General features: G+C 34.3%; 51 protein-coding genes, 8 tRNA genes, 2 rRNA genes, 1 riboswitch and 1 other annotated feature (1 of these 63 running past the window's edge). Of the genes, 35 read left to right on the top strand and 26 right to left on the bottom strand.

Features of this window, described 5'->3' with window-relative positions:
* The 11 genes from SM124_RS20815 to rocF all read left to right on the top strand — a co-directional run.
* Nucleotides 1-107 (top strand): 23S ribosomal RNA (locus SM124_RS20815); the annotation flags it as partial.
* A gap of 109 nt (nucleotides 108-216) precedes the next feature.
* Nucleotides 217-333: ribosomal RNA gene (gene rrf / locus SM124_RS20820) — 5S ribosomal RNA — on the top strand.
* Nucleotides 334-347: 14 nt separating this feature from the next.
* Nucleotides 348-422, top strand: a tRNA-Asn gene (locus SM124_RS20825).
* 27 nt (nucleotides 423-449) lie between these two features.
* Nucleotides 450-522, top strand: a tRNA-Thr gene (locus SM124_RS20830).
* Between the two features lie 20 nt (nucleotides 523-542).
* Nucleotides 543-617: transfer RNA gene (locus tag SM124_RS20835), tRNA-Glu, on the top strand.
* A gap of 90 nt (nucleotides 618-707) precedes the next feature.
* Nucleotides 708-783 (top strand) — tRNA-Val (locus SM124_RS20840).
* A 49-nt stretch (nucleotides 784-832) separates the two neighbouring features.
* Nucleotides 833-908, top strand: a tRNA-Thr gene (locus SM124_RS20845).
* Nucleotides 909-931: 23 nt separating this feature from the next.
* Nucleotides 932-1,015: transfer RNA gene (locus tag SM124_RS20850), tRNA-Tyr, on the top strand.
* Nucleotides 1,016-1,099: 84 nt separating this feature from the next.
* Nucleotides 1,100-1,174 (top strand) — tRNA-Gln (locus tag SM124_RS20855).
* A 21-nt stretch (nucleotides 1,175-1,195) separates the two neighbouring features.
* Nucleotides 1,196-1,271 (top strand) — tRNA-Ala (locus SM124_RS20860).
* 274 nt (nucleotides 1,272-1,545) lie between these two features.
* A complete protein-coding gene (gene rocF / locus SM124_RS20865; protein ID WP_322448452.1) occupies nucleotides 1,546-2,442 on the top strand; it encodes an arginase in 897 nt (298 codons plus the stop codon).
* A gap of 36 nt (nucleotides 2,443-2,478) precedes the next feature.
* On the opposite strand, the gene SM124_RS20870 is transcribed toward rocF, so the two are convergent.
* Entirely contained in the window at nucleotides 2,479-2,643 is a 165-nt protein-coding gene (locus tag SM124_RS20870; RefSeq protein ID WP_322448453.1) for an aspartyl-phosphate phosphatase Spo0E family protein, read from the bottom strand.
* A gap of 307 nt (nucleotides 2,644-2,950) precedes the next feature.
* Between SM124_RS20870 and sigW the strand changes: the two genes are divergently transcribed.
* The 7 genes from sigW to SM124_RS20905 all read left to right on the top strand — a co-directional run bounded on the left by sigW (nucleotide 2,951) and on the right by SM124_RS20905 (nucleotide 12,550).
* Nucleotides 2,951-3,514, top strand: a complete 564-nt coding sequence (sigW, locus tag SM124_RS20875; RefSeq protein ID WP_322448454.1) for an RNA polymerase sigma factor SigW — start codon at nucleotides 2,951-2,953, stop codon at nucleotides 3,512-3,514.
* On the top strand, nucleotides 3,507-4,172 hold the full coding sequence (locus SM124_RS20880; RefSeq protein WP_407691434.1) for a zf-HC2 domain-containing protein: 666 nt from the start codon (nucleotides 3,507-3,509) through the stop codon (nucleotides 4,170-4,172). Before sigW ends, SM124_RS20880 begins: the two co-directional genes overlap by 8 nt.
* A 386-nt stretch (nucleotides 4,173-4,558) precedes the next feature.
* Complete coding sequence (gene cdaA / locus SM124_RS20885; RefSeq protein WP_322448456.1) at nucleotides 4,559-5,386, top strand: diadenylate cyclase CdaA; 828 nt, start codon at nucleotides 4,559-4,561, stop codon at nucleotides 5,384-5,386.
* Nucleotides 5,379-6,620 (top strand): CdaR family protein, encoded by a 1,242-nt coding sequence (locus SM124_RS20890; protein ID WP_322448457.1) that lies wholly within the window; start codon nucleotides 5,379-5,381, stop codon nucleotides 6,618-6,620. Before cdaA ends, SM124_RS20890 begins: the two co-directional genes overlap by 8 nt.
* A gap of 46 nt (nucleotides 6,621-6,666) precedes the next feature.
* Complete coding sequence (glmM, locus tag SM124_RS20895; protein WP_322448458.1) at nucleotides 6,667-8,019, top strand: phosphoglucosamine mutase; 1,353 nt, start codon at nucleotides 6,667-6,669, stop codon at nucleotides 8,017-8,019.
* A 418-nt stretch (nucleotides 8,020-8,437) separates the two neighbouring features.
* Nucleotides 8,438-10,240 carry a glutamine--fructose-6-phosphate transaminase (isomerizing) gene (glmS, locus tag SM124_RS20900; RefSeq protein ID WP_322448459.1) on the top strand — a complete coding sequence of 601 codons (1,803 nt, stop codon included), beginning with the start codon at nucleotides 8,438-8,440 and terminating at the stop codon, nucleotides 10,238-10,240.
* A 648-nt stretch (nucleotides 10,241-10,888) separates the two neighbouring features.
* Nucleotides 10,889-12,550, top strand: coding sequence for a TnsD family Tn7-like transposition protein (locus SM124_RS20905; RefSeq protein ID WP_322448460.1), 1,662 nt, complete (start codon nucleotides 10,889-10,891; stop codon nucleotides 12,548-12,550).
* A gap of 229 nt (nucleotides 12,551-12,779) precedes the next feature.
* Here SM124_RS20905 and SM124_RS20910 read toward each other — a convergent pair whose 3' ends face one another.
* The 5 genes from SM124_RS20910 to SM124_RS20930 form a co-directional block, all read right to left on the bottom strand.
* Nucleotides 12,780-13,778 (bottom strand): HEPN domain-containing protein, encoded by a 999-nt coding sequence (locus SM124_RS20910; RefSeq protein ID WP_322448461.1) that lies wholly within the window; start codon nucleotides 13,776-13,778, stop codon nucleotides 12,780-12,782.
* Between the two features lie 317 nt (nucleotides 13,779-14,095).
* The gene (locus tag SM124_RS20915) at nucleotides 14,096-14,422 is read right to left on the bottom strand and encodes a YnfA family protein (protein WP_322448462.1); all 327 of its coding nucleotides are present in this window, start codon (nucleotides 14,420-14,422) and stop codon (nucleotides 14,096-14,098) included.
* A gap of 473 nt (nucleotides 14,423-14,895) precedes the next feature.
* On the bottom strand, nucleotides 14,896-15,843 hold the full coding sequence (locus tag SM124_RS20920; RefSeq protein ID WP_322448463.1) for a cation diffusion facilitator family transporter: 948 nt from the start codon (nucleotides 15,841-15,843) through the stop codon (nucleotides 14,896-14,898).
* A gap of 1 nt (nucleotide 15,844) precedes the next feature.
* Nucleotides 15,845-16,165: an ArsR/SmtB family transcription factor gene (locus tag SM124_RS20925; protein ID WP_322448464.1), complete on the bottom strand. Its 321-nt coding sequence runs from the start codon at nucleotides 16,163-16,165 to the stop codon at nucleotides 15,845-15,847.
* 24 nt (nucleotides 16,166-16,189) lie between these two features.
* The gene (locus SM124_RS20930; protein ID WP_322448465.1) at nucleotides 16,190-17,233 is read right to left on the bottom strand and encodes a flavin-containing monooxygenase; all 1,044 of its coding nucleotides are present in this window, start codon (nucleotides 17,231-17,233) and stop codon (nucleotides 16,190-16,192) included.
* A 165-nt stretch (nucleotides 17,234-17,398) separates the two neighbouring features.
* Here SM124_RS20930 and SM124_RS20935 point away from each other — a divergent pair, with 165 nt between their 5' ends.
* Entirely contained in the window at nucleotides 17,399-17,773 is a 375-nt protein-coding gene (locus SM124_RS20935) for a FixH family protein (RefSeq protein WP_322448466.1), read from the top strand.
* 127 nt (nucleotides 17,774-17,900) lie between these two features.
* On the opposite strand, the gene SM124_RS20940 is transcribed toward SM124_RS20935, so the two are convergent.
* Genes SM124_RS20940 through SM124_RS20960 form a run of 5 tightly spaced genes read right to left on the bottom strand, consistent with a single transcriptional unit; the run spans nucleotide 17,901 to nucleotide 21,336 of the window.
* The gene (locus SM124_RS20940; protein WP_322448467.1) at nucleotides 17,901-18,482 is read right to left on the bottom strand and encodes an SCO family protein; all 582 of its coding nucleotides are present in this window, start codon (nucleotides 18,480-18,482) and stop codon (nucleotides 17,901-17,903) included.
* A gap of 49 nt (nucleotides 18,483-18,531) precedes the next feature.
* Nucleotides 18,532-18,954 carry a disulfide oxidoreductase gene (locus SM124_RS20945; RefSeq protein WP_322448468.1) on the bottom strand — a complete coding sequence of 141 codons (423 nt, stop codon included), beginning with the start codon at nucleotides 18,952-18,954 and terminating at the stop codon, nucleotides 18,532-18,534.
* The gene (locus tag SM124_RS20950) at nucleotides 18,954-19,637 is read right to left on the bottom strand and encodes a DsbA family protein (RefSeq protein WP_322448469.1); all 684 of its coding nucleotides are present in this window, start codon (nucleotides 19,635-19,637) and stop codon (nucleotides 18,954-18,956) included. Before SM124_RS20950 ends, SM124_RS20945 begins: the two co-directional genes overlap by 1 nt.
* Before the next feature lie 51 nt (nucleotides 19,638-19,688).
* Nucleotides 19,689-20,780 carry a CopD family protein gene (locus SM124_RS20955; RefSeq protein ID WP_322448470.1) on the bottom strand — a complete coding sequence of 364 codons (1,092 nt, stop codon included), beginning with the start codon at nucleotides 20,778-20,780 and terminating at the stop codon, nucleotides 19,689-19,691.
* A 1-nt stretch (nucleotide 20,781) separates the two neighbouring features.
* Nucleotides 20,782-21,336 carry a copper resistance CopC family protein gene (locus SM124_RS20960; RefSeq protein WP_322448471.1) on the bottom strand — a complete coding sequence of 185 codons (555 nt, stop codon included), beginning with the start codon at nucleotides 21,334-21,336 and terminating at the stop codon, nucleotides 20,782-20,784.
* A 158-nt stretch (nucleotides 21,337-21,494) separates the two neighbouring features.
* Between SM124_RS20960 and SM124_RS20965 the strand changes: the two genes are divergently transcribed.
* Entirely contained in the window at nucleotides 21,495-21,872 is a 378-nt protein-coding gene (locus SM124_RS20965) for an ArsR/SmtB family transcription factor (RefSeq protein WP_322448472.1), read from the top strand.
* Nucleotides 21,873-23,999, top strand: coding sequence for a heavy metal translocating P-type ATPase (locus tag SM124_RS20970; protein ID WP_322448473.1), 2,127 nt, complete (start codon nucleotides 21,873-21,875; stop codon nucleotides 23,997-23,999).
* A gap of 85 nt (nucleotides 24,000-24,084) precedes the next feature.
* Here the strand turns inward: SM124_RS20970 and SM124_RS20975 are convergent, their stop codons facing one another.
* From SM124_RS20975 to SM124_RS20985, 3 genes are read right to left on the bottom strand one after another with little or no spacing between them, the layout of a single operon-like run.
* Nucleotides 24,085-25,284, bottom strand: a complete 1,200-nt coding sequence (locus SM124_RS20975) for a hypothetical protein (RefSeq protein ID WP_322448474.1) — start codon at nucleotides 25,282-25,284, stop codon at nucleotides 24,085-24,087.
* A gap of 54 nt (nucleotides 25,285-25,338) precedes the next feature.
* Nucleotides 25,339-26,319 carry a type II TA system antitoxin MqsA family protein gene (locus SM124_RS20980; protein ID WP_322448475.1) on the bottom strand — a complete coding sequence of 327 codons (981 nt, stop codon included), beginning with the start codon at nucleotides 26,317-26,319 and terminating at the stop codon, nucleotides 25,339-25,341.
* A gap of 39 nt (nucleotides 26,320-26,358) precedes the next feature.
* Nucleotides 26,359-26,712: a hypothetical protein gene (locus tag SM124_RS20985; protein WP_322448476.1), complete on the bottom strand. Its 354-nt coding sequence runs from the start codon at nucleotides 26,710-26,712 to the stop codon at nucleotides 26,359-26,361.
* A 148-nt stretch (nucleotides 26,713-26,860) separates the two neighbouring features.
* Between SM124_RS20985 and SM124_RS20990 the strand changes: the two genes are divergently transcribed.
* The 4 genes from SM124_RS20990 to SM124_RS21005 are packed head-to-tail and all read left to right on the top strand — an operon-like array spanning nucleotide 26,861 to nucleotide 33,219.
* Nucleotides 26,861-27,706 carry a TnsA endonuclease N-terminal domain-containing protein gene (locus SM124_RS20990; protein ID WP_322448477.1) on the top strand — a complete coding sequence of 282 codons (846 nt, stop codon included), beginning with the start codon at nucleotides 26,861-26,863 and terminating at the stop codon, nucleotides 27,704-27,706.
* On the top strand, nucleotides 27,687-29,834 hold the full coding sequence (locus tag SM124_RS20995; RefSeq protein WP_322448478.1) for a TnsB C-terminal domain-containing protein: 2,148 nt from the start codon (nucleotides 27,687-27,689) through the stop codon (nucleotides 29,832-29,834). The genes SM124_RS20990 and SM124_RS20995 overlap by 20 nt, the downstream gene beginning before the upstream one ends.
* Nucleotides 29,824-31,458, top strand: a complete 1,635-nt coding sequence (locus SM124_RS21000) for an ATP-binding protein (RefSeq protein ID WP_322448479.1) — start codon at nucleotides 29,824-29,826, stop codon at nucleotides 31,456-31,458. The genes SM124_RS20995 and SM124_RS21000 overlap by 11 nt, the downstream gene beginning before the upstream one ends.
* 18 nt (nucleotides 31,459-31,476) lie before the next feature.
* A complete protein-coding gene (locus SM124_RS21005; protein ID WP_322448480.1) occupies nucleotides 31,477-33,219 on the top strand; it encodes a TnsD family Tn7-like transposition protein in 1,743 nt (580 codons plus the stop codon).
* A 618-nt stretch (nucleotides 33,220-33,837) separates the two neighbouring features.
* Here the strand turns inward: SM124_RS21005 and SM124_RS21010 are convergent.
* Together SM124_RS21010 and SM124_RS21015 are read right to left on the bottom strand one after the other, a co-directional pair.
* On the bottom strand, nucleotides 33,838-35,856 hold the full coding sequence (locus tag SM124_RS21010) for a methyl-accepting chemotaxis protein (protein WP_322448481.1): 2,019 nt from the start codon (nucleotides 35,854-35,856) through the stop codon (nucleotides 33,838-33,840).
* 348 nt (nucleotides 35,857-36,204) lie between these two features.
* The gene (locus SM124_RS21015; protein ID WP_322448482.1) at nucleotides 36,205-36,384 is read right to left on the bottom strand and encodes a hypothetical protein; all 180 of its coding nucleotides are present in this window, start codon (nucleotides 36,382-36,384) and stop codon (nucleotides 36,205-36,207) included.
* A 201-nt stretch (nucleotides 36,385-36,585) separates the two neighbouring features.
* Between SM124_RS21015 and fabZ the strand changes: the two genes are divergently transcribed.
* From fabZ to SM124_RS21030, 3 genes are all read left to right on the top strand, one after another.
* On the top strand, nucleotides 36,586-37,011 hold the full coding sequence (gene fabZ, locus SM124_RS21020) for a 3-hydroxyacyl-ACP dehydratase FabZ (RefSeq protein ID WP_322448483.1): 426 nt from the start codon (nucleotides 36,586-36,588) through the stop codon (nucleotides 37,009-37,011).
* Nucleotides 37,012-37,210: 199 nt separating this feature from the next.
* Complete coding sequence (locus tag SM124_RS21025) at nucleotides 37,211-37,738, top strand: sigma-70 family RNA polymerase sigma factor (RefSeq protein WP_322448484.1); 528 nt, start codon at nucleotides 37,211-37,213, stop codon at nucleotides 37,736-37,738.
* A gap of 1 nt (nucleotide 37,739) precedes the next feature.
* Entirely contained in the window at nucleotides 37,740-39,071 is a 1,332-nt protein-coding gene (locus SM124_RS21030; protein ID WP_322448485.1) for a DUF4179 domain-containing protein, read from the top strand.
* A gap of 101 nt (nucleotides 39,072-39,172) precedes the next feature.
* Here the strand turns inward: SM124_RS21030 and adhE are convergent, their stop codons facing one another.
* The 6 genes from adhE to SM124_RS21060 form a co-directional block, all read right to left on the bottom strand.
* Nucleotides 39,173-41,791 (bottom strand): bifunctional acetaldehyde-CoA/alcohol dehydrogenase, encoded by a 2,619-nt coding sequence (gene adhE / locus SM124_RS21035; protein ID WP_507185127.1) that lies wholly within the window; start codon nucleotides 41,789-41,791, stop codon nucleotides 39,173-39,175.
* Nucleotides 41,792-41,837: 46 nt separating this feature from the next.
* A complete protein-coding gene (locus SM124_RS21040; RefSeq protein WP_322448487.1) occupies nucleotides 41,838-42,065 on the bottom strand; it encodes a hypothetical protein in 228 nt (75 codons plus the stop codon).
* A gap of 168 nt (nucleotides 42,066-42,233) precedes the next feature.
* Nucleotides 42,234-42,464 carry a ribosome rescue factor BrfA gene (brfA, locus tag SM124_RS21045; protein WP_322448488.1) on the bottom strand — a complete coding sequence of 77 codons (231 nt, stop codon included), beginning with the start codon at nucleotides 42,462-42,464 and terminating at the stop codon, nucleotides 42,234-42,236.
* Nucleotides 42,465-42,499: 35 nt separating this feature from the next.
* On the bottom strand, nucleotides 42,500-42,964 hold the full coding sequence (locus SM124_RS21050) for a hypothetical protein (RefSeq protein ID WP_322448489.1): 465 nt from the start codon (nucleotides 42,962-42,964) through the stop codon (nucleotides 42,500-42,502).
* Between the two features lie 246 nt (nucleotides 42,965-43,210).
* A complete protein-coding gene (locus SM124_RS21055) occupies nucleotides 43,211-43,780 on the bottom strand; it encodes a GNAT family N-acetyltransferase (protein ID WP_322448490.1) in 570 nt (189 codons plus the stop codon).
* Nucleotides 43,781-43,798: 18 nt separating this feature from the next.
* Nucleotides 43,799-44,434 carry a pyridoxamine 5'-phosphate oxidase family protein gene (locus SM124_RS21060; protein WP_322448491.1) on the bottom strand — a complete coding sequence of 212 codons (636 nt, stop codon included), beginning with the start codon at nucleotides 44,432-44,434 and terminating at the stop codon, nucleotides 43,799-43,801.
* 241 nt (nucleotides 44,435-44,675) lie between these two features.
* Here SM124_RS21060 and SM124_RS21065 point away from each other — a divergent pair, with 241 nt between their 5' ends.
* Nucleotides 44,676-45,566, top strand: a complete 891-nt coding sequence (locus SM124_RS21065) for a diacylglycerol/lipid kinase family protein (protein ID WP_322448492.1) — start codon at nucleotides 44,676-44,678, stop codon at nucleotides 45,564-45,566.
* 64 nt (nucleotides 45,567-45,630) lie between these two features.
* Here the strand turns inward: SM124_RS21065 and SM124_RS21070 are convergent, their stop codons facing one another.
* A complete protein-coding gene (locus SM124_RS21070) occupies nucleotides 45,631-46,218 on the bottom strand; it encodes a YqaA family protein (protein ID WP_322448493.1) in 588 nt (195 codons plus the stop codon).
* Nucleotides 46,219-46,383: 165 nt separating this feature from the next.
* Here SM124_RS21070 and SM124_RS21075 point away from each other — a divergent pair, with 165 nt between their 5' ends.
* Entirely contained in the window at nucleotides 46,384-47,253 is an 870-nt protein-coding gene (locus tag SM124_RS21075) for a sulfite exporter TauE/SafE family protein (RefSeq protein WP_322448518.1), read from the top strand.
* 227 nt (nucleotides 47,254-47,480) lie between these two features.
* Here the strand turns inward: SM124_RS21075 and argS are convergent, their stop codons facing one another.
* The 3 genes from argS to mgtE form a co-directional block, all read right to left on the bottom strand.
* On the bottom strand, nucleotides 47,481-49,175 hold the full coding sequence (gene argS / locus SM124_RS21080; RefSeq protein WP_322448494.1) for an arginine--tRNA ligase: 1,695 nt from the start codon (nucleotides 49,173-49,175) through the stop codon (nucleotides 47,481-47,483).
* Nucleotides 49,176-49,399: 224 nt separating this feature from the next.
* Nucleotides 49,400-49,617: a binding site (T-box leader), on the bottom strand.
* A 60-nt stretch (nucleotides 49,618-49,677) separates the two neighbouring features.
* On the bottom strand, nucleotides 49,678-50,850 hold the full coding sequence (locus SM124_RS21085; RefSeq protein WP_322448495.1) for an FtsW/RodA/SpoVE family cell cycle protein: 1,173 nt from the start codon (nucleotides 50,848-50,850) through the stop codon (nucleotides 49,678-49,680).
* A 207-nt stretch (nucleotides 50,851-51,057) separates the two neighbouring features.
* Nucleotides 51,058-52,416, bottom strand: coding sequence for a magnesium transporter (mgtE, locus tag SM124_RS21090; RefSeq protein WP_322448496.1), 1,359 nt, complete (start codon nucleotides 52,414-52,416; stop codon nucleotides 51,058-51,060).
* A 403-nt stretch (nucleotides 52,417-52,819) separates the two neighbouring features.
* Here mgtE and SM124_RS21095 point away from each other — a divergent pair, with 403 nt between their 5' ends.
* The 5 genes from SM124_RS21095 to SM124_RS21115 form a co-directional block, all read left to right on the top strand.
* Nucleotides 52,820-53,596 carry a hypothetical protein gene (locus SM124_RS21095; protein WP_322448497.1) on the top strand — a complete coding sequence of 259 codons (777 nt, stop codon included), beginning with the start codon at nucleotides 52,820-52,822 and terminating at the stop codon, nucleotides 53,594-53,596.
* Nucleotides 53,597-53,657: 61 nt separating this feature from the next.
* Nucleotides 53,658-54,398: a DNA/RNA nuclease SfsA gene (gene sfsA, locus SM124_RS21100; RefSeq protein WP_322448498.1), complete on the top strand. Its 741-nt coding sequence runs from the start codon at nucleotides 53,658-53,660 to the stop codon at nucleotides 54,396-54,398.
* Nucleotides 54,399-54,502: 104 nt separating this feature from the next.
* A riboswitch (cobalamin riboswitch) is annotated at nucleotides 54,503-54,713 on the top strand.
* A gap of 185 nt (nucleotides 54,714-54,898) precedes the next feature.
* A complete protein-coding gene (locus tag SM124_RS21105) occupies nucleotides 54,899-55,858 on the top strand; it encodes an ABC transporter substrate-binding protein (protein WP_322448499.1) in 960 nt (319 codons plus the stop codon).
* On the top strand, nucleotides 55,824-56,888 hold the full coding sequence (locus SM124_RS21110; protein WP_322448500.1) for a FecCD family ABC transporter permease: 1,065 nt from the start codon (nucleotides 55,824-55,826) through the stop codon (nucleotides 56,886-56,888). Before SM124_RS21105 ends, SM124_RS21110 begins: the two co-directional genes overlap by 35 nt.
* Nucleotides 56,889-57,671, top strand: partial view of a heme ABC transporter ATP-binding protein gene (locus SM124_RS21115; protein ID WP_322448501.1) — the 5' portion only. It continues 690 nt past the right edge of the window; the window shows 783 of its 1,473 coding nt (coding positions 1-783); its start codon is at nucleotides 56,889-56,891; the stop codon falls past the right edge of the window.

A 57,671-nucleotide genomic window follows, 5' to 3' on the forward strand; every position in this document is an offset into this window, starting at 1 on the left:
GCGCAAGCTAGTAAGATCCCTGAAAGATGATCAGGTAGATAGGTCAGAGGTGGAAGCATGGTGACATGTGGAGCTGACTGATACTAATCGATCGAGGACTTAACCACATTATTGGTGATTACTCGAATTCTTCTTCTTCAATCATTATCTAGTTTTGAGGGAATAATTTTAAAAAATCTCTTGAAAAATACTTATAAATAAGTATAATAATAATAGTCTGGTGGCGATGGCGAGAAGGTCACACCCGTTCCCATACCGAACACGGAAGTTAAGCTTCTCAGCGCCGATGGTAGTTAGGGGCTGTCCCCTTGTGAGAGTAGGACGTCGCCAGGCTGTATTAATATTGTTCCGCAGTAGCTCAGTGGTAGAGCATTCGGCTGTTAACCGAACGGTCGTAGGTTCGAGTCCTACCTGCGGAGCCATTTATACAATTTTGAGCTAGTTCTTATGCTTCCATAGCTCAGCAGGTAGAGCACTTCCATGGTAAGGAAGAGGTCACCGGTTCGAGCCCGGTTGGAAGCTCTCTAATAGATTAATAGAATGGCCCATTGGTCAAGCGGTTAAGACACCGCCCTTTCACGGCGGTAACACGGGTTCGAATCCCGTATGGGTCACCAAGTTTTTTTTACGAAGCGATAGCGGAGTAAAAAGAAACGTCCTTATTTTTTCTTACGAAGCAATAGCAGAGTTTAAGAAATTTAATATTTGGAGGATTAGCTCAGCTGGGAGAGCACCTGCCTTACAAGCAGGGGGTCGGCGGTTCGATCCCGTCATCCTCCACCAAAACTTTTTTGCGGAACGTTAGTGGAGTAAATAGATTCTTCCATAATATGCCGGTGTAGCTCAGTTGGTAGAGCAACTGACTTGTAATCAGTAGGTCGTGGGTTCGACTCCTATCGCCGGCACCATTTTCATCTTATCTATATTAGATGGAGGGGTAGCGAAGTGGCTAAACGCGGCGGACTGTAAATCCGCTCCTTAGGGTTCGGCGGTTCGAATCCGTCCCCCTCCACCATTTTAATAAAACAAAAAATGGACAGTTAATTCGTCCTTTTTATTTTGCTTAATATTATCATATATACATACATAATAGTATCCCTGGGCTATAGCCAAGCGGTAAGGCATCGCACTTTGACTGCGACATGCGTTGGTTCGAATCCAGCTAGCCCAGCCATTTTTTTAAATTATTATAAACGGGGCCTTAGCTCAGCTGGGAGAGCGCCTGCCTTGCACGCAGGAGGTCAGCGGTTCGATCCCGCTAGGCTCCACCAATACATAACATTTATTACCTTAAGCCTTTGGTTTAAGGTTTTTTTATTGTAGGACAATAATATATACGAATTAAAGATAAGGATTTTCACTTTGAGTGTATATAACTGATTTAGCTTTTATCCGTACAGGAAGAAATTAAAGGCAAATTGCAGTTTGCTTAGATGAAAATATCAGTTAAAACCGTATATATATACATAAAATTGTCGAGTTGAGTCAGGTGTATGAAAGCGTTTAAAATAGGTTAAGAACAAGGATGAGGAGGAACTATATAAAATGAAGAAACTATCAATTATTGGAATGCCTATGGACCTTGGACAAATGAGACGTGGAGTAGATATGGGCCCTAGTGCAATAAGATATGCTGGAGTAAATGAGAGGCTAAAAAACTTATTTGATGAAGTTCACGATTTAGGTGATATTGCCATAGGTAGACCGGAAGTTGCTATTGATGCAGAATCAAATCTACGTAACTTAGATTTAGTTGCTGAAAAAAGCCAACTTCTAGCTAATCAAGTCGATCAGGTTGTTCAAGAAGGTGCATTTCCTTTGGTGCTTGGAGGAGACCATAGTATTGCGATTGGAACTTTAGCTGGAGTGGCAAAGCATTATAAAAACCTTGGGGTAATTTGGTATGATGCCCATGGTGATTTAAATACAGCTGAAACCTCACCATCTGGAAATATTCATGGTATGCCATTAGCGGTAAGCTTAGGTATTGGTCATCCTCTACTAACAGAAGTAGGTGGATATAATCCAAAAATCAAAGCAGAAAATATCGTTATTATTGGGGCAAGAGCATTAGATGACGGTGAGAAAGAACTAATAAAAGAAAAAGGTATTAAAGTATATACAATGCACGAAATTGACCGTTTAGGAATGACTAAAGTTATGGAAGATACGATTGCCTATCTAAAAGAGAAAACAGATGGAGTTCATCTCTCACTAGATTTAGATGGGTTAGATCCACATGATGCTCCTGGAGTTGGTACTCCTGTTAATGGTGGGATTAGCTACAGAGAAAGTCATTTAGCAATGGAGATGTTAGCTGAATCAGGTATTGTTACTTCAGCTGAATTTGTTGAGGTTAATCCAATACTAGATGACAAGAACCGAACAGCATCAGTGGCTGTAGCCCTAATGGGTTCTTTATTTGGAGAAAAATTACTTTAAGCTAATGAAACGATATGAGAAAAGCAGTAGCCAAGGCTACTGCTTTTCGTTTACGGTTAGGCTATAATATTTATTCAATAATTGGTCAAGTTTGGTACTAATTTCAACTACTTTTTGGTTTGATAATGAGGAATGTGAGGCAAGGTGGACCATTTCTCTACGGCAGCTTTCAATATCCTCTAAAAGATCTTGTACACACATATGCTTTCATTCCTTCCTTTTTAATAAATAATAACCTTTTCTATGCTAGTACAAAAGCCTTTTTTTGAAAAATCAGGAAATTTTTATCCAATTTAACTGAGGTGTAATCATATATTCCCCCATATGTAAGCTTGTACTATTGTAAAATCATTTAATCCATTTTTACCCGAGGGAAAACTTTTTAAACAATTAATAGTAAAATTTGTTAAGATAATTAGTAGGGTAAAATTTTTTTTAAAAAATTGAAACCTTTTCCGCAATCGATTCGTAGTATCGATTAGCCGCAGTAGAGCGGAGGTAAAGATTAATGGAAACTCTAATAAAAGCAAGAATTAAACAAGTACTCAAAGGTGACCAAAGTGCTTTTGCTGAAATTGTAGAGATATACAAGGACAAGGTATATCAACTTTGTTATAGAATGCTCGGAAATAGACATGAGGCAGAAGATATGGCACAAGAGGCATTTATCCGAGCATATGTTAATATAACCAGGTTTAATATCAACTTAAAATTCTCTACTTGGCTCTATCGGATTGCCACGAACTTGTGTATCGATCGAATTAGAAAAAAGAAGCCAGATTATTATCTAGATGCTGAGGTCTCAGGAACAGATGGATTAACGATGTACTCTCAAGTTGCTGCTGATACATCATTACCGGAAGATGATTTAGAAAATCTCGAACTTCAAGAAACGATACAAAAAGAAATTTCAAAGCTACCGGAAAAGTACCGTTCAGTTATTGTTCTGAAGTACATTGAAGAGCTTTCATTAAATGAGATTAGTGAAATACTTGATATACCTCTAGGAACGGTTAAAACTAGAATCCATAGAGGTAGAGAAGCTTTAAGACATCAGTTACGTAATGTTTAATGAGAGGGTGAGAACTTTGAATTGTCCTGATAAATTCGTACAATACATGCATGAGTATTTAGATGAAGAGATCTCAACCGAGCATGAAAAGGAACTAAAAAACCATTTGCAAAAGTGTGAGGATTGCTACAGTCACTTTCATGAATTAGAGAAAGCAATAGCACTAGTAAAGAGTACTTCCCATATACAAGCTCCATCTGATTTCACAGCAAACATAATGGCTAGGTTACCAAAGGAAAAGAAAAAGGTAGGAGTACAACGTTGGTTTAGGCATCATCCTATGTTAACGGCTGCTTCATTATTTATTGTACTAATGGTCGGTAGTGTACTTTCTACTTGGAATCAAGAACAAGAGTTTTCAGTGTCTAAACAACCAAATTTGATTGTGCAAAATGACACGGTAATCGTTCCTGAAGGTGAGGTTGTAAAGGGAGACATAGTAGTAAGAAACGGGAAAATTCAGATTGAAGGTCAGGTTGAAGGAAATGTAACTGTCATTAATGGAGACGTAACGGACATTAATGGCGAAAAGTATCTAGCTTCAGCCGGTCAGGTAACAGGAGAGATTAGGGAAGTCAATGAAGTATTTGACTGGATTTGGTTTCAAATTAAAAAGACCGCAAAAGAAGTAGTAAATGTGTTTGATAAAGATGAGTAATCAACAAATTAATTTTTCCATTCTATAGACTTAAAGGGTTGAACCTAAAATAGTTCAGCCCTTTATTTATTGGGACTGAATCCTGTTTTATTAGTGAAGGTCTATATTAAAAATTTTTGAATGTTAACTAAAATTTGTTCATAAAAATAGTAAACAAGCTATTTTTCCTAATCAAAGAAATAACCAAAAGACTACATCTAAGATTCATTTTACAATTAATAGGGAATAAATGTGTTAACGATTGGTCTTCACTGTAATTATGATATAATAATAAATGACTTAAATTTTAGTGTTACCAAAGAAATGATTTATGTATTTAATTCATATTTAACTAACAGCAACTTGGAAAATTGAGCTGATAAAATAAATTTGTTGGAGGAAAGAAAATGTCGATTGAAGATTTCGATGTACTGAAATATTTAGCCATTACTGTTGACATCCTCCTAGTATGGTACGTTATATACAAACTCATCATGGTCATAAAAGGAACGAAAGCTGTCCAATTATTAAAAGGGATATTTGTCATATTAATTGTAACCCTAGTCAGCGATAAGTTTAACTTAAAGACATTAAACTGGATGATGGAACAAGTACTACTTTGGGGATTCCTAGCTATTATTATTATATTTCAACCGGAACTTAGAAGAGCACTAGAACAATTGGGAAGAGGCCGTTTCTTCTCTAGAACCGGTGGAAATGAAGAAGAACAACAAGAAAAGATGATAGAGGCCATTACGAAAGCTACGGATTATATGGCCAAGCGACGGATTGGTGCCCTCATCTCTATTGAAAAAGAAACTGGAATGGGAGATTACATAGAAACTGGTATCCCGTTAGATGCAAAAGTATCCTCAGAATTACTAATTAATATTTTTATCCCTAATACACCTCTTCATGATGGGGCTGTTGTTCTTCAGAAGAACTGCGTTGCAGCTGCAGCCTGTTATTTACCTTTATCGGAAAGCCCATTTATATCAAAAGAGTTAGGTACAAGACATAGGGCTGCTTTAGGAATAAGTGAAGTGACAGACAGTGTAACAGTGGTAGTGTCTGAAGAAACAGGTGCCATTTCTTTAACGAAGAATGGAGAGCTGTACCGTGATTTAAAACTGGATGTATTTAAAGAACTACTGTCTAAAGAATTCCTCACACAAACTAAACCGAAACAAGCTTCTTCAGCTCGTTGGAACTGGAGGGGAAAGAAGAATGGATAAGTATATCGATAAAATGATAGATAATCGGTGGTTCATGAAAGTAGTTGCGATTGTATTGGCTTTGTTATTATTTGACTATGTTAATGATGGCAAAGACGATACGGCAGTGAATGTACCTCAGGAGCAAGAAAGTGAAACAATCACCGATGTTCAGGTAAAGAGCTACTATGACACGGAAAGTTTAGTAGTTACAGGTGTGCCTGAAACCGTTACCTTGACATTTACGGGCCCAAAAACTCATATACAACAAGTTAAAACACAAAGGAATTTTGAAGTGTATGTTAATTTATCTGATGCAAAAATAGGTACTCAAAGGGTGCCTATAGAAATTAAAGATGTCTCTGACCGACTGGAAGTAATTATTGATCCGCCCTTTGCTAACGTTTCCGTTCAAGAAAAAATGACCAAATCATTCAATATTGAGGCAGAATATAACTCGACATTATTGGCTACTGGTTATATCGCAGAAGTTCCACAAGTCGATCCTAAGAAAGTTGTGGTAACAGGGGCGAGAGATGTAATAGAGAAAATAAGTTATGTGAAAGCAACGGTAGATATTAAAGATCCAATAAATGATACGGTTACAAAAGAGGCTAAAATACTAGTTCTTGATCGAGAATTAAATAAGCTTAATGTCGTAGTGCAACCCCAAATTGTAAATGTTACTATACCTGTTAAAGCATCTAGTAAAACTGTACCAATTAAGGTGATTGAAAAAGGTACGGCCCCAAATGGAGTAACGATTGAGACTATTGATTTAGAAACAAATCAAGCTACCATTGTTGCAGATGAGGCTATTTTAAAAGAAACAGAATCTGTAAGGGTAGAACTCGATGTAAGTAAAATAGAGGAAGACACTGTCTTTACTTTACCGGTAATCATTTCCGAGGGAATTGTAGAAGTGAACCCTAAGACAATAAAAGTGTCGGTAACCGTTAATAAAGAAGAAGATGTCACTCTTTCTAATCTCCCAATTAGGACAGAAGGTTTATCTGATAAATACGAAATAACGTTTAAAGATCCTAAAAATGCAGCCGTTAACCTTTTAATTTCAGGATCAAGCAAAATTGTAAGACAAGTCAAGCCAACTGATTTTATTTTGAATATTGATTTATCAGATATAGGAGAAGGGGAACATGACGTTAAAATAAACGTAAATGGCCCAGATAATATAAATTGGAAACTTGCAAAAGAAACAGCCAAGATAACAATTACGGAAAAAGAAGAACTTTAAAAGAAGTTGAAAATTTGTAATAGGAAAAAGAAGGAGAGATTCATTAATGGGAAAATATTTCGGTACTGATGGAGTACGCGGAGTGGCTAATTCCGAGTTAACACCAGAGCTTGCCTTTAAGCTTGGACGCTTTGGAGGATATGTTCTGACTAAAGATAAAGAACGTCCAAAGGTTATTATAGGTAGGGATACTCGTGTTTCAGGTCATATGCTTGAAGGAGCTCTAGTGGCAGGTCTACTATCCATTGGTGCAGAAGTAATGCGCTTAGGAATTATCTCAACTCCTGGGGTAGCTTTCCTTACGAAAGTTCTAGGTGCACAAGCAGGTGTCATGATATCTGCTTCACATAATCCTGTCCAAGATAACGGTATCAAGTTTTTTGGTCCAGACGGCTTTAAATTGTCGGACGAACAAGAATTAGAAATTGAACAATTAATGGATATGGCTGAAGATGAACTTCCTAGACCTACAGGAGCTGATCTAGGTCAAGTAAATGATTACTTTGAAGGCGGTCAAAAATATATTCAATACTTGAAACAAACGGTTGATGAAGAATTTACGGGTATACATATTGCACTAGATTGTGCTCATGGTGCTACCTACTCTTTAGCCACTCACCTTTTTGCTGATTTAGATGCTGACCTATCAACAATGGGAGCTTCTCCTAATGGTCTGAACATCAATGAAGGAGTGGGATCCACACATCCAGAAGCGCTGGCTTCATTTTTAAAAGAAAAAGGTGCAGATGTAGGACTATCTTTTGATGGAGATGGAGACCGACTTATTGCTATTGATGAAAATGGAAACATCGTAGACGGCGACCAGATTATGTATATATGTGCAAAATACATGAAAGAGCAAGGCAGATTAAAAGATAGTACAGTTGTTTCTACTGTTATGAGTAATTTAGGCTTTTATAAAGGTCTTGAAACACACGATATAAAAAGTGTACAAACAGCTGTAGGTGACCGTTATGTTGTAGAAGAGATGAAGAAAAGCGGGTATAACCTTGGTGGTGAACAATCAGGTCATATTATTTTCTTAGATTATAATACAACGGGTGATGGACTACTTACTGGACTTCAACTAGTGAACATTATGAAAGTGACAAAAAAACCATTGTCAGAGTTAGCAAATGAGATGCAAAAGTTTCCTCAAAAACTGGTTAATATTAGGGTGACAGATAAGCACCATGTCACTGATAATGAAAAAGTCAAAGAAGTGATTTCAGAGGTTGAAAACGAAATGGCTGGAAACGGACGTATCCTGGTTCGCCCGTCAGGAACAGAACCACTAGTTCGTGTGATGGCAGAGGCGCCTACAGAAGCATTATGTAATGAATATGTTGACCGAATTGCCTCTGTGGTAAAAGAAGAAATGGGCTTAAAAGAAGAGTAAAGATATATTCACATAAAATTTTTATGCATAAGGGAACTATTTTGAGCCCTTATGCATATTTTTATAGGGGAGTACTTTTCCCCTTTCTAGTTTATGATTGACGTTCATACAGAGATGGTGTATGATATTCCTGTTTTTGTAACATTTATTTTAGAAGGGAAAGGTGGATAGAAGGGAAAACTAATAAAGCGCCTGGACTAATTCTATGAGCGAAGAGAATTAGTTGACGAGGAGGAGGTTTATCGAATGTTCGGCGGATGCCTCCCGGTTGACCTAAGCACAACCGAAAACGACTTCTTTAAAACACCGAGGCAACTTGGTGCACAAAGAGAAGAAGATGCTTCAATAAAACAGAGATAAGGGGGCGGGAAACCCCCTTAAGGATTCTTGCCCCCTTTTTACGGGAGGATAAAGAATTATGTGCGGAATCGTTGGTTATATCGGAATTCAAGACTCAAAAGAAATTTTATTAAAAGGTTTAGAAAAGCTTGAATATAGAGGTTATGACTCAGCAGGGATTGCTGTTTCTAATAATGAGGGTGTCCATGTTTTTAAAGAAAAGGGCCGTATTGCTGACCTACGTAAAATTGTAGATCTTGATGTATCAGCTAATATGGGAATTGGTCATACAAGATGGGCAACTCATGGAGCTCCTAGTCAGGTAAATGCTCACCCTCACCAAAGTGAATCTGGAAAATTAACACTTGTTCATAATGGTGTTATTGAAAACTATGACATGTTAAAACGTGAATACCTTCAAGAGGTAACGTTAAAAAGTGATACGGATACGGAAGTAGTTGTTCAAATCATTGAATTATTTGTTAATGACGGGTTAGAAGTAGAAGACGCATTTAGAAAAACACTAAAGCTGTTAAAAGGGTCCTATGCACTTGCCCTTTTAGATAATGAAAATGATGAAACTATCTATGTTGCTAAAAACAAAAGTCCACTTCTAGTTGGGTTAGGGGATGGATTTAATGTTGTGGCTAGTGATGCAATGGCAATGCTACAAGTGACAAATCAATATGTTGAATTAATGGATAAAGAAATCGTTATTGTTAAAAAAGATCAAGTAACCATTCAAACTCTAGATGGAGAAGTGGTTAACCGTGACTCCTACACAGCTGAGCTTGATGCGAGTGATATTGAAAAAGGGACATACCCTCATTACATGTTGAAAGAAATCGATGAGCAGCCTGCTGTTATCCGTAAAATTGTTCAAACCTATCAGGATGAACAAGGATCTTTAACGATTGATAAAGATATTCTACAAGCTATGAACGATGCTGACCGTATTTATATTATCGCTGCGGGGACTTCTTATCATGCAGGATTAGTCGGTAAACAATTCATTGAGAAGATGGCTAAGATTCCTGTAGAGGTTCATATTTCAAGTGAATTTGGCTACAACATGCCTTTACTTTCAGAGAAACCATTATTTATCTTTATTTCTCAAAGTGGTGAAACAGCAGATAGTCGTGCGGTACTTGTTGAAATTAAAGAACTTGGCTATAAAGCTCTAACGATTACAAATGTTCCTGGATCAACTTTATCGAGGGAAGCAGACTACACGTTATTATTGCATGCTGGTCCTGAAATTGCAGTTGCTTCTACAAAGGCTTACACAGCACAGTTAGCGGTTCTAGCTATCCTAGCTGAAGTAACGGCGAAGAGCAGAGGATTTGATTCGAATTACGACCTTGTACAAGAACTAGGAATCGTTGCTAATGCGATGGATGTTCTATGTGGAGAGAAAGAAGAATTTGAAGCAATTGCTCGTGAGTTCTTATCAACAACTCGTAACTGTTTCTTTATCGGGCGTGGAATTGATTTCTATGTTGGGTTAGAGGGAGCATTAAAACTGAAAGAAATCTCATATATTCAAGCTGAAGGCTTTGCTGGTGGTGAATTAAAGCATGGTACCATTGCTTTAATCGAGAACGGAACTCCAGTAGTAGCACTAGCTACACAGGAAAGTGTTAACTTAAGTATCCGTGGAAATGTAAAGGAAGTGGTTGCACGTGGTGCCAACCCTTGCATCATCTCTATGAAAGGCTTAGAGACTGAGGAAGATCGCTTCGTCATTCCTGAAGTATACGGATTGTTAACACCTCTTATCTCTGTTATTCCATTACAACTTATTTCTTACTATGCAGCATTACACCGTGAGTGTGACGTTGATAAACCACGTAACTTGGCTAAATCTGTTACGGTTGAGTAAGGGATGTGAAAAAGACTCTCATCGAATTCGATGAGAGTCTTTTTACGTGATTATAATTTAAACTTAGCTATCGTCTGCTGAAGTCCCTCTGCAAGTGTTTTAACACAACTATATCTTGACTTAAACAATTAAGTAGTGACCTTAACAACTAAGTTGTGACCTAGACAATTTAGTTGTGACTGATTTTCCTAAAATAGAATTAATTAGGCTAGAAAAAGCGTTGGTATTTACCAACGCTTTTTCTAATGTTATGTAGATAGATTAAAATAATCTAGTATATGTTACGTATATAACTTGATTATGGGTCCGTTATGAGTTGTTCATAGCTGTACATTGGCAAGAAGGATGAATTAAATAAATTATTTTTACAAATAACAGAATGACTTATTGAAAGTCGCACCAGTAAGCTAGGAGAGAAAGGTTGAATCAACTATGTTGTCAAATTCACTTCTCCTAACCGGAGGTACTAATAATAGATTTATCCTATATAATTGTTGTACAAGCATCCAATATATAGCATCTTAGAAAGGAAGTATACAAATGAGAGAACCTACCCTATAGATGTACATAAGGAACGAGTATTAAATTGATGCTAATATAGGTTTTATTTACAACAGATTTAGTAATAGTTGATAGGAGTGAAGATAAATGATATCCTATTTCCCAACACCCTATCCAGATGAATTATTTTATAGTGTGATGGCTAGGTACCATAAACAATCATTAAACAGACATCCGAAGGAATCTTTATTTGACATTTATGGACAAACAGTACATGGTATCAGGAAGTTACTTTCATTCAATATTCATGGAGTAGTAGGTAGACTAAAATGGTTTAATTATATATCGGCAGAGGAGATAATACGTGATCATACTCTTTTCAATTTTTATTCAGCGATGAATCCAAATGAAAGAGATAGAGTATACAGGGAAATTTACCAGGGGAAAAAACAAAGTACTAGGGTAATTATTACGGGGATAAATTTTGTAAATGAATATACAGAGTACCTTCGTTTTTGTCCTACCTGTATTAGGGAGGATATAAAACAGTATGGTGAAACTTATTGGAGAAGGTCACATCAAACTCCTGCTGCCTTTGTTTGCACTAAACATCTGGTAATGTTACAAGATAGTAGAGTAAAGATTTCGGACAATACATTAGTTGCAGCAAGTCTTGCTAATTGTGTTTGTAATAATATCTATAAGAAGTTTACTGAAAAAGAAACTCTGACTTATTTAATCTTGCTTTCAAAGCAAAATGAATACTTAGTTAATAATGAGGTAAATATTAATTTTTTAAAGTCAAACAACACCATATTATCATTATTTAGAGCAAAAGGACTTTTAGAACGATATGGAACAATTAATAAGGGTTTATTCTTAATAAAACTATATGAATTTTATGGTTACGAATTTTTTGAACATGTTAAGATTAAACCTAAGGAATATATAAGGCTATTCGCAAATTACTACGATAGTAGGTTCAGAGGCTTAGGGATAGTCGAAAAGCTAATAATGATTATATTTTTATTTGAAAATGTTCAAACATTTATTAAAGCAGGAACCACCTTTTCTCATGTCCATTTGGATATTCCTTGTACTATTTGTAAACAAAAAAATCCTTTTAATATTAGTCGTAAAACACTTGGTAAGAGAGAAATAAATCTTTTAGAAATAAACTGCAACTGTGGGTTTATTTCTAGAAGAATATTTGGGGATGATGATGTATATAAGAATTCACTCTGGATAGAAACTGATAATAATGAAGTTTGGAAAAAGACAATAAATTCCTTGATTTATGAAAAAGGAATTTCTATTTCAGAAGTATCAGCGAAGTTTGGTGTAAGTGAAATATATGTAGAACAACTAGTAGAAAGGTCCTCTGAAACTCTCGGTAAGCTTGAAAAAGAAACATTTAGGGAAAAGTGGAAAGACCATCTCACTCGTTTTAGTTATAAGAGTGAAATAGAATTAATCTATTATGATTTCCCTACTTATTGCTGGCTATTTCATTTTGACTACGAGTGGCTTTATAATATAAATTCAGATCGTGAAGATTTTACTAACACTAAGAGCATGTTCTGGCAGAAAAGAGATCGGAAGATAAAAGAATATTCTAGAGAGGTCTTACATCGAAGTTTACTTTATGGATACGGAGTAGAAGATATATTAGATGAAATACTATATCCAATTCTTTTTAACCCAGATATAATTTTTGAAACCTATATGTCTCGTACTGTTGAATATTCAAATAAATTTAAGGCTTTGCAGTCTAAAGAACTCAATCACATTTCAAACCCTACAATTTAAAAAGTGCACACTTTTCTTCTTTTCATCGTTCAACTAGCTTTTTTATTAATATTTTTACTAATAAAGAAACTTAAGAAAAATGGATTGTTTTTCTTGAGTTTCTTTGTTAATGCAATTTATTTTTTGGATCCGAGCAAACTTTAAAATAATTTAAGAGTTGGATAATGTCCTATAGCCTTTGAAATGGCTAGGTACATAGCATAACGTAAACTGGGTTTAAATATTTACTTTAAAATCTAGTGGAAGCAATTTTAATACAAGTTATTATAGCTGAATCAAGTTTAGATAAATATTTTTTAAGCTGATTATAGTCTAATTTCTCTATACCCACTTTTTTTAAAGAGGATTTATCTAAGTAACCATTATGCATAATATCATTTCGCAAACTAAATATATCTTTTAAGTTTTTATATAGTCCTTGTTGAACTTCTAGCAAATTTACTCCATATAAATATTTCATTATAACAACAAAATACATTTCAACCATGTTATTTCTTCCATTGGATATTAATTTATTGAGGATTACATCTTGGTTATCTGATGAATTCGTGATTAATTGTTTAATAAATGATTCAGCTGCAATTGCACAATAGATAATAAATTCCTCTGTCTCAGATGAGTACATTGCTTTTGTTGCTTTATTAAAATAAGTATGCCAAGTCAAATTTACTACATAGCGATTCTCTAAACGATCTAATAATCTTTTATCCAAGGGCTTAATATTTTTAGAATTTAAATCTACCATATAGTCATCTTGAATAGTATTCCACCATCTTGCATTCCCAATTACCTCATCAGGTTTTGTGAATATAAAATCAGTTCGAATACCGATACAACCACTTATTGGATTTAATGGGAGATCCTCAATCCAAAACATTTTTGTTACCTTTCCAAGTGAAATGAGATATGAGTTTAACTTCTCTCTTACAAAGTTAAATATTTCAGCCCTATGAATATCACCAATATCGTATATTTTAAATATTCCTGTGTCTATGTATGTATAATTTTTATAATCATACTTATTGACTATGCATTCAATTTCTAGGTTATTACAAATGTTATCACTATATTTTGGAAGATAATTATCATTATCTTCTTTATTAGGGAAGAATGTGATTTTAAAAAATGTAAAATTTTCATCAATAGGTAGTTTTGTTTCTAGTCTTGCTCCATCTGATAGTCTTAAAAGGTAAGGCAAGCTAATTCTTGCTAGTAATTTTATTCCCATAGAATATTACCTCTTTTTATTTATTATTATAAGAATAACATATAGGTGCATTTTACCATAAATTCAGGTGAAATGTTTTCAATCTTTTAAGCTAGATGAGGATTCTTTTATTGTAGAACCACTTCTCTAAATATTGTCTAAGAAAGTAGGGTTCTAAGTAAAAAAGTAAAGTTTACGGCCGACAACGTTAAGCATGACTTAGGTATCAAGTCAAATGGTAATTTAGGGATTAGCTGTGGAAGAATGAAACCATAAGGTATTATGAATGAGGCTGAAAAATAGTTTCTTGAATAAAAAATTTATCTTCTATGGCTACTTTATTGGCGAGGCGCAAACAACATTACTGAAACACCCACTAAACTGATACCAGCACCGATCCAATCGTATAAATCAGGTGTTTTTTTATCAATACCCCATCCCCACAATACAGAAAGTACAATAAACACTCCACCATAGGCAGCATATACTCTACCGAATGATGGGAATGTTTGAAATGTGGCAATAACACCATATAGCGCCAAAGCTATCCCACCGAAAATGCCCCAATAAATTGGCTTACCTTCTCTCAACCATAGCCAAATTAGATACCCTCCACCAATTTCTGCAATTCCGGCAACTATAAACAAAACAATTGCATTGATCATTTAATGCCCACCCTTATAAACTATTTAACATGATAATTATACCGTAAAGGATTATCCAAGGTGCCTTCATAAGAACTGAGTAACTCACTTTTTTAGTATCACTACTTTATGTATAAGCAAAACAATAATCAGGGAAATTATGATGATTCCTTTGCGGTCAGATGTAGCAAGTGGTGGACCCAATATCTTATTTCGGGAAACTTTATTCTCACTTTTCAAATATGTAGATTGCAGTTGTTTATTTTATTTAATGTTTGATTCCCTAGAGGTAAAATCCAATATATATATAAATTTGCTTAATAATAATTAATTTATCTAACAAAAATCTTACTTTATTAATTAAAAAGGAGGCTCTTTTTAATTAAAGTCTCCTTCACCTGTTATGCAATAATATTATTACAATAATTTATTAAGTAAAATTAAGCTTCTTTACGTTTTTAAAGCAACATGAAATCAGTTTTTTTAATTGATGTTTATATTTTTAAATCTTGGTGTTTTATCATCGACTTTTCTATTTGGATCGTTGTATGTTCAATTTTAAAATTATTTTTAATTTCTTCAATTGCCTGTTGCAATATTTGTTGGCTGCTTACTTTGTCATCAACTATAATGTGACAGCTCAAAGAGTCTAATCCAGAAGTAATAGTCCAAATATGAAGATCGTGTACATTTTTTACTCCTTCAATTCCTTCTAATACTGCTTTTACTTCTTCCTGGTTAATAGTTATAGGAGTACCTTCCATTAGTATATGAACTGAATGTTTAATAACTCCCCAAGCACTTTTCAAAATTAGTAGTGCAACAATCACAGAAATAATAGGATCGGCAACATACCATTCAAATAACAACATTAGAACACCAGCCACTATAGCCCCTACAGAACCTAATGCATCACCAAGAATATGTAAGTATGCACTACGTAAATTTACGTTTTCTTTTACGTCCCCACTACGCATTAAAGACCAAGCACTTAGTAAATTTGCTAGTAATCCAATGGAAGCAATAATCATCATCGTACCACTTGCAACTGTAGGAGGTTCAAATAGTCTCTCATATGCCTCCCATACAATAAAACCTGCTATAACAAATAATGTTACTCCATTTAATAAGGCTGCTAGAATCTCAAATCGATAATATCCAAATGTTTTATTAGGTGAAGAGGGGCGTGAAGCGAACCACATGGCAATAAAACTTAATAATAGAGAGCTGGCATCACTTAACATGTGACCAGAATCTGACAAAAGTGCTAGGCTATTGGTAATAATACCTCCGAATAACTCCAAAATCATAATACCAAAAGTAATTAATAAGGCGATTAATAATCCTTTCTTATTTCCTTCTCTTACTTGATCAAAATGATTATGACTATGAGAATGTTTATGGTGATGGTGACTGTGTCCATGATGATGATGTTGACCCATTTTAGTTTCCTCCCCTATTGCATTCAATATGATCTAAGACTTGGTTTAATACTGTAATTACATGTTCATCGCTATAAGTATAAAATTGAGTAATACCTTCTCTCCTATTTTTCACTAACCGTAAATTTCTAAGAGTACTAAGTTGGTGTGATACAGCAGATTGAGAAAGCTCTAAAACTTCTGAGATGTGATTTACGGAACATTCTTCTTGTGAGAGTAGAAATAAAATTTTTATCCTAGTTGGGTCAGCTAAGGCTTTAAAAATACGTGATGCTTCATCTACTTTTTCCTTTGGTAAAAAAATATGTTCCTGTTGTTGCATATCAGATCCCTCCATTTATTTATTTTAAGAATTCTCTATTATTTGAAATAGATACTGAGCATCCTCACCTACTCCTAACAATAGAGCTGAACCTCTCTTATTTTGCCAAGGAAGCCCTAAAAAGAATAATCCATCTACATTGGAGATTCCTCTGGAGTGAATTACTCTTCCACTGGTGGGATTAGTTACTCCTGGAATTTTAATAAATGAATAATTAGAATTAAATCCAGTGGCCCAGATAACGTTTTGAGTAGAAATAGAGGAACCATCTTCAAAAATCATGGTATTGTTATGAACAGCTTTAGTTCTTCCTTTAAGGAAAATAGATTTATTTTTAAGTTTTTCTTTTAATTCATATCCAAATATAGGATCTCCTTTTTTTTGAATGATTGTTCCAATAAATGAATCTCGTTTTGCGTTCAAAATCCCCAACTTATCAAAGATCCAAAATATACTCCTACCTTTAATTGTTGTTGGTATAAAACGAATAGGCTGGCCAATAGAAAGATACGTTTCTCTATCATTTGATAGTTCTACGGCAATCTGGGAACCTGAGTTACCTCCTCCAACTACTAATACTGGCCCATCCTTTAACTGAGAGGGATTTTTGTAGTTGGCTGAATGAATCTGAAGGACCTCTTTAGAAAGCTCTTTTGATAGAAAAGGGATGTTAGGAGTGTGAAATGGCCCAGTAGTAATGACCACTTTTTTTGCTAACATTACACTATCATTTGCTTTAATCTTAAAAATTTTATTTTCTAGCAATACTTCTTGTACTTCTGTATTCAATTGAATTGGTAAGTCAAATTGACTAGAATACGACTCTAAGTAATCGGCAATCTCATCTTTTGTCGGAAAACCACAAGGATTTCCCTGAAGAACCATTCCAGGTAATGAGCTATAGTTACGTGGTGTGAATAATACAAGTGAATCATATCTATTTCTCCAAACATCCCCTATTCTTTTCTGATTATCTAAAATGACAAAAGAGAGATTTGATTGTTTTAAAAAATATCCCATGGACAATCCTGCTTGCCCAGCACCTATAACAATAACATCATAAACCATATTTACACCTCAATTTAATCCATATATGAACATATGCTCATACATAGATTATGATAATTAGAATAAACTGTCAATAATATTTGTTTATTTTTGTTTAAAATTATTCACAGATTATATCAACGTCCTATGCTAAGATACCAATATATAAAAAAGGAGATTTATTAGATGAAAAAGTGGATTATAATATTATTAATAATGGCCCTATCAGGCTGTGGGGTGAAAGAGGATGAGTTGCCTGAACTAATTGAAGTGAAGTTTCGTACTAATCCAGAAGAAATAAAGATAAACGAAGAGGTGCAATTAGTTGCAACCGTTGTCCAAGGTAAAGAACAGGTAGATGATGCAAGCAAAGTACAATTTGAATTGTGGAAAGAAGGAACAAGTGAGGATCAACATTTAAAACTAAGTACTAAGCATCAAAAAGATGGAATTTATATTGTTAAATATACATTTGAAGAACCAGGTAAATATTATATTATTTCACATACCACTGCTAGAGGTTTACACGTTATGCCTAAAAATGAATTTATTGTAAAATAAAAAAGCGCGATAAGCGCTTTTTTATTTTTTCAACCTTTAAACTTTATGGTGGAAGTATTAAAGTACACTATATTACTTATCAACTTAATCATTCATTTCGAGGAATAGGATTTCTATTTGTTATTGATTAGTTCATCGAGAGAAGAATTTTTGCATCATTAACAATTAGATCATAAGGTACATCAGAAAGCCCATTGTAGTCTTTAACGACTTTGCCCTCTTGATTAACGAGATAAAATGAAGTACCGTGAATTACTTGATTATTAGAATTCGGTTTTTTAACTAAAGTTTTAAAACTCTTAGTAGCAAATTCTTCAATTGATTTCTGCGAATATCCTGTTAGTAAGTTCCAACTAGATAAATCAGCATCAAATTTTATAGCATACTCCTTTAACATTTCTGGAGTATCCATTTCTGGATCAACACTAAAAGATATAATTTCTACATCCAATCCTTCTTCTTTTAACTTTTCTTGAAGATCAACCATATTTGCTGTCATAGGAGAACAAACTGTTTCACAATTAGTAAAAATAAAATCAGCTACCCACACTTTTCCTTTTAAATCTTTCAGTCCAAATTCCTCATTTTCTTGATTTATATAGTTGAAGTCTGTTATTTCCCAATTAAGGGGATTTTTAATTCCTTTTCCACAACCGACAAGTAATAAAGATAATATTAATATTGATGGTAACCATAAAATATTTTTCAAACATATCAGCCTTTCATGATGAGGATAGGTACATAAAGTTTTATAGTAATTATTTCTTTTTAGAATTGATGAAAAACATTAATGTTATGATAAGAGTAAAGGCTGTTAATGCTAAAAAGGGAATCGTAATAAAGCCTAACCAGTTAATATATTGTGCGTTACAAGGGACACCATTTACACAAGGCTTAATATCTATTAAGCCAGGAACCTTCTGAAGCAAATAATGATAAAAAGAAATACTCCATCCTACACTCGCCATTGGAAGTACAAACCTTCTTACAGAAGGATCATTTTGAAAGGTTCCAATACCAAGTATTAAGGCAAGGGGATACATTAGTATACGCTGATACCAACATAGTTCACATGGGATAAAACCACGTATTTCACTAAAATATAGGCTTCCTAGAGTAGCTGTAACAGAGACTAACCAAGCTAAATATAGGGATATTTGTTGCTTATTCATATCTCTCATTAATTTTTACCCTCTAATTCTTTATCTATAAGACTCTTTATCCTCTCATAATCAAAGGGATCCTCGAGCATTATGCCATTAACCATAATACTTGGAGTCATTTTCACTTTAAATTCTTCCACCAATTTTGTATCTATATTTAATTCTTCAATATGTGTCTTAACATCAATGTCTGATTGTAGTTGATTAAGATCGATTCCAGAAATATTACTTGCCACTTCGTTGATTTTCTCTTTAGTTATCCACAATGAATCGTGGTTTTCACTAGGCTGTTCTTTAAAAAGTTCTTTATGAAAATCCCAATAGAAATCTGAATTTTGTTTATAAACGGACTCCGCAGCTAGTGACCCCAAGATAGATTCCTCTTCGTGGAATAGGACGTTAACATAAGAGAACTTTACTTTCCCTTTATCAACGTAATCTTCAATTAATTGTGGAAAAATCGTCTCTCCCCAAGCTTTACAAGCAGGACATTTAAAATCTCCAAATTCAACTACTGTTACTGGGGCATCTACTTGACCAATAGTTGGTTGCCCTTCCGTTGTTGGTTGTTTATCAAAGATAATATCATTCGTTTTTTCAGAGTTTGTATTATTAAGGACCACCCAGCCAGTTATGACTGTAAAGGCTAGTAATGTAAGTAATACAATGAATTTAAAGGATGAATTTTTGGATTTATTCATTTACAACGCTCCCTAGTAAGTTATGATTTTGGGCATCTTGTGTCATTACCATTATTTAATACTTAGAATAAGTGATAAATATCCACACACGACAAATAGCAAAGCCATTAAAAAGGCTATCCTTGCAGGTGCTTTTTTAATAAATGATAGAACAATTAAAACTAAAAATAATACAGAAAACATAAAAAAAGATATACTTGTCCAGTTTAGAACAAAATCAACTTTCATTTCTGTAGTAAACTGACCTTGATAAAAAATGAGAAAGAGTTTTGAAACTCCCTCATTTGTTAGAGTACTCTCGTGTGGTGGAGATTGTTGTCCTAAAGCTGCCGTTGCAGAAAAAATGAATAGGATTACAATACTTTCTATTCTTAACCATGGTATTGGATTAAAATTTGTGACATTATTAAGTTTTTTTCTAATGAACAAACTATTAAAGCTAGCAAATAACAATAAAGGAATTATTAACAAATGCTTAATTAATAGTGCCTGTCCATAAGGTATCATCCAAGAATTTGTATAATCTTTAAATTCCATAACGAATGACATTAAAACTAGCCCTGTCACAATGGTAATTCCAAAACAAAGAAGTGCAACAGGCGTAAACCATTTTAAGAACTTATGCCAATTAGATTTATCGTTTGAGAACCAACTAACAACCATTAAAATTCCTACCCATAAACTAACGGCTGTGAAATGGGTTGTATGGCTGAAAAAACCTTTTATCTGCACATAAGAACTTGCATGACTAGACCATCCTAGTGCAAGAATCAGGATAAAAGTAAGAATAATACCGATGTATGAATACAAAGAGTTTTTACGATAATCAAACCAAACTACAAATATAAATAAAATATTGGCTATGATGTAAGTAAACACCCAAGATTTTCCGATTTCAAATGTAAAAATAACTGATTGAAATGTACGAGCTAATCCAATATCTTGGTATAGGTGTAATATCACCTGGAAAACGGGAATAAAAGAAAGGATTGCTATTCCACCCAAAGCCAACATTAAAGCCCCTTTCGGTACATTAATATCTGGTCGGTAAATACTTGGCACAATATATAATAGGAAACTTCCGACAAGGAGGGCAAAGCAAAAATATAATAATGCCTGACTTATAATACCTATTAAAACCATGCTATTTTTTCCTTCTCAAAATCATTAGAAAGCTTCCAACAACTACTACAAGTAAAACACCAAGGATAGAAGGGATTAAGTAGGACGGTAACTTTTTTTGTTGTTGTGTCAAATCAGTTGATTCAGCAACTTTTTCTGTTTCCTTCTCTTCTAATTTTGAACCTGTCATTTTTATTTCTTCTTGCTTCTCCGTTGATTCTTTAATAGTTGGCAAATCAACTGTAAAAGAAAACACTCCATCAATTGGATGTCCATCTGCCCCTATTATCTTCCAAGTAACTTGGTATTCCCCATTATCTAAAGGATTCGAAAAGGCTGCTACCATTTTATTTTCAGATAAAAGATACTTTTCAACAGGTACTGAACTACCGTCGGACTTTTGCAGTTCAAATACGCTGTTCTGCTCCAATTTTGTATCAAATGTTATAGTAACTTCCTTCAGTTCTTCATGAATAATTTCTTTATCTTGGGGAGAGGAACTTTTTATCCCTGTATGTGCAAAAGCATTATTTACAAATACCAAGAAGGTAAAAGTAAATAATAATAGTTTTCTCATAATTAATAACCTCCAAGTAGTAATAACGTATTTCATTTTATCAAAATAAAAGTTATATTCAAAAGGATATTTGAATAAAGTTTTGACAATTTTACGAACTAAACATATGATATTTATAGAAACATTCTAATATACATTTGAATGAAGGTGGTCAATATATGAACAAAAAAATTCTTTCACCAACTCGAACTCCTGATACTTGTGAGATAGTTTGTTTTGATGAGGAAAAGGTTAGTCGTGTTAAGGCTCAAATAGAAGAAATAATTGGGGTTGAATCAATTTTTAAAGCTTTATCTGACTCTACAAGAATTAAGATTGCGTATGCCTTAACAATAGAAACTGAACTATGTGTTTGTGATGTAGCAAATATTATCGGTTCCACAACAGCAACAGCTTCCCATCATTTACGTCTATTAAAAAACATGGGATTGGCAAAATTCCGTAAGGAAGGAAAGCTTGTATTTTATTCCTTAGCTGATGCACATGTTTATCAGTTAGTATCAATTGCATTAGCTCACTCTAAAGAGGTGATATAGATGGAAAAAGCTCTTGAGCAAAATAAAAACACTTATAGATTGCGGAATTTATCTTGCACTAGTTGTGCAGCAAAATTTGAAAAGAACATTAGAGATATTGAAACAGTTAAGGATGTTCAATTAAACTTTGGAGCATCTAAATTAACAATTTATGGCGATGCTAGTATTGAACAGTTAGAGGAAGCAGGTTCCTTTGATGGTATCAAAGTATATTCAGAAACACAGAGATCCCTTGAGGTTAAAACTCCGTTCTTAAAGAAAGCAGAGAATAGAAATACATTAGCATCACTCTTTTTTCTCATTTTTGGATATATTTCTATGTATTACATTGGTGAGGATAGCTTCGCAACTATAGTGATATTTGCAATGTCTATACTAATAGGTGGATTTGACTTATTTAAAGTAGGTTTAAGGAACCTAACAAACCTACAGTTTGATATGAAAACCCTAATGACTATTGCTATTATAGGTGCAGCTATCATCGGAGAATGGAGCGAGGGTGCTGTAGTTGTATTTCTCTTTGCACTAAGTGAAGCTTTAGAGAGTTATTCAATGGATAAAGCTCGCCAATCCATAAGATCATTGATGGAAATTGCTCCGAAGGTAGCACTAATCAGGCGTGGAAATAAAGAATTGGAACTAGATGTTGAAGAAATACAACTTAACGATATCTTAATTATTAAGCCTGGTGAAAAATTAGCTATGGATGGGATAGTAATAAAAGGACATTCCACTATAAATCAGGCTGCTATAACTGGTGAATCCATCCCCGTACTCAAAGCAGTTGGTGACGAGGTGTTTGCAGGTACTTTAAATGAGGAAGGAGCTTTAGAAGTACGAGTAACTAAACGAGTTGAGGATACAACTATTTCAAAAATTATTCACTTAGTAGAAGAAGCTCAAGCAGAAAAAGCCCCCTCTCAGGCATTTGTAGATAGATTTGCTAAATACTATACACCAGCCATTCTGTTAGTGGCATTGTTTATATCAATACTTCCTCCATTGTTTATGAATGGTGATTGGTCTGAATGGGTCTACCGTGGTTTAGCCGTTCTTGTGGTAGGTTGTCCTTGTGCCTTAGTTATCTCAACACCTGTAGCAATTGTAACTGCCATCGGTAATGCAGCAAAGAAAGGCGTCTTGATCAAAGGTGGTATTCACTTAGAGGAAACGGGACGACTTAAGGCAATTGCTTTTGATAAGACTGGAACTTTAACTTATGGCAAACCAAAAGTGACCGATATTAAAGTGCTGAATGGCATGAATGAAAAGCAGTTGTTAGGCATTTCTATGGCCATTGAAAAATTTTCACAACACCCACTCGCATCTGCAATAATAAAAGAAGCAGAAGCTCAAGGGATAAATATTAATGATTTTATTGCAGAAGAGTTCACTTCTATTACAGGAAAAGGTGCAAAAGCAAAGGTTAATAATGTAACCTATTATATTGGAAGTCCTAACCTTTTTAATGTACTTCAAGATATCCCCTCTTCTATTACAAAGAACATTGAATACCTTCAATCGCAAGGTAAAACGGTAATGCTCCTAGGAACTAAAACCGAGTTAATGGGAATAGTTGCTGTAGCAGATCAAGTAAGAGAAAGTAGTTCAAAAGTTATTCGTAAACTCCATGCACTTGGTATTAAGCAAACAATCATGTTGACAGGTGATAATGAATCAACAGGTAAGGCTATTGGAATACAACTTGGGCTGGATGAAATAAAAGCAGAATTACTGCCTCAAGATAAACTTGAAGCGATAAAAGCTATGAAAAATCAATATGGAAGGGTAGCAATGGTTGGTGATGGTGTAAATGATGCTCCAGCATTAGCTTCTGCAACAGTTGGAATAGCTATGGGGGGTGCTGGAACAGATACAGCTTTGGAAACTGCTGATGTCGCCCTTATGGCTGACGATTTAGACAAACTACCTTTTGCAATTGATTTAAGTAGAAAAACTCTTGGAGTCATTAAACAAAATGTCGCATTTGCATTAGGCTTAAAGCTATTAGCACTAATATTAATTGTTCCAGGGTGGTTAACATTATGGTTAGCTATTTTTGCGGATATGGGGGCTACCCTAATTGTAATTGCCAACTCCTTACGTTTATTGAAAATAAAAAGCTAGATTTTCTATTGTATAAAATTTAAAGAGATAAAGGTAAAAAGCTATCATAACCAACATATTATGATAGCTTTTTTAATCTGAATTTTTAGTAATAATCCCCTTCCCAAGTTAGTTCAGATTGAATGTCTTTGTAGCTTGATAACATACTATGCACAGCATCTAAAAAAGAAAATAGCTCATTAAAGCAAGTAGAAATATTCTCTACATCAAATTTCTTAGAGTTCATAAAGTGTAAATTAAGTGAAGTATCAATGGGATATCTAAATTTATCAGAAGTTTGATCTAAGTTATGTAATTGATTTATATAAATTTCAACAATTTCAATAGTTTTATCATCATCTGGAGCATTTGAGTATAACATGATGTCTTCTCTTATCAAATTCCAGATACCCAAAACGCTATGTTTTTTTCTCTTTATTTTTTTAAATGCTATGCTTTGCTCATAGCGACAATCCTCAATTAAAATTCTTTTTAAGGCCAATTCTATGGCATTTCTATACATGTAACACATAGGTAGAAATAAATGACCATTGTCATCAGTCTCCATTATAAGCTTGCATATGTAATCCGCACTTTCCATATAACCTTCAATATAAGGATAAAAATTATAATTTCTGTGATAAAAATTCCAGCCAATGACACTTTGTTCATTATAACTTCCCCCTTCAATTAGTAAACTAGGATCACAGGTTAAATCACAATGGATATCTTGTTTATTTCTTAAACTTTCAAGTATATTAAAAGCATTTATCATATTTGTTCCCAAAGCTCTTAGATTAACATGTGTCTGGCTGGAAAAAAATATCTCCATCTTTTGATTAAATGGATACCTAAACATATCCGATTGCTCATCTATATAAGAGATATTTGATAAAAATGCACTTAACCATAAAAACTGTTCCTCTGTTAATTGATAGCTATCCTCTTTAACTAATGCATTAACCTCAAAAAAACTATCTTTCAAATTATGTCTTACTCTACTGATAAAATTTTTTCTAGATGCATCTAATTTTATGTATTTAAAAGCAATCGACTTTATCATTAACTCTAGCCCTTGTCTATATAAATAAACGATTGAAAAGAACCAAAAATCCTTTTTTCGGTTTTCTCTAGCGTGAAGAACATGACTTATTAATTTATTTGCTGCTTCCATGAAGGACAATGACAATAAATAAAATTCTGTAGGTATATCTCCGGTATGTTTAACAGTTATCATTTTTGAATGAATATCGCCTAAATATTCAAAGTTTGCTGTATCTCTTGGCCAATGTATTTCGAAATTCAACTCATTCACCTTCCATTTTTACAAAATAAAAAGGAGGAATTCTTCCCCCTTAATTTAATGAACCGATCTTTTTGGATTTAGGTCATGTGCAAAGTTGTAACTAATAAATGCTTTTTGGGGAGTCTCTAGCCAGCACCTTTCCATATGAGAAAAGTCACTAATTTTACGAGCATTAGTTTTCTTGAACTTTTGGTAAACAAATTCTAATATATCTAATTCTTCATTTGTTAATGAGTAATTTGCTTCCTTAATTCCTCGAACATAATTTCCATACTCATCTTCTACTAACTCGATAATTGGTATTGACTCAAATATAGTATTAAATCTTTCAGGCACGGGTCCAAAGCTTTCTCTAACATATCTTATTCCAGTAATAGAAATGTTATTTTTCTTGTAAAAGTAATAATCACTATAAAAGAGAAGTTTATTTAGTTTTGTTAAATAGGGCCTTTCCTTAGTTGCAAAGAAGTGAACCACTTGTGATACTTTATCCAAACTAAAGTTTTTATACCCATGATAGACATCAGGTTTTGCTTGAAACACTTTTCTAATATCTTTTATGACTTGTTCTTCTTGTTTAAATTCTTCTAGTAATTCTTCTAAATCTTTTAGTGTTTCCGAATTGAGCTTATGGCCATTAACTTGTATTAACTCTAAAATTTTATTTGGTGAATCACTTTCGGAAATCATTTGATTTTGTGCTACTGTTGGTAGAGAACCTCTCTCATATCTAGATATGGTGATTTCCCCAAATCCAAGCAATCTAGAGAAATCTCTTTGTGATAAGTTATATCTTAATCGTATTCTTCTAATTTCATCAGGTGCTAGAAGTCCGTGCAAGCTTCTATATTGGTTAAATGCTTGGTTTTGATTGCTAACATCGTACTCAGGATGAAACAATTCAAAGCCACAAGACGTACACTCAGCAACAGTTCCAGGTAATTCAATATTTTCACCTCTAACTGGATAGATAAGTGTCTTGTTAACAGTAATATAATCTTGTTCGCAATTACATTGATGGCAGAACAAACCCATATCCGCCAACCTCCTATTTATATTAAGTTTTTTATTGTGTTACCTATAAGCATAAGTAATTGGGCGTTCGGCATAGTGAAAAGAAAGCATCAAAAGATCGTCTCTATTATTTCGAAACTTTAGCTTAATATATATATCTTGTGGTACTTCTTCAAAACCAAATTCCCATACTACTTCAGAAGGATTTTTGTGATCGGCTGAAGGTCCTCGGTAATAATTCATATATGTAATTTCATTAACTAACTCAAAAGCATCTTGGTAACTAATCCCCATGTTACTCAATGTATACTTTTCTTCTGGTCCAAGAATAAAATCTACCTTTTTGTGGAAAATATAAGACTTACACTTATCGAGAAAAGAAGTTATTTCTTCTTTTGAGGCGGTAGCATACAACTGAATTCTCCCCTTTTAATACACTTATAAAATTATTATAAATTATCATAAGTGGAGTTATCAATTGATAACGTGATTAGGTTATAATATTAATAAATACAATATTCGACATATTTTTTATAAATACGATTTTATGTGGGTGAATACATTGGTTAAATCTAAATATTCTTGGACTGAAGAGAAAATTGAAAGATATATAAAAGAAGGAAGAGGAACAGGAGAACTTAGTGAATACAAACCTTGGCTTACCATTCAAGATGTTCCTAGTAAAGGGAAAGTGAGAAGGGTTAAAGGATGGAAGACTAAAAGAAATCACCATCTTCTATCTAAGTTGGAAAGAAATTTTTTTTATATCTGTGAATGGAGCGATCATATTATTGATACTAGAGAGCAGTTCCCTCTTGATAGAATAGAAACATTAAGAATAGCCAATGAAATTGGTGTTAGGCATCCCTTTGATAAGGATACAGAAACTCCTATCGTTATGACTACTGATTTCTTATTAACAATAAGACAAAATGGGAATTTAACCTATCTTGCAAGGACGATAAAGCCTTCAGAATATCTTGAAGATCCACGAGTTATAGAAAAATTTGAAATTGAACTAAGATATTGGACAGAAAGAAAAGTGGATTGGAAAATTGTTACAGAAGCAGATTTATCCGACGTGTTTTTTAGGAACATGGAAGCTATCCGTGATTCTTATTTTCTTACTGATGAAGAAGATGTAACACTTTTAAATACATACTTTAATTTCCTTCAATTTTCTACTAAGAAAGTACCTTGGAAAAGTCTTCTTGAATGTAGTGAAGAATTTGATAGAGAATATAATCTCGATTCTGGCACTGCTATTGCTTTTACCCGGCATTTAATTGCTAGTAAGAAACTAATTATAGATATAATGAAGAAGATAGACTTCAGGAGGACTAAATTAGAAGAGATAACTCTTTGTGGTAATAAGGTGGACGATGTTTATGAATACTTTATCAGTTAATCAAATTTTATTTGATGTAGACTCTGAAAAGAAATTTAGAATCTTATGGATAGACGAAAACTATATCTTGTCATATGTAATAGATATAGAAGATCGATTAGCCACCCCTTATATTATTAGAATAAGCGAATTAAATGAAAAAATTCATCATGGGGAAATGGTTTTGAGATTGGAAGAAATGGATATTTTCATTGATAGAAAACCAACGCAAATAGACATTGAATATAGAGATAAGTCATGGCAAATCATCAAAGATATTGTCAAGTTGGAACCTGATATTTATGAAAAATCTAAAAGGAAAAAATTGATTGATTCCGAGGTAATTTTAAAGAAGAAGGTTAACTCACATAATACTGTATACAAGTTGTTAAGGAAATACTGGCAAAGAGGAAAAGTAAAAGATAGTCTCTATCCTAACTATTATAATAGTGGTCATGGAGGTTCGCCAGTGACGTATAAGAAAAAACCAGGGCGTTCTAAAAATAATGGTAAAGGTGGAATCATTATAGGTGAAAAAGAGAAAAACATTTTTGCAAAAGTTGTAAATAAATATTATCTTACAAAAGAAAAGCAATCCCTATCTCATGCTTATAAAATGATGATAAAAGAGTACTATCATCAGTCTACATATTATAAAGATGGAAATAAACAATATATAATTGAGCCAGTCGAAAGAAAGCCTACCTTAAGACAGTTTAGCTATTGGTTTAAAAAGGAATATACGGGGGACTCTGTAATAAAAGCAAGAGAAGGTGAACATATATATGAAAAAGATTATAGACAGGTTCTAGGTTCATCAGCTTATGATACATTTGGACCTGGTTCTGTTTATCAAGTGGATGCAACAATTGCCAATGTATATATTATTAGCAGATTAAATCGGAATTGGTCAATCGGTAGGCCAGTAGTATATTTTGTGGTAGATGTTTTTAGTAGATTAATTACAGGCATGTATATCGGTATTGAAAACGTTTCATGGAAGGCTATGTCCTCTGCATTAGCAAATGCACATATGGATAAAGTTGAATATTGTAAAAAATATGGAATAAATATTACCCTTGACCAATGGCCTGCATGTCATTCCCCTACGGCTATTGTTGGTGATAGAGGTGAACTAATCAGCAAATTTGCGGATAAATTAACAAATGGACTTGGAATTGAAATTGAGAATCTCCCTCCTTATAGACCAGATTGGAAAGGTATTGTTGAGAAATTGTTTGATACATCTCAAGAAAAAATAAAGCCATTCTTACCAGGATATGTTCATTCAAATTACGGTGAAAGAGGTTCTAGTGACTATAGGTTAGATGCTGCCATAACTATCGATGAGTATACAAAAATTTTAATTTATTTTGTTAATTATTATAACCAGAATTTTTATATAAAAGATTATGTAAGGGATTCAGATATGATTGAAGATGAAGTAGAACCCATTCCAATTAAATTATGGGAATGGGGTGTACGTAGAAAATCAGGAAAATTAAGAAGTCCTAAAATGAAAATGGTTAACTTTTATCTCTTACCTACTGGCGAAGCAACCGTTACTGATAAAGGAATTAAGTATAAAAGGATGCTATATAATTGTGAAACTGCTATGAAACAATCATGGTATTCTAAGGCACGACAAAGAGGAACCTGGAAAGTAAGCATATCTTTTGATCCAAGGAATATGGATATTGTTTACCTCCATACAAATGATAAAGAGTTATACGAAGAATGTAACTTGCTAGAACATCAAGAAGTTTATCAGGGTAAAACATTGGAAGAGATTGAACAGTTAATTGAACATGAGACAAATGAGTATATTGATTTTCAGGATGTTCAACTGGAGAATGAAATCAATCTTTTTTCAAATATTGAGAGCATAGTTGAAAAAGCTCTCGAGGATAAAAAGGAAACTTTTGATGCAACAATTTCAAAAACCAAAAGAGTAAGCAATATTAAACAATATAGAAACGAGGAACTTGAAGAAAGAAGAAAAGAAGAATCATTGGTACAACCATTTCCATATACTTCGGAAGATGAAGATAAAATATCAAAATCAGAACAACCTGTAAAAAATGAAAATAGAGTATCAATATTAGACCTATATAAAAAGAAAAGACAAAGGAACCTTGATGATGAATAAAGAGGTCTTAAAGCTTGAAAATAATGAGTTTGTTACAATAGCTAATTATAAGGAACAAGAACTTGAAGACTATAAAGGAAATCCACTTATTGAAGCTTTACCTGATATCTTAACCGTTGAGGATGCATTTGAACAAATGAGTTATTTGCCCCCCTTTCATCCTAGAGAGAGAAATTTATCTTCACATTTAAGGTATCATGCGTTACTAAGATTATTAAGGTTTTATCAACCAATTGAAAAGCCAATCCAGCTAGAGGCTAAATTTTCTAGATTTATTCGTAATGGTTATGTTAATAGAAATCCTACAGGTAAACATCATGTGCAAGTACTAAACGAATTACATAGAAGATTAGTTAGTAAGGAAGATTTAGGATTACCACCTGACATACGAAGCACAGCATCAAGTTTTTCCCTTATAGGTTTCCCTGGTATGGGAAAATCGTCAGCAATAGAAAGAGTTTTGTCTTTATATCCAAAAGTAATCGTGCATCAATTTCCAATTAACATCATGCAAATTGTTTGGTTAAAGTTAAATTCTCCGCATGATGGTTCCCCGAAGACTTTATGTATAAATTTTTTTTCTAAAATAGATGAAATGTTAGGTACCGATTATCAAAGTAAATTTGGGGACAGAAGAAACTCAGTGAGTTCTATGGTAATAAGAGTAGGACAGGTAGCCAGACGTCACTGTTTGGGGACTTTAATAATTGATGAAACTCAACACTTATTAGCAGCAAAAAAAGAAGTAATAGAAAGTATGATGAATTTTCTAGTAACTTTAATAAATGAAATTGGAATTCCTGTAATGTTAATTGGAACCATGAAATCACAGGAATTACTTCAAAGAGATTTTAGACAGGCTAGAAGAAGTAGTGGACAAGGAGATATGGTATGGGAGCAAATGAAAAATGATGATAACTGGGAAGTACTTATCTCTAGTATGTGGGAATATCAATGGATTAAAGATCCATCTCCTTTAAACCGAGAATGGTTAGATTGTTTCTATGAAGAAAGTCAAGGAATAGTAGACGTTGCAGTAAAATTATTCATATTGGCACAATCACATGCAATTGAAACAGGAGAAGAAAAAATTTCCCCTTCTGTTATAAAAAAAGTATCTAAAGAACATTTAAAAATGATTCAACCTATGTTAGAGGCTTTGAAAAATGGGAAAAGTTCTGAAATTAGTAAATATGAAGATATTAAACCTTTTGATATTGAGGATTTCATAACAAATCGAATACCCATAGTGAATCTACGAGAAAAATTAATAGCAGAGAAAGAAAAAATTGCTGAAAAGAGAAATAAAAGGGACATTCCAATACTTGAAAAAGTAATAATAAATTTAATTAATCTGGATGTTAGTGAGAAATTAGCAGAAAGTACTGCAAAAAGAGTGATTAAAGAAAATCCTAACATCGAAGCAAGGGACGCAGTTAAGATGTCTCTTGTTCTTATTGATGAGGATATGGAGAATAGTAAAAGGACTAAAAATACTAACAAAAATACCACTAAGAATACTTTATTTTTAATTGTCAATAATGGAAGGAAAGAAAAGAAATCAGCATACGAGTCGCTTCAAGAAGCTGGTATTATTTCTAACCCCTACTCAGAATTATTGTAGAATGGATGATGTATTCTAATGTTATCGAATTTTCCTACTCCTTATCCAGACGAGTTACTATATAGTGTATTTGCAAGATACTATATCCAGAGTGGAAATAGTTCATATAAAACAGCACTAAAGGAGCTTTATGGATACGAAAAAATATATATTGCACCGGATTTCCCTAGTAACTTGAGTTGCATATTTAAAAGATTGGAAAACTTCGGCACGGTCAACCATGAAGACATTATTAGAGAGCATACACCCTTTTTATACTTTACTAGTTTTTTACATAAAAGAATTAAAAAGACTATATATGAAGGTCTTTTTATACCAGCACCAAAAATGAACGGTATACATTACTCAAGTGGTCAAGTTCCCAGTACCGTTAAAGAATCAAAGTATTTTAAATTTTGTACTGAATGCCTAAAAGAGGATATCCTTCAGTATGGGGAAACATATTGGAGGATGTCTTTTCAATTACCTTCTGTTCTATTTTGTCCTCAACATCAAAGGTCCCTTTATTATAGTTCTGTAATTTTCAGGCAAAAAAAATTGATACTTGTCCCTGCAACAGAATTGAACTGTTTTATCGATGAATCTACCCAATGTGTGGATGGAAGTCTTAGCATAAATGAAGAAGAATTATTCATAACAATTGCAAGAGAAAGTATCAAACTTTCAAAAACAAACTTTGATATTGATTTCGAAAAGCTTAGAAAGTTGTATAAAAGGATGTTAAGGGCTAAAGGATTTATTACATCTAGCCAAAGAGTTAGACAAAGTAGACTCAGACAAAATTTTATTGATTTTTTTGGAGCTAGGGTTCTAAACTTATTACAATCCTACCCTTCGGACAAAGAACATTGCTGGTTAAAAGTTATTACTAGAAAGAAAATCAGTATCCTTCATCCGATAAGACATCTTCTAATGATGCATTATTTAGGTATATCCGTTGATTCCTTAAATTTTGGAGCAGAATCACACCCGTTTGAATATGCACCTTACCCTTGTCTAAATATTGCCGCAAAACATTATAAACAGCGAGTTATTACGGACATTGATATAAAAAGATGTACAGAAACAGGAAATCCCATAGGAGTGTTTCGTTGTTCTTGTGGTTTTATTTATACAAGACTTGGTCCTGATAATGATGAAGGTAGTATGTATCTTTACAGAAGTGTTAAAGAGTACGGTGAAGAGTGGATTAATAAAGTCATTGAGTATGTTGATGTAAGTAAACATAGTTTCAGAGCAACTGCCAAATTACTAAATGTAGACACTAATACAGTTATTAAGAATTACAAGTTAGAAAAAGGCCTTCTAACCACAAAGGAAAAAGATAATAGCCATAATGATAAAAACACACAGTCTTACCGTAATTCTTGGTTAGAACTTATAAAAGATAACCCTGAAGCTATCAGTAAAGAGCTTAGGAAATTAAATTCTGCACTATACATGAAATTATACAGGAATGATAAAGATTGGTTGGCTCGTAACTCCCCTAAACTTAAAATACAGAAAACTGAAAAAATTATTTATAGAGTTGACTGGAAAACCAGAGATGAACAAATATTACTCAAGATAAAGAACTATCTATTAATTGAGAGAAAATACAAATTAAAAACCAACCGTAGATCTAAAAAAAGCGTGGGTTTAGGTATAGGCTGCTTATCCTTAATTGAAAAACATCTTAATAAAATGCCGTTAACAAAACTATTTTTGCAATCTATAGTTGAAGAAAAGTGGGAACATAGAGAGAATTTGAAATTGAGGTAATTTGAAAGATGATTTATTATTTATCACGAAATTATGAGGATGGACTGTTTACAGTCTTATTGAAGGAAATCATAACATGAGTCCAAATACTAATAAAGAGTTTACTTATCCAGAGCTTCTTGATTGTTAATATTACAAAACTACAGGTGTTGGTACAATAAATGTGTTATTATTTCTGTTTTCATAAAATTCCCATTTAATTTTCTTTTGCTCGATCTCTCTAAACTCATAATGTAAATGCTTTTATAAATAAGTTAGCCTCTATTAATTGAATCATTCGATATTCCCCTTTTTTAATTTAAAAATGATTTAACTATAGGTTTATAAAATACATAGGTTTTTTAAAATAGTACAGCCTACTAGAAGTTAATATAAATCAAATTCTAGTAGGCTGTATGTGTTCTCCATGTTTTATATAAGTAACAATAGATAACATTAAAATCGCATAGCTTGTTATTATTCCGATCTTTACAAGCTCAATATATGTATAGTGAAAGATTGCCGTACCAAAAAATTATCTTTACTCCACAATTCGATGCTTAGGTCAAGATTTAGTTGTAACATAATTTATTAAATTTGAACAGATTAAGGTCAAGACTAAGTTGTAAAATATGAATTTTATCCACTAATAAAATCAGACTTCATTAACTCCGTTAGGTCAAGATTTAGTTGTAACAAAACAGCAAGTGCAGAAAGGTTTTGAGCAGAGGCAGTAATTTCCTCCATAGTAGCAAGTTGCTCCTCGCTGGCAGCGGCACTTTCATGACTAGCGGTTGCACTTTGTTCTGTTTCTTCAAAGATGCTATCTACAGCTTCTGATACAGTAGAACTTAACTTTGTTATATGTTCGATGGATTGGACAACCTCTTCTATGCTCATGGAAACGTCACAAATTGACCCTTCGATCACATGAAAGGCTTGTTTCACCTCAGCTGAAAAATTAAGACCTGATCTAACCGTTTCATTTCCTTTATTCATAGAGATAAGGGACACTTGAGTTTGGTCTTGGATTTCTTTTACGATTGTATCGATGGTATTAACGGAGTTTCTAGATTGCTCGGCTAGTTTTCGAACTTCTTCAGCTACAACAGCAAAACCTTTTCCATGTTCACCTGCGCGTGCCGCTTCAATTGCTGCATTTAAAGCAAGGAGGTTTGTTTGGTCTGCAATCTCTGTTATGAGTGAAGTGATGTTTCCAATTTCTTTTGACTTTTCTACTAGTGATTGAATTTGTTGAGACGTATTATCTGTAAAGATAGAGATTTCATTCATAGCTTCCACGATGGAATTAATTTTTAATTCTCCAAGACTAGTCTGTTCATTTGTATGTTTTGCATGTTTAGCCATGTTATCACTGTTTATTGCAACGGTTTTTAATCCGTTATTCATTTCGCTCACTGAATTGGATATAAGATTAATTCCATTTCGCTGAGTGCTTGTTGCTTCAGCCGATTTAGTAGCCATTAAAGCCACTGTTTCAGCTGAGGTTGAGCTTTGTTCAACACTTGCAGTAAGTTGTTCAGCAGATGAAGCAACCAGATAGCTAGATTCATTTACTTGTTGAACCATATTTCTAAGACTATTTACAAGTTCAATAAATCCTCGCGTCACTACTCCAATAGTATCTTTTCTCTTTATATCTAGCGTTTGATCAAATGTTAGTTCACCATTAGTTACTTTTAAAATAGAAGACTGTAACTTATTTAGTGGTTTAACAATAGAGCGGTTCATAAAAAACCAGATAATAACGACTGCAGCAATTAATGAAATTACCGAAATCGTGATTAATATAGTGATATATTTTTGAAGTGGTTGTAGGTAATCTGAAACATAAGATACGGATATAATTCTATAGTCGCCAATCATTTTAGATATAACCAATAGCTCGTTGGAACCAATATTTACTATGGCATTGTGATCTTTTGTTAAAAACTTTTGCAGGTCCCCTAACTCATTGACCTTTTTGCCTTGTAAATCTTCCATAGAGGATGAAATTACTTCATCGCCTTTTAATAGGGTGAGATATCCTTTTCCTTCAACAGTTACTTGCTTAGTTAATGAATGAACATCAAAACTTTCAATCGTTTTTATATATGATGTAGGTTCCATACCGATTTGAATAATACCAGGCTGATCTACTCTTTTTACCCCTACATACATAAAGTACTTGTTATCTGAACCACGTTGAGTAGGCTCTTGTGCTAGCCCTTCTTCACCAATTGTAAGAAAGGGTTTTGTTTGTTCAGAAGAGTTGAAATCAAACCCAATAAATTGTGACATATTACTATGGGTAAGAATTCCGTCTTGGTCAACCAGATGTATTTCATCGACTCCTATTTTTGTTGCTAGTTTCATTAGGTTTTCAGTTTTATTTAATTTGGGGTTTTCTGCCAAACTAATAGCAATGCTGTTAGCGATACGAAGATAGTTCATCTTTAAAGAATCACTTAACAAAGTTAATGTATTAGCATTCTCCGTAAGTTTCTGCTCTAAAGTATTAATATTGGACGTCGCTTGTTGATTCATGATGGTTTCTAGTTGATTTTTTTGTGAAGTGAACCCTGTTATTCCTAATGTTAGTTCAACAAGTAATAAAATAATGATAATAGGGATTAAAGCTCTTTGACTTAGTGACATAAGACCCACTCCTGATAATAATAAATAGTAAAATAACACTACAATAATTTCATAAAATAGACAATCTTTCAACTAGAGATTGAAATTTAATTCGAGGGGATAGTAAAATAATCCTGGCTTAAAATTATATAAATATAGAGTTATTTTAATAATAAACGAAATTCAACTAGGAAAGTTAGGGCTTAGTTCGTGTATGGATAAAAGTAATTAGTATGGTTTGAGGTTATTAATTGAGGACTAGTTTAGAATGGATGTTTTTTTGAAGAAAATATTAGGAAATAATAATGTTTGTTAGTATTTACCATAAAGAAAACAAAAAAAGTTCCTAAGAATAAGGAACTTTTTAAATTAAACACCCATTTTTCTTCGTTGGTTACTTACTTTCTTCGTTTGTTGACTTTTCATTTTCTTTGTCTCCATTGAACCGTTCGCAGCAGATTTACCTGCTGTAGCTTGTTTCTTTTTCTCAAGCTGTTGTTTCATCGCTTCCTGTAAGCTCATTTTTTTCTTTGGTGTTTCTTCTGACATAAATAATTCCTCCTACACTTTTGTAAATTTAGTATAATCGATTCTCATCTACATATCTAATTTAATTCGTTAAAATTGAAGAAAAAATATGGTTATTAGCAACAACAAGTGGCGTATATGTAAAAAATTTCTTTTTAGTTTTGGTAGTTTTTACTATAATTAGTATCAGGTGCTAGGACTTAGTAAAAGAGGAGGCTGATTATGTTTGAGATAAATGAGATTAAAGATATTATTTTACATCGATATCCATTTTTATTATTAGATAAAATGACAGAAGTAGAGGAAGGAAAGAGAGCTGTCGGTATAAAAAATGTTTCAGGTAATGAGGAATACTTTAAAGGACATTTTCCTGATTTACCTGTTATGCCAGGGGTGTTAATAGTTGAAGCACTAGCACAAGTTAGTGCTGTAGCCATGCTTACAAATGAAAATAATCGAGGGAGATTAGGTTTATTAGCAGGGATTGATCATTGCCGGTTTAAGCGTCAAGTTAGCCCAGGTGACCAGTTAAGGCTTGAGGTTACGATAACTAGATTGAAAGGGCCGATAGGTAAGGGAAAAGGAATAGCAACTGTGGATGGGGAAATAGTTTGTGAAACGGAGCTAATCTTTGCCTTTGGAAAATAAAAATTTCTACCTTAGATAAAAAGGTGAGATTAGAAATGAAAATAGCGGTTTGGTGAAAAAATAAGAGACTAGGGTGAATTAAATTCCTTGAGTCTTTTTTATTTTAAATAAAAAACTTTCCAAAATTAAAACAGTTTAGTAGTAAACTCAGTCTAATAGGTAAAGAAACGCTCATCAACCGGGGCTAGGGGAGGGCATAATGGATAAGCAGAAATTAATAAAGGCATCAAAGGCTGGGGACGATGATGCGTTTTATCAACTAATTGTAGAGAATAAAGAGAAATTATATAAAATAGCGTACTCCTATTTGCGAAATGAAGAAGATGCATTAGAGGCTATTCAGGAAGTAACTTGTCGTGCATATATGAGGTTTGGAAAATTAAAGGAAGACCAGTACTTCGATACCTGGCTAGTCCGAATAATGATTAATTATTGTATTGATGAACTAAAAAAGAAGAGTAGGTTTTTTAATCAAGAAATTAACTTGAATAACTCGAAGATATTTAGAAATGATGAAGACGTTATAAATTATAATCAATATGGTTTACAGCCTGTTTTAGATGAAATGGAGCCCAAAATCAGATCAATTATTGAGTTGAAGTATTTTCATGATTTTACTATTACGGAAATTGCTCGAACGATAGAGCGTCCAGAAGGTACAGTGAAGACATGGCTAAATAAAGGGCTAAAGGTTTTAAGGTCTTATTTGGAAAAGGAAGGTGATTAATTTGAATAGTAAAGAGGAAAAGGTTTTAAAGGATATGAAGAACCATTTACTTAATGTGAATATCCCAAGTGATATTGAAATGTATATTAAAACGGGAATACAAAAAGGGAAACAGAAGAAAATCTCTAAATATAAATCATTTAAACAACTAGGACTCATTGCTGCTTGTCTTATTCTTACCTTGCTTGGTTCTATACGCTTTTCGCCAACTGTAGCTGCTTATGTAGGGCAACTACCTCTTCTGGACTCTCTTGTAAAGCTAGTATCCAACGATAAAGGATTAAAACTAGCGCTAGATAATAACTTTATTCAGCCTCTAGGAATCTCTGATGAAAAGGAAGGTATCAGGTTTACAGTTGATGCGATGATGGCAGATGAGTCAAGAATTTTGTTATTTTATACATTAAGCAATGAAGGTCAAGTAGATCTAGCTGTTGAAAATATTTTATTAAAAGATAGGAATGGCAAGCCATGGACTAATTTTTCTATTAGCTATGGCAATGAGGAAGAAGGAATAATAGATATATTATTAGGTGAGGGCCAAAAGACACCACCAGAGTTAAATGTCGAAGTGAGCTTAGCAAAAAATTTAAATAACCAAGAAGATGTGGAAGCACCTATAGAAAAATTAAAATCAACTTGGACAGTTAAGGTCCCTATAAGTTCAGAAGATATTAGGGATAAGAAAGAAGTCTTTTCCATTAATAAGACTGTCAATGTTGAAGGCCAGAAAATGCATTTTCAAAAAATGACTATTTATCCAACTAGAATTGCTTTAGAAATAGAATACGACCCACAGAATTCTAAGAAAATATATAGTTTTGATGACTTACATTTAGTTGATAAAAAAGGTAATCGTTTTTCAACTATTATAAATGGTCAGTTAGCAACTCTTCTATCTGATAACAAAATCAAACTATTTTTCCAAAGTAATTATTTCACTAAACCAGAAGAGATTTATATAGAAGGATCTTCTTTTGGAGCGTTAGATAAGGATAAATTAGAAGTTTTGGTAGATGTGGAGAATAAGGAATTATTGCAAGCACCTGATGATCGACTGACATTAGAGAACGTTGAGAAAAGCAAAGAAGGATTAGTACTCGATTTTAAATTGATAAAAGAAGATGAAAAACACTTTGGAGTCTTTTCTTCCATTTATACCGATGAATCGGGTGAAGAATATCATTCCCATCGAAGTGGAAGTAGTGGGTCAGGTAATGATCATCATATTCAATACTATATTGAGGATATTGAGTATAGTAATCCTATTAGATTAAACATTGATTATTACCCTACGAAAATTAAGGGGAATGTACGTATCAAAGTAAAATAATATGACAAGTGACAGGCACCTGAAATATTTTCAGGTGCCTGCCTTTTAGAATATAAGGTTTTCTAATAAATATTACATATATGTTGCAGGTGCCTGTCACCTTAAACACCTTTGAAAGCGGCACGGTAGATTTCTGCTAGTTCTGTTACTAGTGGTAGTTTAGGGTTGGCCGTTGTGCATTGGTCTTCAAATGCACGTTCTGCTAGAATTTCAACTTTGCTTTCAAATTCCGCTAGATCAACCCCGTTTGCTTCTATACTCATAGGGATATCTAATTCTTTGGCTAATTTTATAATTGCTTGTATTAAGCTTTCTACAGCTTCTTCTGTCGTTCGGCAAGGTAAACCTAATGCTTTTGCGATTTCGGCATAACGCACATCTGCTATGAAGTTTTCATATTTAGGGAAGGCGGTAAACTTTTTAGGCTTCGTTGCATTATATCGTACAACATGTGGCATTAAGATCGTATTTGAGCGTCCATGTGCGATATGGAACTCAGCACCTAACTTATGTGCCAAGCTATGGTTTATGCCTAGGAATGCATTAGCAAAAGCCATACCAGCAATTGTTGATGCATTATGCATTTTCTCACGAGCTAACTCATCACTGCCATTTCGATACGCTCTTGGCAAGTATTCAAACACAAGTTGAATGGCCTTAATGGCTAGACCATCCGTATAGTCATTTGCCATAACAGATACATAGGCTTCAATAGCATGTGTTAAAACGTCCATCCCGGTATCTGCGGTGACATGTTTTGGTACAGTCATAACAAACTGTGGATCAATAATCGCTACGTCTGGTGTTAATTCATAATCGGCCAAAGGATATTTAATATTTTCTTTTATATCTGTAATAACAGAGAAAGAAGTTACTTCTGATCCTGTGCCTGATGTAGTAGGGATTGCAACAAATTGTGCTTTGCTACCAAGTTTAGGAAATTTCACAATTCGCTTTCTAATATCTAAAAACTTTTGTTTAAGACCATGGAACTCAGTTTCAGGATGCTCATAGAAGAGCCACATCCCTTTAGCCGCATCCATAGCTGAACCACCACCAAGAGCAATGATGACATCTGGGTTGAAATTAGCCATCATTTCAGCACCCTTCATGACAGTCTCGATAGATGGGTCTGGCTCAACATCTGAGAAAATTTCACAGTGTACGTAGTCTGGGCGTTTTCTTAGGTAATATAGAACCTTATCTACATAACCTAATTTCACCATTCCTTCATCTGTAACGATAAGAGCTTTTGAAATGTTCGACATCTTGGATAGATATTGAGTAGAATTCTTTTCAAAATAGATTTTAGGTGGAACCTTAAACCACTGCATATTTACATTCCTTTTAGCCATTTTTTTAATATTCACTAGGTGAATTGAACCAACGTTTGTTGAAACAGAGTTCCCTCCAAATGTTCCGCAACCAAGAGTAAGGGAAGGCAAGTAAGCATTGTAAATATCACCAATAGCACCTTGGGAAGATGGAGCATTTACGATAATTCGGCCGGCTTTCATTCTTGTACCAAATGCACTCATAACAGCCTCGTTCGTTGTGTGTATGACAGCAGAGTGTCCTAGACCACCAAACTCTAACATCTCCTCTGCTCTAGTTAAACCTTCCTCTAAGTTATTTACTTTGTAACAGGCAAGAACAGGACTTAACTTTTCACGAGATAGAGGGAATTCTGGGCCAACTCCTATTATTTCTGCGATTAAAATTTTAGTGTCTTCAGGAACCGTTACACCGGCCATCTTAGCAATTTTGTAAGCAGGCATTCCAACAATGTCTGCATTAACAGCGCAAGAATGTTCATTTATGACTAACTTCTCTACTTTAGAACGTTCTTCCTCATTTAAGAAATAGCATCCATGATGGGCTAACTCTTTTTTAACTTCCGCATAAATCTCTTGATCAATAATAACTGCTTGTTCAGAGGCGCAAATCATTCCGTTATCAAAGGTTTTAGATAAAATTAAGTCATTTACCGAACGCTTCACATTTGCTGATTTCTCAATATAACAAGGTACGTTACCAGGACCAACTCCTAGAGCAGGTTTACCTGAACTATAGGCTGACTTAACCATGCCAGCTCCACCTGTTGCTAAAATAAGTGAGATATGAGCGTGATTCATTAAAGCTTGTGTAGCTTCTAACGAAGGTTGTTCAATCCATTGAATACAGTTCTCGGGAGCCCCGGCCTTAATAGCCGCATCTCTTAAGATTCTTGCTGCTTCACTACTGCATTTTTGTGCAGAAGGGTGGAAGGCAAATATAATTGGGTTTCTAGTTTTAATCGAAATTAAAGCTTTAAACATAGTAGTAGAGGTAGGATTTGTAACTGGAGTAACTCCTGCTATGACTCCAACAGGCTCTGCAATCTCAAAAATACCTTCGTGTTCATTCTCATGAATCACTCCAACTGTTTTGTTGTATTTGATATTGTGATAAACATATTCTGTTGCAAACATGTTCTTAATGATTTTATCTTCATAGACTCCACGTTTCGTTTCTTCTACAGCAAGCTTAGCAAGAGGCATGTGCTGATCTAATCCAGCTAGAGCCATTTGCTTAACAATTTCATCAATCATTTCTTGAGTGAATCCGTAAAATTCCTTTAAAGCCTTTTGACCTTTTTCTACGAGCTGATCAATCATTGAAGAAACAGGTTGCTTTTCCGTTACTACTTTTTCCTTTACTACCATGATAAAGACCTCCATCATATTAGTTTGTGAAACATTTCACAAGTATCATTAAAAAAAGGGATTATTCACAAACAGGATTCCTTGGTATTCTCTCAAATGAAATATCTGTGTACATTTTTGAGCAACGTTTAACAATAATGACAAAGTTTACTGTCCAAATGAAAGCAGGTATATTTTCATCATCCTTAAACATCATAGATTCAAATTCGTCACCAATCAATTCTTCAAAAGCTTCAAGAGTGTATAATTCAGTGTCAGAAGAGAAGTTTTTCCATTCACATAGCATCATGATTATCACCTCGATTGTTTTCTTGATTCTAGATTAACACATAAAAAAGAAAATAGATTGTGAAATATTGAACAAAGTTTGAAGGTTGTATAAATCTTGATTTATCAATGTTTTCCTAACCTAATAAAGAAAACGCTTACAAAATTAATTATTATATTAGTATAATAATTAATTAAGGAGAATCGTAAAAATATACCCGTTCGGAAAATAAAAAGAACCATCTATTCCTTCTCTAGAATAATGGTTCTTGTGTTTTTTCTGATATAAACAATCCTTCTTCGTTTTTGTTTTTTTAGTTTGTAGATCCAATAGAGCAAAAGGGCTTCGATTTGCTTCTGGATTTCTATTGCCCTCGCGGCTTAACTTCTCTCGATATTTTTTTGCTTTTGATTTAGCCATCTTTTTTCCTCCTAAAAAATGTTCTTAGATACATATTATGAATCAACCAATGTAATCTTGTAAACAATTGTAAGCTCATTATTCTTTATCATACTTTGGATATCATCATACCCACTTTGAAAGGTTTCTTTAGTTGTACCTACCCAAGCTGCAAGGTAGAGAGGTTCATCTTTTACTAACGTTACTTTGTTATCAATCATGCTGGATAGACCCCATGCGGTCATTTCATGCTCTTTTGAAGAAGACATTAATCCACCAGGTTGGCCGGCTAAAATGTCAAGAAAATGCTTGTTGGATGATGTAGTTAAGTCATTTACACCAAAGGAGAGAAGAGTATCTTTAAATGATTTTTGGATTTCACCATAGGAACCTAATTTTTGATCCGTCAGTTCCCCATTTTTATATATTTCTACTTCATAATGGAGATCATCGTTTTCAAGTAGTTTTCCGTTCATGACAAAATAGTGAATGCTGCTTACCCCTGTCTTGCTAATCAACATTTGTTCCTCTTCATTAAGGGTGTAGGGCTTAATTGTGACCACGGAAGTATTCTTGTTTCCAATGTTACAAGAGGTTAAAAGAAAAATTCCGATAAGATAAACAAGCAATTTTAAATATGTTTTCAAGTGGCAGCAGCCTCCATTCTAAATGTGAGTTCTCACTATACTATAGCTATTCAAAAAACTACTCAACGTTTCCAATTTAAAATAAATAGCCTTAATCCACATTAGATTAAGGCTATTTCTTCAATCCTTTTTCAAGTGTAATGCCCTATACTCATCTTCTAGTATACTCATCGTAATCGAATCATGATATTGGTGGTTAAAGTAAAGAGCATCACGATTAACTCCCTCTTTTACAAAACCAAGTTTTTCATACACATGTGTTGCCCGGTCGTTAAAGGCAAAAACATTTAACTCAATTCGATGTAGGTTCAGAATTCCAAACCCATAATCAAGCATGAGTTTCATCGCTTCTTGCCCGTATCCTTTCCCTTGGTGCCCTTTATTATTTATCGCGATTCGAATGCTCGCATTTCGATTCATGCTATCAATGCCTTGTATTGCAATATCTCCAATGATTTCATCTGTTTCACGCAAGCCAATTAGTAATAGAACAGAAGAGGAATCCCCTGCTTTGCCGTCAAGATAGCGTGTAATTTGTTCTTTTGTCCAAGTTCTCTGTGTTCCGGTTAATAATCTTGTTTCTGGATCGTATAACATTTGAAAGTAAGTTTCAGTATCTTCCAAACTAATAGGTCTTAAGTAAACCCTTTCTCCTTCTAAAAATCGAACTGGCTTAGTGGAATTGTTCATTATGTATACCCCTTAATTTTAATATAATCTATTTTTATAGCTATCTTCTAAAACTACAGAAATTTGTTTCTCGTCTACACCAGGTAGATTTACATGGTCAGCTAATATTTTTGCTGGATGTGGTAATTCCTCTTGTTCGAGCCAACTCTCTGGATTCCACAGTTTCGACCTCTTAAATGCTTTGGCACAATGGAGATAACATTCTTCAACTTTTACAACAATGCCAAGTTGAGGTGTTTTCCCGAAAGCAGTCATTTTCAGTAATAGTTCTTCATCCTTAGTGATTTTTGCCGTACCGTTTATCCGAAGTGTTTCTTCCAGTCCAGGAATCATAAAGATGAGTCCTACTTGAGGATTAGACAGGATGTTTCTTAAAGAGTCCATTCGACGGTTACCAGGTCTTTCTGGAATAATCATATGTTGGTCATCTGCAATAAGCACAAAACCGGGGTGGTCACCTCGAGGAGATGTGTCACAATTTCCATCCTTATCAGATGTACCAAGCATAAGAAAAGGTGATTTTTGTATAAAATGTTTACAATGCTCATCTAGAAAATTTATTGATTTGTTCTTAACCGTTTCACTTGGGAAACCAAGAAGTTCTCTCAGTTCCTCCTCACTTTGAACAATCTGTTTAAAGTTTACTTCGACCAAGTTAATCCCTCCCTGTATATCAATCTTAATTATTGAAAAATCATCCAATTAATATAACTATAACTTAAGCAAATTACTAAAAGGTAAAAATTTGATAAAATTATTAGATTGTGCACCTATAGTTTCAAATACCTCTCATAAGCAAGAGTGGTATTTGGAAATAAGGGACAATCCATATTATTCAAATTAAGCTTTAAGTAAATGGTTTTGGGGTATAGATAGTATGGAAGAGAGGTGCGAGATGAAATCAATCCAAAAGGCCATGCTCATATATAACGGGAATGCAGGACAAAAAGATATAAATCGTACGATAGGTGTATGTATCCCCATACTTTCTACCAAGTTTGAAGAAATTTTATTGTTAAAAACAAATAAACCTAAGCATGCAATAGAATTATGTACACGATACGGTAGTGAGATGGATTTAGTCATTGTAGTCGGTGGTGACGGGACTGTTCATGAATGTATAAATGGCTTGGCTCCACTCAGTAAACGTCCTGCGATTGGTATTATACCAGCTGGGACATGTAATGACTTTGCTAGGACATTAGGATACAGTTTGGATATTAAAGAAGCGGCCTTGCAAATAGTAGAAGGGGAAAGGGTTCCTGTGGATACTATTCAAGTTAATAAAAATTATTTTATCAACTTTTGGGGAATTGGTTTGGTAACAGAAACCTCTTCTAATATAAAAAATAAAGAAAAAGAACTTCTAGGAAGGGTAAGTTATTTCCTAAGTGCTATTCGAACGATAAATGAAGTCGATTCTTTTCGATATACAATAGAATATGAAGATGGAACCGTCAATGGAGAGGGAATCATGATATTAATAACGAATGGGAACTATATTGGAACAAATAAATTACCGTTTAAAAATATTTCATATGATGACGGATCAATAAATATCTTTATGGTTAAAGAGGCAAATATGGCTTTGTTAAAAGAATTACTTATAAATGATGCCTCTATCAATGATCAGTATACTAATGAAATTGAACATCTATCTAGTCAACAGTTTAAAATTACAACGGAGAAGATACTAAAAGCGGATATGGACGGGGAAGTATACTTAGAAACGCCATGTGAGTTTAAGGTTTTAAAACATCATTTAATAATGGTAAAGCCAAAATAGAACGACAAAAATCAGTGAAGTCTCACTGATTTTTGTCTCATGTTTCAAAGTGTTATTCAACTACCTAACTGCTAGAGGCTTTTTTCTTTTTCTTAACCATTACATAAACCGTGTAAAGGATAATAATAAGTAGCGCTCCGACGATAGAAATGAGACCAAAGTTCTCCTCAATATATGGTAACGCGGCCTCGCCTAGAGTCAAAATAATAGCAGCTTCTAAAAAGAAGCGTAAGCCCCTTGCGATAATGGACCATATCACAAGAGTTCTTAGAGGAACCTTTAAAATACCCGCAAAAATCGTAAAAACTTTGTAGGGAATCGGAGTTAGACCAGCTATTAAAATAGCCATTGATCCGTATTTATTAAAATAATGTTCAACGGTGGCAATTCTTTTTTCAGATATTATGTATTTAAGAAAGGGCCTTCCGATTTTTTTTCCGATAAACCATCCAAAGATGGCACCTAATACAGAGGCAACCGTGGTGATAAATGCATAGAATAGGGCTTTATCCGGATTAGCAATGCCCATAGGAATCAACAAGAAATCTGGAGGAATTGGGAAAAAAGAGGAGTCAGCAAAGGAAACAAAAATTAATCCCCATAGTCCATACTCAGCTAACATATCTTTTATAAAATGAATTATCTCAGACATGAATTAAAATCTCCTTCGACAAAAGCGATATATGTGAAGTATATCACTTCAAAAACGTTAAGTCATGTTCAACCAAATTATTTAGGAATACTAAATATACAAAAGTATTAGAATGATTTAGAATAGAAAGAAAACAACAGCGAGAAAAGGAGCTATTTTGTGGAAATGTTAATATTGTTTTTCTTTTTAGGTGGAATCATTAGTGTACTATCCGGATTTTTTGGAGTGGGTGGGGGATTTATTTTAACTCCAATTTTACTCTTAATTGGATTTTCTCCTCTAGAAGCCATTACGACTAGTTTATTCTTTACAATTGGAACATCAATTTCCGGAATCACAGCACATATTAAATTAAAAAATATTTATTATAAAGAAGGACTTATACTAGGACTTAGTGGAGTAGTTGCTACTCAATTTGCACGACCATTTGTATTATTTTTAGAGAAAAAGGGATGGGACGAGATTGCGGTTCCGATATTCTACATCATCTTACTATCTTATTTTGCTTTGAAGATGTTCAAACAAGGTAAGAAAACAACTGCTGCTGAACAGGATGGGGCACCATCTCCAGCTTTATACAAACTGGTTTTAATTGGTTTCGTAGGAGGATTTGTTTCAACAACCCTTGGAGTGGGTGGAGGTTTCATTATGGTACCACTATCCATTGCCTTTTTAGGATTTTTACCGAAAAAAGCAGTGGGAACAAGTTTATTTGCGGTTATGATGATCGTTACAGTCGGCTTTATCTCTTATGCAATGACCATTTCAATAGATTATCGAGTAGGTTTACTCTTAATTGCTGGTGGTTTAATTGGCTCTCAATTCGGGGCTAAACTGACAGTGTACTTTGAAAATAAGGAAATTAGTACTTTGTTAGCGGTATTATATACAGCCACTTTAACAAGTGTTTTATTAAAATTGTTTGACCTAAGTGTTGTTGGTTTAGTTTTATTAAGTATATTCATTACCTACTTCTTTGTTCGAGCTATTACGAAGTACCGTGTGAAGAAGAAGGAATTAAGACAGGCTTCATAAAAGGAATGCGCTTGGATAAAACTCCAAGCGCATTTTTTCAAGAGGTAACAAAGTATACTTTTTGAAGTTAGACTACTGTTTAGCTCCAGCGCCCAGCGACTAGTGTACTTCGCTCCCCTCTCTACGATAAGTCAACATCGAATTGCTCACGCTCTTCGTGTTTCCTTTATCTCAGTCGAGGCGCTCCAGTCCATACGTCGCTAAACGGGGCGCTTCCGCTTTTCTGATTACATCTGTTTTGGAGCACCCATACCTAATGTATTCAATCCTTTTGTTAGAACAATCGTAACCGCTTTAACTAAGGCCAGTTTTTCATTGTAGTCACTTGTTTTTTCTAGTACTTTAACATGTGCATAAAACTTATTAAATGCCTGAGCTAAATCTATTAAATATTTAGCTAGTACAGATGGAGAGAGTAATTCAAAGGATTTTTCCATTTTTGCTGAACATTCATTTATTAATTTAATTACTTCCCAGCTATAAGAATCGTCGAGTCCGTGTGTGAATACAGCTTCTATTGATTGAACTTCTGCTTTTCTTAATAGGGAGTGGGCACGAGCATTTGAATACTGAAGATAAGGACCTGTTTCACCTTCAAATGTAAGCATATCTTCTAAAGAAAACTCAATATTGTTCATGCGGTCATTTTTTAAGTCATGGAATAGAACGGCTCCCACTCCTACATCCTTTGCAATCGACTCTTTATCTGTTAGCTGAGGATTTTTTTCTTCTATACTTTTCTGTGCAAGCTCGATTGCTTCCTTCAGTACATCTTCAAGGAGAACTACTCTTCCTTTTCGAGTAGACATTTTCTTGCCATCCTTTAAATAAAGACCAAAAGGAATATGTTCCATTTGATCAGCCCAATCATAACCGAGCTTTTTAAGGACTCCCTTGACCTGTTTAAAATGTACGGTTTGTTCTTGACCAACAATATAAAGTGCCTTAAAGAAGTCATATTGTTGTTTGCGATAAATACCGGCTGCTAAATCACGAGTGGCATATAGAGAAGCACCATCTGATTTCCTAATTAGACAAGGTGGCAGATCTTGATCATCCAATCGAACAACTTCAGCTCCTTCAGATGCTTCTAGTAAATGACTAGAAGCTAATTGTTCAACAACCGCTTCCATTTTATCATTGTAAAACGCTTCTCCATTAAAAGAATCGAACTGTATTCCTAAAAGGTCGTATATACGTTGAAATTCCTTTAAGGATTCGGAACGGAACAAAGACCACAGTTTCGTTGCTTCTTCATTTCCATTCTCGAGTTCTTTAAACCATTTCCGCGCTTCATCATCAAGCTCTGGCTGGTTTTCTACTTCTTCATGGAATTTTATATATAGTTTAAATAACTCTTGAATAGGACTCTCGGCTACTTTGCTCTCTTCTCCCCATTTTTTATAAGCAGTAATGAGCTTGCCAAATTGTGTTCCCCAATCACCTAAGTGGTTGATCCGGAAAGTGTTATAACCGCATTGATTGGCGATATTAGAAAGGGCATTTCCAATAACCGTTGATCGTAAATGACCCATTGAAAATGGCTTAGCAATATTAGGTGAAGAAAAATCGAGTACGATGTTTTTTCCACTCCCAATTGTGGATGATCCATAATTATGGTCTGCACTCAGAACATCTTTTAAAATCTCTGAACTTACCAAGCTTTTATTAAAGAAGACATTAACATACGGCCCAACCGCTTCAGCTCTTTTGATCCAATCACTGTTAATCTTTTTTGCCACTTCTTCGGCAATAAAAGCAGGAGATTTTCGGAGCTGTTTTGCTAATGTAAAACAAGGAAAAGCTAAGTCCCCGTGATTTGAGCTTTTAGGAATTTCAATTAATGATTCAATCTGATCTTTGTGTAATGCGTTCTCTAACGCATCATGCAAACTACTCGAAAAAATGGCTTTAAAATTCATATAAATTCTCCTTATTAAGAAAAATGAAAGTATAAGCTTTGAAAGTTAACTGTCTAGCTCCAGCGCCCAGCGACTAGTGTACTTCGCTCCTCTCCCTACGATAAGTCAACATCGAATCGCTCACGCTCTTCGTGTTTCCTTTATCTCAGTCGAGGCGCTCCAGTCCATACGTCGCTAACCGGGGCGCTTCCGCTTTTCTAATAAAAAAGCCCGCCTCTATATAAAATAGAGACGAGCTATAATATTACCCGCGGTACCACTCTGATTGTCCCAAAAGGACCTCTTCAAAAAAGTTTAACGGAACTTTATCCGGCAAGACCTACTGTCATTTCAATCTTGCATCTTAGAAGTGCGTTTCATAAAAGGGTTTCAACAGGCTCCCACCATCCCTGTTTCGCTCGAGAAACGAAGCTTTTATTACTCTCTTCATCATCGATTGTTTTTATTAATTTTTCCAAAATCTTATTGGTAATTATACTTAAGAATTCATAATTTGAAAAGGTTATTTTGATTCTGCACCAAACATGTAGGTTTTATGATGAAATCTCATACTAAAGACTAAGCCCATCGCAAGCATATTACCCATTAAGGAGCTTCCTCCATAACTAATAAAGGGTAAAGGAATTCCTGTGATCGGCAAAAGCTGAATCGTCATCCCGATATTTTGAAACACATGGAAGGTAATCATGCTGATGATCCCTGCGCAAATATAAGTATTAAATGGATCATTCGTTTCTAGAGCAACCTTTGTTAGATGGTAGATTAAGATAAAGAATAGGCCAATCACGATACTTGCCCCTATAAAACCATATTCTTCTCCTATCACACTAAAAATAAAATCAGTATGTAGCTCTGGTAAGTAAATTTCTCTTTCACCGAATCCTTTACCAGTAATTAAACCTGAACCGATGGCGCGAAGGGAGTAGTACAAGTGAAATCCATCTCCGCTTCTGTATTGATCAGGATCCAACCATGAGTGAATACGATTGAATTTATATGGATCTATATCAAAATATTTTTGTAACACATGTGGGAACCAGATAACAAAGGAAAGAACAATCCCGGCAAAAGTGGCTCCTAGAGTATATACGGGTACAATAATTTTCCACGAGATTCCGGAAACTAAAATTATTCCTGTAAAAATAGCAATAACTACGAGTGCAGTTCCTAAGTCTTCCTTCAATATTAATCCTAAAGGAACAATAGTGATTACCCCTAGCTTTATAAATAAATAGAAATCTGTTTTTAGTGTTTTATTGATGTATTTCTCATAATGTGAAGTGATTGCCTTACTTAATGCTAAAATTAAAAATATTTTAACGAACTCAGAGGGCTGAATGGTTCCGACTTTGGGAATTAAAAACCAGTTTTTTGCACCATTACGATAGGGAGCGATACTCTCAGGGGCTAATATTAATGCAATTAATAGGAATACACCAAAACCGTATAGTAACCATGACAATTTTTTAAACTGATCGCTATCGAAATACATAACAAATGCTACGATCCCCGCTCCAACACCATACCAAAATATTTGTCTAAAAAAATAGTTTTCATTATACTGTGCTGTTGTTTGTGCACTATAAATAGCTACACAGCTAACTAAAAATAATAAGAAGAGGATTAAACATAATGTCCAATCAAATCTTTCTGACACTCTCTTTTGTTTCTCCATTAAAACACCTAGTCTCTAGTCTCTTTTTATTTACAAATTCATCCTAACAAAGAAAATATACCCTTACAACATACCTGTTGAAAATTTTGGTGCAAACTCAAACGATTACACACTAGATATACATATAAGAGACGAATCAAAATTATGTTTAGTTTCATTAAAGGAAAAGGAAAAAGGTTGACTTATACGAAAGCCAACCTTAGACAATCACATTAAATATTGAATGAACATAGTTGCAATACCAAAATAAGTTACTAATGAAAAGATATCGTTTAATGTTGTGATAAGCGGACCGGAAGCAATGGCAGGGTCAATATTGAATCGGTATAAAATTAAAGGGATCACTGTACCAGCAAGAGTCCCAATGATTAAAGTTAATAATAGAGATGCACCGACGACTAGTCCTAATATCGGATCTCCTCGCCAAACGTATGCGATGATAGAGATTAGCACTCCACATGTTAATCCAATTAAAATTCCCACTCCAGTTTCTCGTAATACGAGACGACTCACGACATTTTTATCAATATCGTTAGAAACTAATCCACGGACAACAACAGCTAATGATTGTGTTCCAGTATTACCTGTCATGCCTGCAATCATCGGCATAAAAAAGGCAAGTGCAACTACCTTTTCAAGCGTTTCTTCATATCCACTGATAATACTTCCTGAAATTAGTCCAATAAATAGAAGAAGAATGAGCCATGGTAGCCGCCGATATGCTGCTACAAAGGCAGGTGTGTCGAAATCAATGGATTTACCAGAAGCGGATAACTTTTCAATATCTTCGTTTGCTTCCTTAATCACGATGTCAATCACATCATCGACTGTGATAATACCGACTAAAGTCTTATCCTCATCAACAACAGGAATCGCTAAGAAGTCATACCTCTCGATAAGACGAGCCACTTCCTCCTGGTCTGTTTCAACGTGAGCGGAAATAACACGCTCATACATAATATTGCGGATGAGTTCAGTTGGTTCAGCCATTAAAAGATCGCGGTATGAAACAACCCCAACAAGTTGGCGGTTTTGATCAACAACATACAAGTAATTAATGGTTTCAGCAAAATCAGCAAAGGTTTTTAGTTTAGCTACCGCTTCTCTTGTAGAATAGTAATCTCGAATCCATACGAAACGATTGGTCATTAATCGACCGGCCGTTTCAGCAGGATAGTTCATGATGTCTTGAACAATATCCGACTCTTCTTTCTTCATTTTTGATAGAAGAATGGTGATTTTTTCAGGCGATAAATCATCAAGTAAAGAGGCTAAGTCATCATTGTCCATTTCATCTAATACTTTTGCTGATTTTTCAATCCCCAGTTTATTTAAGACATCAAGTTGATCTTCCTTGGTTAGTTCTTGCATGAGGTCAGCAAGAGAATCAATATTCAAATATAATAAAAAACGTTTTTTATGTTTAAGAGGTAATTCCTCATAAATTTTTGCTATATCATAAGGTTGAAGCTCGTCAATCATGGCTTCAAATTCCTTATGTCTATTCTCTTTCAAGGCTTTGATAATATAAAGTGTGATTTGATCTTCTGTCATATTTTTAATCATGTAGCCACACTCCTTTCACAGGAAACCTGATTGATAACGTGCATGAAACATATCTTATCATTTTAAAGGCATGTTAATTATAAGAAAAATATTGACTAATTGAAATGGATGTTATGTAAAATTTATCTGTTTAACATAAAAAAAGTTTTCCAATTATATTCGAGTTAATAGATTTTGAAACTATTAATAGTATATGTTCGTCTATATATAGAGGTGCCATGAATGGCTCATGAATATTTTACATAAAATAAGATTTCTTCCTTACTTTCTGATAATATAAATTAATATTATTCTGGGCTTATGTACGTGATGAAAAATGAATTGCTACAAGTCAGTTTAATGTGTTTAAAGCCTAGTCTATTTGAAACCAAACATCGCTAATTTTGTACGGGGGTTTAGTCAGTTGAAAAGAAACAACCATTTAGTCCGGGAAATCATTTATATTCATCTTAATGAAAAAGACCAATATGTTATGTCATATGGGATTGAGTTTGCGGAATTTGCTAGATCTCTCTCTGATTTGATGAATCATGTATTATTACTGAAACATCAATTTGATGATGGGGATTTTAATATGCATACCTTGTTAGAGTATGTACCTAATGAAAGATTTAAAAAGTTAATTCAAGACGATGTCTATGGATACGGAGACTTTTGTTGGATTGATTTTGAAGAAGTAGAAGGGCTTGATGAACTACCTGGACAAGAGTTGGCAGAAATTTTGTACTTAGGGCATATTAAGGATCATTTAAAACAGCCTTTTTATAACCATCTTAGAAATCGATTTGTCTATCTTGCTCATGACGATGGTTGGTGGAATAAAGTATACTACCGCAACATGACAGATTTCTACCGAATGGTTGGGGATGTAGTCGCAGATAAGCTATCAGAAAAAAAGGTAGAAAAGAATCTTTTTGGATTAAAGAAAAAGCGGATTTTCCCTTCTCTCCCAATGGACTTTCTTTTAAATATGCGATCATTAATGAAAGAAGGTATGGTCATCTCTCTGCAAGATATGACTCAAAATCGTGCTAAAATAGAAATTCCTATTTGGGTAATAGGTGACTATAATAACATGGATGATATGTATGATGAGTATGAAAAAGTGGTAAAAGGCAAGTGTGATATCAAATTAGTCTTTGATAAAAAGTTACGTGAGTGGAGATCCTACTCCAATTAAGGCTTGGCTGTTTATGGCCAAGCTTCTTATATTTATCCTCAAAAACAAGGTGTGATGAATAGTGGAACAGATTAAAATACTTTTTCCTAAACCTTTAAAAAAGTCCATTTTTCTAGAGAGGCCGAATCGGTTTATTCTTCATTGTGTTTTAGAAGAAGGGAATGAACAAGTAATCGTACATTTGGCTGACCCAGGTCGACTAAAAGAGCTATTACAACCGGGAACTGTTGTTTGGCTACTAGAAAATGATAATCCAAAACGCAAGACAAGATGGACGGCGGTTCTCTGTGAAAACCCGTTAATACCGGGTGGATTCGTCTCCATTAATACAACTTATCCGAATCGATTAATTGAACGAGCACTTAAGCAAAATGCCATCGAGGAACTGAACGGATGGAACTATAAGAAGTCAGAATATAAATTAGGAGTTTCAAGATGGGATTTCCTTTTGGAAAACAACGTAGGAAGGGAATTATTGCTTGAAGTAAAGAGTGTGACTTTGGCTGATGATAGGGTGGGAAGATTTCCTGATGCTGTAACCGCTAGAGGGACGAAACACGTAAAAGAATTATCCGAGATTGCACATGGAAATTTATATGAAACAGCGATTCTCTTTGTCGCTCAAAGAGAGGATTTAGACCAAGTTACAACCGCCTCTCACATTGACCCCTTATTTGCTGAAGCATTTGCTAATGCCTATAAGAGTGGAGTGAAAATGATCGGGCGTTCTTGTTTTTTATCTTTGGATGGTATTGGCTTAGGTAATAAACTGGAGGTCTATCCTGAAGAACAATTTGTTTAATAAAGTATACATAAATTGAAGAAAATTGTAGAAATTTATCAGAAAATGGTTGCAATTGGCACGAGTGAATGGTGTATAATCTTTCATAGTGATATAAAAACTTCATATACGTTTTAAAGTTAGGTGTCTTCCATTCGTTTTTTGATATGAAAAATGAATGTTTATGAAGACTTAAAAGGGAAGTTGGTGTAAATCCAACACGGTCCCGCCACTGTAAATGGGAGTAAGCTGATTATCCACTGTACGAAATTGTATGGGAAGGTTCAGCAAGCAATGATCATGAGTCAGGAGACCTGCCTAATTTTGCTGCACCAAAAAACCTACGAGGATAGGAAGGTGTATGGCCAGACTTTGAATTTAATTAATAATAGGTCTTCCCATACAACACCAACATCTCCATGTAGGGGATGTTTTTTTGTTGTCATAAAGCTTAACCAACTAAAAAACATCACCAACCGCAAAAGCCTATTTTCATAGGCAAATACTAGGAGGCTATTAAAATGAAAAAGTTTTACTCAGTTTTATTTTTAGTGTTACTTTCGCTAGGAGTTCTAGCTGGCTGTGGGGAAACTAAAGAAATTAAAGAAGAGAGTAAGCCAGCTACAGAAGAAAAGGTAGAGGCTGAATTTCCAGTTACGATTAAAGATGCTCTAGACAATGATGTAGTGATAGAGGCTAAACCAGAAAAGATTGTATCATTAATCCCAAGTAATACCGAAATTGCTTTTGCCCTAGGCTTAAATAAAGAAATTGTAGGAGTCTCCGATTTCGATAATTATCCTGAAGAAGCAACAACAAAAGAGAAAATTGGTGGAATGGAATTTAATTTAGAAAAAATTATTTCCTTAAATCCTGATTTAGTATTAGCACATGCTTCAAGCGCACATAATTCTACAGAAGGACTTCAGCAATTAAGAGATGCTGGAATTACAGTCTTTGTTGTACAAAATGCTGCAAACTTTGATGAAGTGTATGAAACGATCCAAGTAATTGGCACAGTAACTGGTGAGAAAGAAGAAGCGGAGAAAATTGTTGCTAATATGAAAGCAAAGATAGATGAAATCAAAACAAAAGCTGCTTCCATTAAAGAAAAGAAAGTCGTTTTTGTAGAAGTTTCTCCAGCTCCGGATATTTACACTCCAGGAAAAAATACGTTTATGGATGAAATGCTAACGATGGTAGGCGCAGAAAATGCAGCTAGTGACCTTGAAGGTTGGGTAAAAATTGACCAAGAAGCTATGATTGAGCGCAACCCGGATGTCGTTCTTACAACTTATGGTTATTACTCCGAGGATCCAGTTGGTCAAGTATTGAGTCGTGAGGGTTGGGGAAATGTAACAGCTGTAAAAGAAAAACAAATTTTTGATGTAGATTCTGACATGACAAGTCGCTCAGGTCCAAGACTTGTAGAAGGAGTAGAGGCAATTGCAAAGGCAGTTTACCCAGAAGTATTTAAATAAAAAGCTTATTGCTTACTTCGTTGCGGGAGCGTTTCTTTGTTTTGCTATGCTTCTAGGAATATCAATTGGGACGGTATCTGTTCCAATACTTAGTATTGTACAAATAATAGGATCAAAAGTGTTTCCGTTTATATCTGTTAATCAGATTGATCAAATGCACACAAATATAGTGATGAACATACGTTTGCCCCGTGTTATATTAGCGGGTCTTGTAGGGGCGGCTCTCGCAATAGCGGGGGCGGCCTTTCAAGGTCTATTAAGGAATCCACTTGCAGACCCCTACACATTAGGGGTTTCATCAGGCGCCTCTGTAGGTGCCGTCTTAACACTGTTTTTTCAAATTTCTATCCCATTTGTCGGTTCCTTTACCTTACCATTATTAAGTATATTATTTTCATTTCTTACTATTTTTGTTGTACTGACATTTGCGCAAAAAATTGAGCGTTCCATGAGGGTGGAAACGATTATATTAACAGGAATTATATTTAGTTCGTTTTTAGGTGCACTTATCTCTCTAATGATTGCGTTAACTGGTGATGAATTAAGACAAATTATTAACTGGCTATTAGGAAGTGTGTCCATGCGTGGGTGGGCATACATTAAAATTATTTTGCCTTTCTTTATTTTAGGATCTTTTATCTTAATGTTAAATGGCAGAGAGCTAAATGCGATGTCATTTGGAGAAGAGAGGGCACACCATTTAGGAGTAAACGTTCAGAGAAGAAAAATGATTATACTAACGGCAGGTTCTATTTTAACCGGTGCTGCCGTTGCAGTTTCTGGAACGATTGGTTTTGTTGGCCTAGTTATTCCTCACCTTTCTCGTTTACTTTGGGGACCGGATCATAAGCATCTACTCCCGTTATCGATACTAACGGGAAGTGCCTTTCTTATATTAGCAGACCTTGTATCGAGAACCATCATTGCGCCGACCGAGCTTCCGATAGGAGTCATTACTGCTCTAATAGGTGCCCCTGTTTTTGCAATGATTTTATTACAAAGAAAACGAGCAGAAAGAAGTGGTTCGTAGATGCTGAATGTTCAACAAGTGTGTGGAGGTTATACAGGAGAGTCCATACTACGGAATATATCATTTGAAGTAGGAAAAGGAGAACTCTTCGGTATCCTAGGACCAAACGGGAGCGGGAAAACCACTTTATTGAAAATGATTAGCGGAATTCTTCCTATTCAAGAAGGTAGCATATCGGTAAATGGTCAATTGCTATCTAAATTTACACCAAAACAACTAGCTAAAATGGTAGCCGTTTTGCCACAGCATTCTTCTCAAGCCTTTTCTTATACAGTAAAAGAAACGGTCTCACTTGGTCGATATGCCCATCTAGATGGCTGGTTTCAAGGATGGTCAAAAGAGGATGAGAGAATCGTCCAGCAGGTGATGGTACAAACGGGTGTAGCCGATTTTTCCCATCGTGATATTCAGCAGCTGTCTGGAGGCGAGAGACAAAGAGTCTATCTTGCGCAAGCTTTAGCCCAAGAGCCTGAAATCTTATTGCTAGATGAACCAACGAATCATTTAGATTTATCTTATCAAAAGGAATTACTAGATTTATTAAAGAAATGGACAAACGAACGTAGTTTAACGGTCATATCCATATTTCACGATTTGAATTTGGCAGGGCTTTATTGTGACCAATTACTTTTACTAAATGAAGGGGCCATTAATAAACGTGGTACCCCTAATGAAGTATTGAAAGAAGAACGAATTAAAGAAGTTTATCAAACTGAAATCAAAAAGCATCCACATCCTAAAGTACCTGTTCCGCAAATGGTTCTTCTTCCAGAATGGCAGAAT

Origin of the sequence: Robertmurraya mangrovi, from assembly GCF_034427655.1 — a bacterium.
Taxonomy (GTDB): Bacteria; Bacillota; Bacilli; order Bacillales; family Cytobacillaceae; genus Robertmurraya_A; species Robertmurraya_A mangrovi.

What these genes read in the sequence shown, in the direction of transcription:
- SM124_RS20920 (WP_322448463.1), bottom strand. Translation starts at nt 15,843, where the DNA reads ATGGGTCAACATCATCATCATGGACACAGTCACCATCACCATAAACAT.
- SM124_RS20910 (WP_322448461.1), bottom strand. Translation starts at nt 13,778, where the DNA reads ATGGGAATAAAATTACTAGCAAGAATTAGCTTGCCTTACCTTTTAAGA.
- SM124_RS21105 (WP_322448499.1), top strand. Translation starts at nt 54,899, where the DNA reads ATGAAAAAGTTTTACTCAGTTTTATTTTTAGTGTTACTTTCGCTAGGA.
- SM124_RS20945 (WP_322448468.1), bottom strand. Translation starts at nt 18,954, where the DNA reads ATGAGAGATATGAATAAGCAACAAATATCCCTATATTTAGCTTGGTTA.
- SM124_RS20960 (WP_322448471.1), bottom strand. Translation starts at nt 21,336, where the DNA reads ATGAGAAAACTATTATTATTTACTTTTACCTTCTTGGTATTTGTAAAT.
- SM124_RS20955 (WP_322448470.1), bottom strand. Translation starts at nt 20,780, where the DNA reads ATGGTTTTAATAGGTATTATAAGTCAGGCATTATTATATTTTTGCTTT.
- SM124_RS20965 (WP_322448472.1), top strand. Translation starts at nt 21,495, where the DNA reads ATGAACAAAAAAATTCTTTCACCAACTCGAACTCCTGATACTTGTGAG.
- SM124_RS21075 (WP_322448518.1), top strand. Translation starts at nt 46,384, where the DNA reads ATGTTAATATTGTTTTTCTTTTTAGGTGGAATCATTAGTGTACTATCC.
- SM124_RS20935 (WP_322448466.1), top strand. Translation starts at nt 17,399, where the DNA reads ATGAAAAAGTGGATTATAATATTATTAATAATGGCCCTATCAGGCTGT.
- SM124_RS20970 (WP_322448473.1), top strand. Translation starts at nt 21,873, where the DNA reads ATGGAAAAAGCTCTTGAGCAAAATAAAAACACTTATAGATTGCGGAAT.
- SM124_RS20950 (WP_322448469.1), bottom strand. Translation starts at nt 19,637, where the DNA reads ATGAATAAATCCAAAAATTCATCCTTTAAATTCATTGTATTACTTACA.
- SM124_RS21040 (WP_322448487.1), bottom strand. Translation starts at nt 42,065, where the DNA reads ATGATGCTATGTGAATGGAAAAACTTCTCTTCTGACACTGAATTATAC.
- fabZ (WP_322448483.1), top strand. Translation starts at nt 36,586, where the DNA reads ATGTTTGAGATAAATGAGATTAAAGATATTATTTTACATCGATATCCA.
- SM124_RS21005 (WP_322448480.1), top strand. Translation starts at nt 31,477, where the DNA reads ATGTTATCGAATTTTCCTACTCCTTATCCAGACGAGTTACTATATAGT.
- SM124_RS21025 (WP_322448484.1), top strand. Translation starts at nt 37,211, where the DNA reads ATGGATAAGCAGAAATTAATAAAGGCATCAAAGGCTGGGGACGATGAT.
- SM124_RS20890 (WP_322448457.1), top strand. Translation starts at nt 5,379, where the DNA reads ATGGATAAGTATATCGATAAAATGATAGATAATCGGTGGTTCATGAAA.
- cdaA (WP_322448456.1), top strand. Translation starts at nt 4,559, where the DNA reads ATGTCGATTGAAGATTTCGATGTACTGAAATATTTAGCCATTACTGTT.
- argS (WP_322448494.1), bottom strand. Translation starts at nt 49,175, where the DNA reads ATGAATTTTAAAGCCATTTTTTCGAGTAGTTTGCATGATGCGTTAGAG.
- SM124_RS21000 (WP_322448479.1), top strand. Translation starts at nt 29,824, where the DNA reads ATGATGAATAAAGAGGTCTTAAAGCTTGAAAATAATGAGTTTGTTACA.
- SM124_RS20870 (WP_322448453.1), bottom strand. Translation starts at nt 2,643, where the DNA reads ATGTGTGTACAAGATCTTTTAGAGGATATTGAAAGCTGCCGTAGAGAA.
- SM124_RS21065 (WP_322448492.1), top strand. Translation starts at nt 44,676, where the DNA reads ATGAAATCAATCCAAAAGGCCATGCTCATATATAACGGGAATGCAGGA.
- SM124_RS21070 (WP_322448493.1), bottom strand. Translation starts at nt 46,218, where the DNA reads ATGTCTGAGATAATTCATTTTATAAAAGATATGTTAGCTGAGTATGGA.
- glmM (WP_322448458.1), top strand. Translation starts at nt 6,667, where the DNA reads ATGGGAAAATATTTCGGTACTGATGGAGTACGCGGAGTGGCTAATTCC.
- rocF (WP_322448452.1), top strand. Translation starts at nt 1,546, where the DNA reads ATGAAGAAACTATCAATTATTGGAATGCCTATGGACCTTGGACAAATG.
- SM124_RS21055 (WP_322448490.1), bottom strand. Translation starts at nt 43,780, where the DNA reads ATGAACAATTCCACTAAGCCAGTTCGATTTTTAGAAGGAGAAAGGGTT.
- SM124_RS20905 (WP_322448460.1), top strand. Translation starts at nt 10,889, where the DNA reads ATGATATCCTATTTCCCAACACCCTATCCAGATGAATTATTTTATAGT.
- mgtE (WP_322448496.1), bottom strand. Translation starts at nt 52,416, where the DNA reads ATGATTAAAAATATGACAGAAGATCAAATCACACTTTATATTATCAAA.
- glmS (WP_322448459.1), top strand. Translation starts at nt 8,438, where the DNA reads ATGTGCGGAATCGTTGGTTATATCGGAATTCAAGACTCAAAAGAAATT.
- adhE (WP_507185127.1), bottom strand. Translation starts at nt 41,791, where the DNA reads ATGGAGGTCTTTATCATGGTAGTAAAGGAAAAAGTAGTAACGGAAAAG.
- SM124_RS20930 (WP_322448465.1), bottom strand. Translation starts at nt 17,233, where the DNA reads ATGGTTTATGATGTTATTGTTATAGGTGCTGGGCAAGCAGGATTGTCC.
- SM124_RS20925 (WP_322448464.1), bottom strand. Translation starts at nt 16,165, where the DNA reads ATGCAACAACAGGAACATATTTTTTTACCAAAGGAAAAAGTAGATGAA.
- SM124_RS20880 (WP_407691434.1), top strand. Translation starts at nt 3,507, where the DNA reads ATGTTTAATGAGAGGGTGAGAACTTTGAATTGTCCTGATAAATTCGTA.
- SM124_RS21085 (WP_322448495.1), bottom strand. Translation starts at nt 50,850, where the DNA reads ATGGAGAAACAAAAGAGAGTGTCAGAAAGATTTGATTGGACATTATGT.
- SM124_RS20995 (WP_322448478.1), top strand. Translation starts at nt 27,687, where the DNA reads ATGAATACTTTATCAGTTAATCAAATTTTATTTGATGTAGACTCTGAA.
- SM124_RS20980 (WP_322448475.1), bottom strand. Translation starts at nt 26,319, where the DNA reads ATGGGTTTGTTCTGCCATCAATGTAATTGCGAACAAGATTATATTACT.
- SM124_RS21050 (WP_322448489.1), bottom strand. Translation starts at nt 42,964, where the DNA reads ATGTTGATTAGCAAGACAGGGGTAAGCAGCATTCACTATTTTGTCATG.
- SM124_RS21010 (WP_322448481.1), bottom strand. Translation starts at nt 35,856, where the DNA reads ATGTCACTAAGTCAAAGAGCTTTAATCCCTATTATCATTATTTTATTA.
- SM124_RS21015 (WP_322448482.1), bottom strand. Translation starts at nt 36,384, where the DNA reads ATGTCAGAAGAAACACCAAAGAAAAAAATGAGCTTACAGGAAGCGATG.
- SM124_RS20915 (WP_322448462.1), bottom strand. Translation starts at nt 14,422, where the DNA reads ATGATCAATGCAATTGTTTTGTTTATAGTTGCCGGAATTGCAGAAATT.
- brfA (WP_322448488.1), bottom strand. Translation starts at nt 42,464, where the DNA reads ATGGCTAAATCAAAAGCAAAAAAATATCGAGAGAAGTTAAGCCGCGAG.
- sigW (WP_322448454.1), top strand. Translation starts at nt 2,951, where the DNA reads ATGGAAACTCTAATAAAAGCAAGAATTAAACAAGTACTCAAAGGTGAC.